Annotated in this window: 40 protein-coding genes; 15 read left to right on the forward strand and 25 right to left on the reverse strand. The window is 62.4% G+C overall.

Annotated features, from left to right (window positions below; all coding sequences use genetic code 11):
- Window positions 1–214 precede the first annotated feature (214 nt).
- From FJY68_02725 to mfd, 3 genes are all read left to right on the forward strand, one after another.
- Entirely contained in the window at window positions 215–511 is a 297-nt protein-coding gene (locus FJY68_02725) for a hypothetical protein (GenBank protein MBM3330750.1), read from the forward strand.
- A 503-nt stretch (window positions 512–1,014) separates the two neighbouring features.
- The gene (locus tag FJY68_02730) at window positions 1,015–1,203 is read left to right on the forward strand and encodes a hypothetical protein (protein MBM3330751.1); all 189 of its coding nucleotides are present in this window, start codon (window positions 1,015–1,017) and stop codon (window positions 1,201–1,203) included.
- Window positions 1,204–1,418: 215 nt separating this feature from the next.
- Window positions 1,419–4,472, forward strand: a complete 3,054-nt coding sequence (gene mfd / locus FJY68_02735) for a transcription-repair coupling factor (protein MBM3330752.1) — start codon at window positions 1,419–1,421, stop codon at window positions 4,470–4,472.
- A gap of 3 nt (window positions 4,473–4,475) precedes the next feature.
- Here the strand turns inward: mfd and FJY68_02740 are convergent, their stop codons facing one another.
- The 5 genes from FJY68_02740 to FJY68_02760 all read right to left on the reverse strand — a co-directional run bounded on the left by FJY68_02740 (window position 4,476) and on the right by FJY68_02760 (window position 8,385).
- Window positions 4,476–5,054 carry a tRNA (adenosine(37)-N6)-threonylcarbamoyltransferase complex ATPase subunit type 1 TsaE gene (locus FJY68_02740; protein MBM3330753.1) on the reverse strand — a complete coding sequence of 193 codons (579 nt, stop codon included), beginning with the start codon at window positions 5,052–5,054 and terminating at the stop codon, window positions 4,476–4,478.
- A 205-nt stretch (window positions 5,055–5,259) separates the two neighbouring features.
- Window positions 5,260–5,610, reverse strand: coding sequence for a four helix bundle protein (locus FJY68_02745; GenBank protein MBM3330754.1), 351 nt, complete (start codon window positions 5,608–5,610; stop codon window positions 5,260–5,262).
- A 140-nt stretch (window positions 5,611–5,750) separates the two neighbouring features.
- Window positions 5,751–6,947 carry an acetyl-CoA C-acetyltransferase gene (locus FJY68_02750; protein ID MBM3330755.1) on the reverse strand — a complete coding sequence of 399 codons (1,197 nt, stop codon included), beginning with the start codon at window positions 6,945–6,947 and terminating at the stop codon, window positions 5,751–5,753.
- Window positions 6,948–6,950: 3 nt separating this feature from the next.
- Window positions 6,951–7,733 (reverse strand): crotonase, encoded by a 783-nt coding sequence (locus FJY68_02755; protein MBM3330756.1) that lies wholly within the window; start codon window positions 7,731–7,733, stop codon window positions 6,951–6,953.
- A 103-nt stretch (window positions 7,734–7,836) separates the two neighbouring features.
- Window positions 7,837–8,385, reverse strand: a complete 549-nt coding sequence (locus FJY68_02760) for a hypothetical protein (protein ID MBM3330757.1) — start codon at window positions 8,383–8,385, stop codon at window positions 7,837–7,839.
- Window positions 8,386–8,527: 142 nt separating this feature from the next.
- Between FJY68_02760 and FJY68_02765 the strand changes: the two genes are divergently transcribed.
- Both FJY68_02765 and FJY68_02770 read left to right on the forward strand, forming a co-directional pair.
- A complete protein-coding gene (locus tag FJY68_02765) occupies window positions 8,528–9,100 on the forward strand; it encodes a LemA family protein (GenBank protein ID MBM3330758.1) in 573 nt (190 codons plus the stop codon).
- 25 nt (window positions 9,101–9,125) lie between these two features.
- Entirely contained in the window at window positions 9,126–10,064 is a 939-nt protein-coding gene (locus tag FJY68_02770) for a M48 family metallopeptidase (GenBank protein ID MBM3330759.1), read from the forward strand.
- Between the two features lie 21 nt (window positions 10,065–10,085).
- On the opposite strand, the gene dnaE is transcribed toward FJY68_02770, so the two are convergent.
- The 7 genes from dnaE to FJY68_02805 all read right to left on the reverse strand — a co-directional run bounded on the left by dnaE (window position 10,086) and on the right by FJY68_02805 (window position 18,286).
- Window positions 10,086–13,625: a DNA polymerase III subunit alpha gene (gene dnaE / locus FJY68_02775; protein MBM3330760.1), complete on the reverse strand. Its 3,540-nt coding sequence runs from the start codon at window positions 13,623–13,625 to the stop codon at window positions 10,086–10,088.
- Between the two features lie 52 nt (window positions 13,626–13,677).
- Complete coding sequence (locus FJY68_02780) at window positions 13,678–14,910, reverse strand: hypothetical protein (protein ID MBM3330761.1); 1,233 nt, start codon at window positions 14,908–14,910, stop codon at window positions 13,678–13,680.
- A 153-nt stretch (window positions 14,911–15,063) separates the two neighbouring features.
- Window positions 15,064–15,705, reverse strand: coding sequence for a TonB family protein (locus FJY68_02785; protein ID MBM3330762.1), 642 nt, complete (start codon window positions 15,703–15,705; stop codon window positions 15,064–15,066).
- Window positions 15,706–15,846: 141 nt separating this feature from the next.
- Entirely contained in the window at window positions 15,847–16,254 is a 408-nt protein-coding gene (locus tag FJY68_02790) for a biopolymer transporter ExbD (GenBank protein ID MBM3330763.1), read from the reverse strand.
- Entirely contained in the window at window positions 16,251–16,976 is a 726-nt protein-coding gene (locus FJY68_02795; GenBank protein MBM3330764.1) for a hypothetical protein, read from the reverse strand. Before FJY68_02795 ends, FJY68_02790 begins: the two co-directional genes overlap by 4 nt.
- Before the next feature lie 3 nt (window positions 16,977–16,979).
- On the reverse strand, window positions 16,980–17,771 hold the full coding sequence (gene ybgF / locus FJY68_02800; GenBank protein MBM3330765.1) for a tol-pal system protein YbgF: 792 nt from the start codon (window positions 17,769–17,771) through the stop codon (window positions 16,980–16,982).
- 26 nt (window positions 17,772–17,797) lie between these two features.
- Window positions 17,798–18,286 (reverse strand): hypothetical protein, encoded by a 489-nt coding sequence (locus FJY68_02805; protein ID MBM3330766.1) that lies wholly within the window; start codon window positions 18,284–18,286, stop codon window positions 17,798–17,800.
- Between the two features lie 252 nt (window positions 18,287–18,538).
- Between FJY68_02805 and FJY68_02810 the strand changes: the two genes are divergently transcribed.
- Window positions 18,539–19,297 carry a helix-turn-helix domain-containing protein gene (locus FJY68_02810; protein MBM3330767.1) on the forward strand — a complete coding sequence of 253 codons (759 nt, stop codon included), beginning with the start codon at window positions 18,539–18,541 and terminating at the stop codon, window positions 19,295–19,297.
- Window positions 19,294–21,849 (forward strand): M1 family metallopeptidase, encoded by a 2,556-nt coding sequence (locus tag FJY68_02815; protein MBM3330768.1) that lies wholly within the window; start codon window positions 19,294–19,296, stop codon window positions 21,847–21,849. The genes FJY68_02810 and FJY68_02815 overlap by 4 nt, the downstream gene beginning before the upstream one ends.
- A gap of 1,190 nt (window positions 21,850–23,039) precedes the next feature.
- Here FJY68_02815 and FJY68_02820 read toward each other — a convergent pair.
- The 10 genes from FJY68_02820 to FJY68_02865 form a co-directional block, all read right to left on the reverse strand.
- Window positions 23,040–23,576: a hypothetical protein gene (locus tag FJY68_02820; GenBank protein MBM3330769.1), complete on the reverse strand. Its 537-nt coding sequence runs from the start codon at window positions 23,574–23,576 to the stop codon at window positions 23,040–23,042.
- Window positions 23,577–23,650: 74 nt separating this feature from the next.
- Window positions 23,651–24,811 (reverse strand): hypothetical protein, encoded by a 1,161-nt coding sequence (locus tag FJY68_02825; GenBank protein MBM3330770.1) that lies wholly within the window; start codon window positions 24,809–24,811, stop codon window positions 23,651–23,653.
- 58 nt (window positions 24,812–24,869) lie between these two features.
- Window positions 24,870–25,778: a hypothetical protein gene (locus FJY68_02830; GenBank protein ID MBM3330771.1), complete on the reverse strand. Its 909-nt coding sequence runs from the start codon at window positions 25,776–25,778 to the stop codon at window positions 24,870–24,872.
- 27 nt (window positions 25,779–25,805) lie between these two features.
- The gene (locus FJY68_02835; GenBank protein ID MBM3330772.1) at window positions 25,806–26,708 is read right to left on the reverse strand and encodes a DUF4384 domain-containing protein; all 903 of its coding nucleotides are present in this window, start codon (window positions 26,706–26,708) and stop codon (window positions 25,806–25,808) included.
- Window positions 26,709–26,879: 171 nt separating this feature from the next.
- Window positions 26,880–28,754 carry a redoxin domain-containing protein gene (locus FJY68_02840; GenBank protein MBM3330773.1) on the reverse strand — a complete coding sequence of 625 codons (1,875 nt, stop codon included), beginning with the start codon at window positions 28,752–28,754 and terminating at the stop codon, window positions 26,880–26,882.
- Window positions 28,755–28,840: 86 nt separating this feature from the next.
- Window positions 28,841–31,471 (reverse strand): CHAT domain-containing protein, encoded by a 2,631-nt coding sequence (locus FJY68_02845; protein MBM3330774.1) that lies wholly within the window; start codon window positions 31,469–31,471, stop codon window positions 28,841–28,843.
- A gap of 91 nt (window positions 31,472–31,562) precedes the next feature.
- On the reverse strand, window positions 31,563–33,608 hold the full coding sequence (locus FJY68_02850; GenBank protein ID MBM3330775.1) for a hypothetical protein: 2,046 nt from the start codon (window positions 33,606–33,608) through the stop codon (window positions 31,563–31,565).
- 114 nt (window positions 33,609–33,722) lie between these two features.
- Window positions 33,723–35,978: a hypothetical protein gene (locus tag FJY68_02855; protein MBM3330776.1), complete on the reverse strand. Its 2,256-nt coding sequence runs from the start codon at window positions 35,976–35,978 to the stop codon at window positions 33,723–33,725.
- 142 nt (window positions 35,979–36,120) lie between these two features.
- Complete coding sequence (locus FJY68_02860) at window positions 36,121–38,352, reverse strand: hypothetical protein (GenBank protein MBM3330777.1); 2,232 nt, start codon at window positions 38,350–38,352, stop codon at window positions 36,121–36,123.
- Window positions 38,349–39,527 (reverse strand): PEGA domain-containing protein, encoded by a 1,179-nt coding sequence (locus tag FJY68_02865; protein ID MBM3330778.1) that lies wholly within the window; start codon window positions 39,525–39,527, stop codon window positions 38,349–38,351. Before FJY68_02865 ends, FJY68_02860 begins: the two co-directional genes overlap by 4 nt.
- 1,635 nt (window positions 39,528–41,162) lie before the next feature.
- Between FJY68_02865 and FJY68_02870 the strand changes: the two genes are divergently transcribed.
- Window positions 41,163–42,509, forward strand: coding sequence for an MFS transporter (locus FJY68_02870; GenBank protein MBM3330779.1), 1,347 nt, complete (start codon window positions 41,163–41,165; stop codon window positions 42,507–42,509).
- Window positions 42,510–42,598: 89 nt separating this feature from the next.
- Here FJY68_02870 and FJY68_02875 read toward each other — a convergent pair whose 3' ends face one another.
- The gene (locus FJY68_02875; GenBank protein MBM3330780.1) at window positions 42,599–43,369 is read right to left on the reverse strand and encodes a hypothetical protein; all 771 of its coding nucleotides are present in this window, start codon (window positions 43,367–43,369) and stop codon (window positions 42,599–42,601) included.
- Window positions 43,370–43,405: 36 nt separating this feature from the next.
- Entirely contained in the window at window positions 43,406–46,966 is a 3,561-nt protein-coding gene (locus FJY68_02880) for a hypothetical protein (protein MBM3330781.1), read from the reverse strand.
- Window positions 46,967–47,306: 340 nt separating this feature from the next.
- On the opposite strand from FJY68_02880, the gene FJY68_02885 reads away from it, so the two are divergent.
- The 7 genes from FJY68_02885 to FJY68_02915 all read left to right on the forward strand — a co-directional run bounded on the left by FJY68_02885 (window position 47,307) and on the right by FJY68_02915 (window position 54,093).
- A complete protein-coding gene (locus tag FJY68_02885) occupies window positions 47,307–48,446 on the forward strand; it encodes a hypothetical protein (protein ID MBM3330782.1) in 1,140 nt (379 codons plus the stop codon).
- Window positions 48,447–48,536: 90 nt separating this feature from the next.
- Entirely contained in the window at window positions 48,537–49,250 is a 714-nt protein-coding gene (locus tag FJY68_02890; protein MBM3330783.1) for an HNH endonuclease, read from the forward strand.
- A 90-nt stretch (window positions 49,251–49,340) separates the two neighbouring features.
- Window positions 49,341–51,905: a hypothetical protein gene (locus FJY68_02895; GenBank protein MBM3330784.1), complete on the forward strand. Its 2,565-nt coding sequence runs from the start codon at window positions 49,341–49,343 to the stop codon at window positions 51,903–51,905.
- Between the two features lie 3 nt (window positions 51,906–51,908).
- Window positions 51,909–52,676, forward strand: coding sequence for a class I SAM-dependent methyltransferase (locus FJY68_02900; protein MBM3330785.1), 768 nt, complete (start codon window positions 51,909–51,911; stop codon window positions 52,674–52,676).
- 9 nt (window positions 52,677–52,685) lie between these two features.
- Window positions 52,686–53,249, forward strand: coding sequence for a GNAT family N-acetyltransferase (locus FJY68_02905; protein MBM3330786.1), 564 nt, complete (start codon window positions 52,686–52,688; stop codon window positions 53,247–53,249).
- Window positions 53,250–53,254: 5 nt separating this feature from the next.
- Window positions 53,255–53,719, forward strand: coding sequence for a hypothetical protein (locus tag FJY68_02910; protein ID MBM3330787.1), 465 nt, complete (start codon window positions 53,255–53,257; stop codon window positions 53,717–53,719).
- A 194-nt stretch (window positions 53,720–53,913) separates the two neighbouring features.
- A complete protein-coding gene (locus FJY68_02915) occupies window positions 53,914–54,093 on the forward strand; it encodes a hypothetical protein (protein MBM3330788.1) in 180 nt (59 codons plus the stop codon).
- A 292-nt stretch (window positions 54,094–54,385) separates the two neighbouring features.
- Here the strand turns inward: FJY68_02915 and FJY68_02920 are convergent, their stop codons facing one another.
- Entirely contained in the window at window positions 54,386–54,634 is a 249-nt protein-coding gene (locus tag FJY68_02920) for a hypothetical protein (GenBank protein MBM3330789.1), read from the reverse strand.
- Window positions 54,635–54,986: the final 352 nt, after the last annotated feature.

Below are 54,986 nucleotides of genomic sequence, written 5' to 3' on the forward strand. Positions count from 1 at the left end.
GAAGCGCTGGCGCCCTGGCGAGATGCGCTGGCGCTGGTGTGTAGCTGGGCTGCTACATGCCGAGCAGCACTTCCGGTGCGTAGATGGCTACCGGCACATCCCCGCATTGCTGAGTGCACTGGAACGGTCCGCGTCACCGAAAGAAATTGACGCAACAGAGAGAGTTGCCTAAAGTGATGTGGGAGCCGCTAGGAATTTCAACTAACCGAGGGACATGCTCCTCGGCCTTGAGCTTGGCAGAGAGTTTCCCACTGAGCTTGGGATTGAACTCGCCATTGCACTCGGGAGTGAACTTTCGCTTGAGCTTGGGAGTGAACTCGGTATTGAGTTCGGCAAGGAGCTCTCCACTGAGCTTGGGAGTGAGATTCCCATTGAGATCGGAAAGGAGCTCGCCAGTGAACTCGCCGTTGAGCTTGGGAAAGAGCTTGCCACTGAGCCGGGCAATGAGCTTGGGATTGAGCTCGCCCCTGAGCCCGGCACTGAGCTTACCGTTGAGTTTGGGAGAGTATAGCCCCAGCGCAGGGGTCTATTTCGGTTGGAACAAGCTAACTGCCTTCTCTGCTGCCACTTGTGCCATCTTTCTGCCTCGCCGTCCATTCTACAACGTCGTAGAATTCGGCTGGACAGTGTGGCCCGGACACGTGCGTTGGAATGGGAATGGGAGTCCATCTATATGTAGTGGTCGGGACGTTCCCGACTACAATTCCGCCGCCCACTCCACGGCCCACAGACCGCCTCCCCCCTTGCCTCCGCCGAAACAGCGCGGGATCCATCCAAACGTGCAACTGCTCGTACTTCGACCCGAACATCGAACCGAACAACGTCGCAGACAACTGCCGGAACAACGACCGGTACGACTTCGTGAGCAACTCGCGGTACAGCGACGGACAGAGCTCAAGACTGAGGTCGAGGTTCAGGTCGAGATAGAACGAGCGACGCAACTGACGACGCACGCGAGTACGCAGCTCACGATCCCTCTGCCGGTGCTTCGACGTACGCTTCGTCGGGTGCTTCGTGAAACGCAACCGCGGCTCCGGCGCGCTGTCGGCTCACCTGCCGAAGCACCTGCTGCATCACCTGTTGCTTGACCGGACGGGGAATCGAAGTATCATCACGCCAACCAAAGGAGGCAATATGCCTTGCATGAAGCGCGGCGTGAAGAAAGCCGCCAAGAAGACCGCGAAGAAGAAGACCAAGAAGTAGGTCGACGTTCTCTTCTGAGGGGGCGCAAGCCCCCTTCTGAATCTGAGAACCAGAATGAGATCTAACCACAAAGACACCAAGACACCAAGAGGATTCCCAAAAAGGGAGGCTCTGAACGTTTGGCGTCTTGGCGGTTCAATACCAGTCTCGTCGTCCCACTTCGGCTTTGTGCCTTTGTGTCTTGGTGGTGAGAATCCGATATCCGTGTCCGCCTGATGCACGAACTCCTCGAACGTTTCTCCAGGTCCGCACTCCTGCCGGCACTCGCTGAACGCCTGGCAGCCGGCGCGCACACCGGCATCTCAGGCGTGGTCGGCGCCGCCCGTTCAATGCTCGCCGCCGACGTGGCGCAGCGGCTCGGGCGGACCGTAGTCCTGGTCCCCGACGATGCGCACGCCGCGCGCGCACTGCACCTTGACCTGGAAACGGTTGCCTCAGACCTCAACCTGCTGTTCTTCGAGCCTGACTCGCCGCGTCTACCTGCCCAGCTCGCAACACTCGGTTCGGGCCCTGGAGTCATCGTGGCTTCTGCGGAGAGTCTGAACAAGCCTGCGCCGGTATGGGAACAGGGAGTCGAGAGTCGAGAATCGGGAGTAGCCGGTGCGGGACCGCTCTCGCTGGCGCTGAATCGGCAGATGGAGATGGAGAAGCTCATCAGTTGGCTGGAGGAGAACGGCTATGAGCGCACGGACCTCGTGACCGAGCCGGGTGAGTACGCGACTCGCGGCGGCATAGCCGACATCTTTGCGGAGGGGGCTGAAGCGCCGGTCCGAGTCGAGTTCCTCGGGGACAGCATCGCGTCGCTCCGCCGATTCGACCCACTGCTCCAGCGCTCGGTATCGCACATCGAGGCCGCGTCAATTCCGACCCGCAAACAGCCGGGGCAGTCTGACCAGCCGGCGTCAACTCTGCTTCCGCGCAATCTCATCATCATTACCGAGGGCACGGAGTTCGAGGCTCATGCCGTGCTCTTGCTCTCGACCGAACCCGATGCGGAGTTCGTCCTCGGTTGCACGCCAGCGCACAGCTACCTCGGCAACATCGAGCTGCTCCGCAGCGAGATTTTCGATTGCCGAGTGCCGAATGCCGAATCGCCCGACAATCGACAATCGCCAATCGCCAATCGCCAATTCCTTTGGTTCGTCGCCGCCAGCACCGACAGCCAGCGCTCGCGCCTCTCCTCCATCATCGGAGCCGGACCGCACTTCTTTACCGGTGCGTTGAGCGCCGGGTTCATCTGCGAGCCGCTCGGCTTCGGCCTGCTAACTGAGCGAGAGATCTACGGCACGCCCGTGTTCCATCCCCCTCGCCGCCGATTCAAGGGTCTGCCGATTGACAACATCGTCTCGCTCCGACCCGGCGACTACGTCGTGCACATCGACTACGGCATCGGGTCGTTCGAGGGCACGCGCCGTATGACGCATGCCGACGTCGAGAAGGACTACATCGTCGTCGCCTACGCCGGCGGCGACAAGGTCTATGTGCCGGTCGAGAACATCGGTCTGCTCGACCGCTACGTCGGCTCAGAAGGTGTGGCACCGGCACTGGACCGGCTGGGCGGCAGGTCGTGGCTACACGCCAAGGCCAAGGCCGCCCGCGCCAGCGCCGAGTACGCGGAGGAACTGCTCCAGATTTACGCCCGCCGGGCAACCGCCTGCGGCGTCCAGTTCGGACAGGACAACAAGTGGCAGACCGAACTGGAGGCTTCCTTCCCCTACGAGGAAACCCCGGATCAGCTCAAAGTCATGGACGAGGTCAAACGCGATATGGAAGCCCCGCGCCCGATGGACCGGCTCATCTGCGGCGACGTCGGGTACGGCAAGACTGAGATCGCCCTGCGGGCCGCGTTCAAGGCGGCGTCGAACCTGAAGCAGGTCGCGGTCCTTGCGCCGACCACGATTCTCTGCTACCAGCACTACGCGACCTTCAAGAAGCGCCTCGCCCGGTTCCCGCTGCGGGTAGAGATGCTCTCACGGCTCGTGTCCCCGGCGACCCAACGCGAGGTCCTGGCCGGGCTCAAGTCCGGTGTGGTCGACATCGTTGTCGGCACGCACCAACTGCTCAATTCGGCAGTCGCGTACCACGACCTGGGTCTGCTGATAATCGACGAGGAGCAGAAATTCGGCGTGAAGCAGAAGGAGCGCATCCGCTCGGCGCGGGCCGAGGTCGATGTGCTGACCCTGACCGCCACCCCGATCCCGCGCACGCTCTACATGTCTCTGTCCGGGCTGCGCGATATCTCGCAGATGCACACCGCCCCGCCCGGCCGCCGCGAGATCACGACCGAGGTCGCGCCCTGGCACGACCGGGTCATTTGCGACTACGTTGCCCGCGAACTCGCCCGCGGCGGACAGGTCTTCTTTGTCCACAACGAGATTGAGACCATCAACGAAATCGCGGAACGGCTGCAGCGCATTCTGCCCGGAACCAGGTTCGCCATAGCCCACGGCCAGATGTCAGGCCGGCACATGGCCGACGTCTACCTTGGGTTTGCGTCCGGCGAGTACCAGATGCTCCTGTGCACAGCCATCATCGAATCCGGTCTCGACCTGCCCAACGTCAATACCATCATCGTCAACCGCGCAGACAAGTTCGGTCTCTCCGACTTGCACCAGTTGCGGGGACGCGTGGGCCGGTCCGAGGCGCAGGCCTATGCCCTGTTCCTGACCCCGGCCCGGCGCGAAGTCACCGAGGACGCACGCAAGCGACTCTCGGCCCTGCTCGCCTACTCGAAGCTGGGTTCGGGCTTCAAACTGGCAATACGTGATATGGAAATCAGGGGCGTCGGCAACCTGCTTGGCACCGAGCAGCACGGCCAGGTCGCGCGGGTCGGATTCACGCTCTATACGCAGATGCTCAAAGAGGCAGTGGCGCGAATCAAGGGTGAACCGGTCGCCATCGAGCCCGAGCTCAGCCTTGACGTATCGGCCTACATTCCCAAGGAATACGTGTCGGACGGGTATGAGCGGGTCGCACTCTACAAGCGGCTGCTCGCCGTCGAGAGCGAGCCGGAACTGGAAGAACTGCGCGCAGAACTGGTCGACCGGTTCGGACGATATCCGGCACCGGTCGAGACCTTGTTCCTCATCGCGCTGGTACGAGTCCGCAGCCGCAAGCTCGGCCTGCTCAAGGTGAGCCTCAAGAACCACGTCGCCACAATTGTCAGGGCCGATAGGACGTTCACGGCCAAGGGCGGAATCGGCGAGCTACTGGACTGGCTCAAGGGAAAGGCCGAACCACAAACGCCGAACGCCGAAGTCGGGCGCTAGCAGCTAGAGCGGGGCACGTAGCCCGCTGATCTCGATCCGGCGGCCCGCGCCATCAACGCTCATTCTGACACAGACCGCCGACGCGGGCAGAACCCTCTCAGCCCTTTCGGCCCACTCGATCAGACAAACGCCGTCGCCTTCAAGATAGGAGTCGAGCCCGATAGACTCCAAGTCACTACCATCGTTCAAACGGTACAAGTCAATGTGGTAGACCGGCACCCCCTCCCTTTGTTCTCTCCCCCTCGAAGGGGGAGGGAAGGGTGAGGGTGGCAGCTTCGATTCCTCGGCCGAACCTTGGCGCTCTTGGCGTTCTTGGCGGTTTCCCGTTCGGTCCGGCGTTCTTGGTGTCTTGGTGTCTTGGTGGTGAACTCCGGTTCTTCCGCGATACTCCGTGACGATGACGAACGACGGGCTCTTCACCACCTCGAGCACGCCCAGACCCGCCGCTACGCCCTTGATCATCGTGGTCTTGCCTGCGCCCAAATCGCCGTAGAAGGCGACCACGTCGCCGGCTGTCAACTGCAATGCCAGAGTGCGGCCGAGGGCGACGGTTTCCTCTGAACTCTTGGTATGATACACCACTTGTCGCCCTAGGTGCGAACGCCGACCGCCGAACGCCAAACTGACACGGACAGGTCGAAGTGCGAGCGCCGAATGCCAGACGCCGAATGCCAGAGGGACATAGGCGACCCGTGGGGCGAACGCCGACCGCCGAGAAACAAGCGCGGAGACGACACTGACGGCCCTACGTACGATAGCCGAACATCGACCGCCGGGACAACATGGCCTACAGCCCGCGCTTTGCGGTCTTCCTGGACGCGACGAAGATGGCTACAAGTTGCCTGGCCTCATCAAGGAGCTTCTCAAGTTCCGACCTCGGTCCGCACGACAGATCCGCAAGCAACTGCATCCAGTAGACGGATTCGTCCGCCTCTTCTTCCACGATGGCGAGTTTGGCGATGAAATCCGCCCGAGACCGCGCGCGCTGTGCAGAACGATAGTTGGCTCCGACTGATGTGGCTGAACGCAGCAACTGCTTGGCGATGACCTGAAACTCCGCCCGTCTAGGTAGGCCCGAGCAGAAGCGAATCACATCCAGCGCGAACCGTCTAGTCCGCAACTCGAGGTCTGTCTTCACTTCCCTACTCGGGCCCCTTCATTCCGTGATTGTGATCCGGCGGCCACCATCCGTGGTAGTCCGCTCGTTCTGCGTTCAGGTTTCGCGCTCGCCGTTGCCCGTCTGACCCCGTTTGGCGCTCGGCGTTTGGCGCTTGGCGTTTACACCAATTCGACACTCAGGGCTGTCGCCTCACCGCCGCCGAGGCACGCCGCGACCAGCCCGGTCTTCAGTCCTCGGTCCTTCAGCGCGTGGATGATAGAGACGATGATGCGCGCGCCGGAGCAGCCGATCGGATGGCCAAGAGAGATGGCGCCACCGTTCACGTTCACTTTGTCCCAGTTCCAGCCCAGGCCCTTGCCGTCTGCCAGCACCTGTGACGCGAATGCCTCATTGATCTCAATCAAGTCGAAGTGGTCGATCTTCACGCCCTGCGCGTTGAGCAGGTTGGTGACTGCCTTGATCGGCGCGAAGAAGAGACGCTTCGGCTCGACGCTGCCCGTTGCATATGCAACCACCCGCGCTAGCGGCTTCAAGCCATTGGCCTTGGCGTACGCACCGTCGGCAAGAACCAGCGCCGCGCCGCCGTCGTTGATGGATGACGCATTGCCCGCCGTCACCGTGCCGTCCTTGGAGAAGACCGGCTTCAATGTGGAGAGCTTCTCGAAAGTCGTGTCGGCACGCGGCCCCTCGTCGGTGTCGAACACGATGGGGTCGCCCTTCTTCTGCGGCATCACGACCGGCGCAATCTCGGCCTTGAACTTGCCGGCCTTGATCGCCGCGATCGCCTTGGCGTGACTGCCGGCCGCCCACTTGTCCTGTTCCTCGCGGGTAACGCCGCCCTCGGTCGCGGTGAAATCGCCGAGGACGCCCATATGAACGTCTCCGAAGTAGTCCCAGATGCCGTCGTAGATCATGCCGTCCTGCAGCTTGACATCGCCCATCTTGTTGCCGACGCGCAGCTGCTTCATGTAGTACGGCACGTTGGACATCGACTCCTGGCCGCCGACCACGACGACCTTGGCGTCACCGGCCTTGATCATCTGGCAGCCCAGAGCCGCGGCGATCATGCCCGAACCGCAGACTTTGTTCACGGTCAGGGCCGGAATCTCGACCGGCAGCCCGGATTTGACCGCGGCCTGGCGGGCCGGCGCCTGGCCGATGCCGGCCGGACAGACGTTGCCCATGATGACACCCTCGACGTCGGTCGGCTTGACACCCGACCGCTCGACCGCTGCTTTGATCGCGACCGCACCGATCTCGGGTGCGCGCAGGGACGCGAGCGAGCCGTGAAAACGTCCCACCGCTGTTCTCGCCGCCCCGACTATGAACGTATCCTGTGCTTTGCCTATCGTCATCGTCTACTCCTTTGCAGCCTTCCAGTCCGGCTTCTGCTTCGAAAGGAACGCAGCGGTACCGATAGCCGGCTCCTTGGTCGAGAAGCAGACTCCGAACGCCTCGATCTCATATGAATTGCCATTGGCCAGGTCGGTATCCAGCCCGAGGTTGATGCAGGCCTTGGCGAGTTTGACCGCAGTCGGGCCCTTGGACGCGATCTTCTTCGCCATCTCGGTGACCGTCTCGACCAGCTTGTCCGCCGGAACCACTTTGTTCGCGAGGCCGATCCGCAGCGCCTCGGCCGCGTCAATCGCATCGGCGGAGAGGATCAGTTCCTTGGCGATGCCCGGTCCCACCAGCCGCGCCAGACGCTGCGTGCCGCCGAAGCCGGGTATCAGCCCGAGGTTCACTTCCGGCTGACCGATCTTGACCGTGTCGGCCAGCACCCGGATGTCGCAGGCGATGGCGAGCTCGCAGCCGCCGCCCAGCGCGTAGCCGTTGACCGCGGCGATCACCGGCTTGTCCATGCTTGCGATCTTGCCGAAGGCGCGGTGGCCCCTGCGGGCGAAATCCCGTGCCTGCATCGGCGTGAAGCTCGTCATCTCGGCGATGTCGGCACCGGCCACGAACATCTTGCCCTCGCCGTATATGACCACGACCAGCACGTCATCTTCATGGGCGAACCAGTCCATCGCTCGATCCAGCTCGAGGACCACGTCGGTGTTGAGCGCGTTCATCGGCGGGCGGTTCACCTTGAGCCAGCCGATGCCATCTTCTTTTCTGACAACCAGGTACTTGAAATCCACGGGAGCCTCCAGTTCTAGCCTTCACCCGGAGCGGGTAAGGATATCACTATAGGACGGACAGCGCCCATGGTCAAGCGGCAGTCACGCTGCCGCGCTAGCCCGCTCAAGGCCGGGGAAAAACCTCGATGCAGTCAGTCGGGCAGACGTCCCGGCACAGACCGCATCCGTAGCACTGCTCGCGGTCAATCATCAGCTTCCCGTCCACCATCTTCCGCGCATGGAAGAAGCAGACTCCGGCGCATGCCCCGCAGTCGGTGCAGTCCTCAATCCTGGTCGTCTCAATCATCGCGCCCTTGTCGCACTTCTCGTTCGGATCAGAGAAGTATCCGCAGCAGTCGTCGCAGCAGAAACAACTCCCGTCCACGTCCGTGCGGCTGTCGTTCCGGAACGGCCGGACAACGAGGTGCTTCTCCTCCGCCTCCTTCAGTATGGCGTCGACATCGGCCCGCGTGACCTCCTTCTTGCCGGAACCGCTTGAACCGATGTCGCCGTTGAGAAGAAGGCAGACGTCCTTTCGCGACCGCTTGCAGCCTGCATCCTTTCCCTCGCGGCACCCGCAGTTCGAGACCCAGAACCGGTCGTGCCGCTTCAGAATGTCGCGGAACTCCTCCCGCGTGCTCACAAAGTGCATCGGCACTTCGTTCTTGTTCATTCACCCTCCTCCGGCCAGGGCGCCAGGGCGACCAGGGCCTGGGCTGATTCTGATGTCATGATCGTAATATGCCGAAACGCGTGTTGACCGTCAAGCCTGACAGACCGCCGATCCGGCGTTTGACTGCGACCGGAAAGACGTTATGCTGATTCAATCAACGGAGGCAAATGTGTTGATAGTCATCCTTGTCCTCATCGGACTGCTCGTCGTCATCGCCATCGGCATCTACAACACGCTGGTGGTGAAGCGCAACCGCGTGCGCAACGGCTGGTCCCAGATTGACGTCCAGCTCAAACGCCGGATTGACCTCATTCCGAACCTGATCGAAACCGTCAAAGGCTATGCCGCGCACGAGAAGGCGATCTTCGAGCGGATTGCCGAGGCCCGTTCCCTTGCCATCAACGCGAAGGGGCCGGCCGAGGCGGCGACCGCCAACAACCAGCTCACCGACACACTGAAGACACTCTTCGCCGTCGTCGAGAACTACCCGAACTTGAAGGCGAACGAGAACTTCCTCAAGCTGCAGGAAGAACTCTCCGGCACGGAGAACAAGCTCGCCTTCTCCCGCCAGTTCTACAACGACGTCGTCATGGACTACAACAACTCCACCGAGCTGTTCCCGTCCAGCGTCTTCGCTGGCATGTTCGGCTTCAAGCAGGCCGAGTTCTACAACGTGCCCGAGGCCGAACGCGAGGCGCCGAAGGTCAAGTTCTAGCCGCCGGCGTTCCGCGGAGACGACCGTGCCCGAGCGCAGGAACCTCTATCAGCTGATCGGCGCCAACAAGGCGAAAACCCTCTTCTTCATCATCGGGTTTTCGCTGCTGCTCGGCCTCGTCGGCTACGGACTGGGATGGTACTTCCAGTGGGGCACGGGTGCGTACGCGCTGTTCGGGCTCTTCATCATCGGCTACAACCTGATCCTCTACTACAACTCGGACAAGCTCGCGCTGGCTGTGAACGGGGCCAAACCGGCTGACCCGGCCGAGTTCCAGCAACTGCACAACATAGTCGAAGAAGTCGCGATTGCCGCGGGCACTCCGAAGCCGAAAGTCCATGTCATCGACACCGACGCACCCAACGCCTTTGCCACCGGCCGCAACCCGAGCCATGCATCCATCGCCGTAACCCGAGGCCTGCTGGCAGTAATGAACCGTGAGGAACTGCAGGGCGTAGTAGCCCATGAACTCTCCCACGTCCGCAACTATGACATCCTGCTGATGACCGTCGTTGCCATCATCGGCGGATTGCTGGTTCTCTTCCGGGACGTGTTCCTGCGCTGGGGCCTGTTTGGCAGCGGACGCCGGCGCCGTGATGACCGGGGCGGCGGTCAACTCGGGTTGATACTGCTGGTCGTTGCCGTCGCGTTTGCGGTCATCTCCCCGCTGCTGGTCGCCCTGATACGCGCGGCCATATCAAGGCAGCGCGAGTACCTGGCCGACGCATCTGCCGCACTCATGGTCCGGAACCCCTACGGCCTTAGTTCGGCGTTGAGGAAACTCGGGGCGTACGAAGGCAAGCTGCGCAGCGCTTCGGCGGCGACCGCCCACATGTTCATCGCCAACCCCCTGGGCAAGGATCACGGCACTTCCGTGAATCTCTTCGCTTCCCACCCGCCGATTGCGGACCGAATCCAGCGACTCGAACAGCTGGTCATTCCCGAGGAGTCCGGGAAGACCTAGCGGCGTGTCCTGGCCGGGTCGCTACTGGCCGCCGGACTTCTGAGCGTTGTAGGGACCGCCCTTCTTGAAGCGGTCCCCGTTGCGTATGCAGGCCGGCATCTCGCCCTTGAACCGGATTGAATCCGGTCCGGACACCTCGCGCAGCGAAGTCAGCAACTGGTGATCCAGGGCGACCCGCTGCTCGCGCAGTTTCATCTCCCGGGACGAACCGTCCGGCTGAATCAACCTCAAGTAAACCAGTGAGTTGCCGGGATGCTCGTCGAGCCGCTCCTTGATCTTCAGCAGTATTGCCTCATCCAGATCTCTCTCCGGAACGACAACCACCAGGGCGTTCAGGAACCGGCTCGTGTCCTTGAACATCATCACCCGGTCGGCCCAGAACTGCGGCACACCCTGGCCTCGACCCGAGGCATCCGCCGCTCTGACTTTCACCGTTCCCTGTACCGCCACCAGGTTGTCGGTCTTCAACACGGCGCGGCAGCCTTCCAGCACGTCAGCGAAGACCATCACTTCAATACCGCCGTCAAAGTCCTCGACCGTAACGATCGCATACTCGCGGTCACGCTTGTCCTTGCGCGCCCGACGGCCGGTGATCACCCCGCCCAGCGACGCCTTGGCGCCGTCGCGCATCGTCTCGATCTGGGCGATGGTCGAAAGACCCAGCGCCTCGTATTCGGCCCGGTACGGTTCGAGAGGATGCGAGGAGAAGTAGAACCCGAACGCGTCCTTCTCGTAGTTGAGAAGTTCGTGCGTGTCGAACTTCGCCGCCGCCGGCCTGACTGCCTCCTCGCCGGCGCCGAACATGTCGAACTGACGCTCGGCGAACCGGAGCTTCTCGGAGGCGGCCTTGTTCATTTCCCACTCCAGGGAGCTGAGCAGCGCCGTCCGGTTCGGCTCGAAGCGGTCGAACGCGCCTGCCTTGATCAGCGATTCCACTGCTTTCCGGTTTGCGGTCCCCTTGGTCCGCACCAGGAAGTCGAGCAAGCTCTCATAGGGTCCATGCTCTTGCCGTTCCTTGACGACGAACTCACTGGCACCGGTCCCGAGATTCTTCACACCCGCCAGCCCGAACCGCACGCTGCCGCCCTCTATCGTGAACGGCACGAAGCTTGAGTTCACGTCCGGCCCCAGGACTGCAATGCCCATTCTCCGCGCTTCGTTCACGAACTTCGCCAGCTTCTTGAAGTCCCCGAGTTCACTTGTCAGGGTGGCGGCGATGAACTCTACCGGGAAGTTGGCCTTCAGATACGCCGTGATGTAGGAGAGATACGCGTAGCCCGCGGCGTGTGACTTGTTGAACCCGTACCCGGCGAACTTGGCCAGCAGGTCGAAGATCCTCTCCGCCTTCGCTTCGGGTATCTTGTTCTGTTTCGCGCACCCCTCCACGAAGACATCGTGCTGTGCCGCCATCTCCTCCGGCTTCTTCTTGCCCATGGCCCGGCGCAGCAGATCGGCCTTGCCGAGCGTGTAGCCGGCAAGCACCTGGGCTGCCTGCATCACCTGCTCTTGATAGATCATTATCCCATACGTCTCGTTGCAGATCGGCTCCAGCAACTGGTGCTCGTAGGAGATTGACTCCTTGCCGGCCTTGCGGGCGAGGTACTGCGGTATCAACTCCATCGGTCCGGGGCGGTACAATGCTATCAGGGCGATGATGTGCTCGATCCGGTCCGGCATCATCTGCCGGCAGAGGTCGCGCATTCCCGCGCTCTCGAGCTGGAAGACGCCCACGGTGTCCGCCTTCTGGAGCAGTTGGAATGTACTGGCGTCGTCGAGCGACATCGCTTCGATGTCCAGGTTCGTGCCCTTGTCCCGGACCAGCTTCGCCGCCTCCTCGACTACGCTCAGGGTACGCAGACCGAGGATGTCCATCTTCAGCAGCCCGGCGGCGTCCAGGGCGTACATGTCGTACTGCGTGCAGACATCCTCACCCGGCGACCGGTAGAGCGGGACGAGTTCAATCAGAGGTTGCGGCGCAATCACCACTGCCGAGGCGTGGATCGAGGCGTGCCGGCAGAGACCCTCGACCTTGCGGGCAATCGCCATCAGCTCCTGATACTCAGGCTTCTCGTTGACCGCCTCGCGCAGCTCCGCTACGTTCTTGAGCGCCGGTTCCAGTTCCATGTTCTGGGGGATCAGTTTGGCAATCCGGTCGACTTCGCCGATCGGAACATCCAGCACGCGGCCCACGTCACGGACGGCGGCGCGCGCCTGCATAGTGCCGAACGTGATGATCTGCGCGACCGAGTCCTCGCCGTAGCGCTGCCGGATGTAGTCGATCACCTCCTGCCGTCTGGCGTCCGAGAAGTCGATGTCGACGTCGGGCAGGCTGACGCGTTCGGTCGTCAGGAACCGCTCGAAGAGCAACCCGTACCGTAGCGGGTCGATGTCCGTGATACCGAGACAGTAGAGCACGAGGCACCCGGCCGCCGAACCCCTGCCCGGACCAACCGGAATGCCTTTGGACCGGGCGAAGTCCACGATGTCCTTGACCACCAGGAAGTAGCCGGGGAATCCCATCCGGGCGATGACATCCAGCTCGAACGCGAGGCGCTTCTCGGCCTCCGGCGCCAGCTCAGGATAGCGCCGGCGCAACCCCTCGCGCGCGAGGTGCTTCAGATACGCGAGCGCGTCGGCAAAGCCCTGCGGTGGCCGGTAGTGCGGCAGGTGAAAGTGAACGCGCTCGAAGTCGAGCAGGAGGTTGCATCGGTCCGCTACCTCACGGGTGCGCCGCAGCGCATCCGGCATGTCGGCGAACGCCTTGGCCATCTCCTTCTGTGACCGAAAGTAGAGCTCTCCTGAGGTCATCTTCAGGCGGTTCTGGTCGGACAGCTTCTTGCCGGTCTGGATACAGACCAGGGCATCGTGTGCGCGCGCGTCGTCCGGCCGCAGATAATGACAGTCGTTGGTGGCGACGATCGGGATGTCAAGTGTGGAACTCAGGTCCCGGACTCCGGGGATTATCTTCTCCTGATCGGCGAAGCCCGCGCGCATCACCTCCAGGTAGAAATTCTCCGGCCCCAGCATCTGCTGGTACTGGGAAGCCGCCTGCATCGCGCGCTCGGGATCGTCCCGGCGCAGGTAGTAGTTAACCTCACCCTTCAGACAGCCAGACAGCCCGATGAGCCCCTCCGCGTGCTCGGCCAGCAACTCCTTGTCAATCCGCGGCCGATAGTAGAACCCCTCGAGGTACGCCCGCGTCGTCAGCTTCATCAGATTGTGGTAGCCGGTCTCGTTCCGGCAGAGCAGGGTGATATGGAAGCTCGCCTCGTGGACGTCGGAGTCCGGCTTCTTCTCGGTCCGGGAGCGGGGGGCCACGTACATCTCGGCGCCGATGATCGGCTTCACACCGGCCTTCTGTGCTTCCTTGTAGAACTTGATCGCCCCGAACATGTTTCCATGGTCGGTGATTGCCAAGGCCGGCATCCGGAACTCGGCCGCCAGTTTGACCACCGCCTCGACGCTCGAGGCGCCGTCGAGCAGGCTGTATTCGGTGTGATTGTGGAGGTGGACGAAGTCCACTTCCGGAGACTTGGTGGTCACTGACCTATAATGCGAGATGAGGCCGGCAAGTCAAGCAGTGGATGCGGGCTCGTCGGCCGGGAGCTCGGAGCTAGCGGAGAAGCACGAACCTGACGCCCGCTCGCGGCGATGAAGCCGCACGTGCGAAGTACACACCTGTCGGCAGACTTCGCAGGTCCAGCTTCTCGGTCCGACGCGTACTGGACTGCACTTTCGCGACAGGCCTCCCGCAGTCATCGTACACGACGACCGAGCCGGCGCCGTCGCGTACCGTAATCCACAGAGTTCCCCGACACGGGTTGGGCCATGCTCGCGCCAATAGGACAGGAAGTGGCAACTGCGTCTCTCCATCGATACCGGGCTTGGCCCAATCACCAAAGCCAAGCACCAAGCCCTCTGCACCTACTGCCCATGCGTGGGCGCTATCGACCATGAACACGGAGCAGAGATCCATCGCAGCGCTCGCAGTGTCGGGCATCCAGCTAGCGCCTGCATCGGTTGTCCGCAGTATCCTGCCATTCAGACCAACGGCAACACCGTGCCGGGGATTGCAGAAGCGCATGGCCTTCAGGCCGGTCTCTGCTACAACGGTCGTCCACGAATCTCCGCCATTGGTCGTCTGCATCAGCCCGTATGTGGAAAGTACCCAGCCGTTGAGTGTGTCGAACATCTGGATGCGCCGCGCACCGATGTTCGCCGTCTTCGGGGACCAGGAGTCTCCTCCATTCGTTGTCATTCCGACGGAGTCCCAAACCGCCCAGCCGGTCAGGGTGTCGATGAACCACGCATCATAGCCTGCTTCACTGCTGTCCTCGAACGACACGAACGACCGCCAACTTGCGCCGCCGTCATTGGTCCTGACGTCCACTTCGTAGTCCTGCCCCAAATGCCAACCGGTCAGGGTGTCGAGAAATCGGAGTCGTCGCGCGTACACCCAATGGTAGTCCCCGTACCTCTCTAGATGGAATGGCGTCGTCCAGCTTCCGCGTAGCCTCTCTTTGACAAAGACGGTCCAGTTCATGTATCGAGGCTGGGACCAGGACCACAGCCCCCCAGACAGGTACACGTGACACGAATCGACGACCTCCAGACCTGCGAAGCCACTATGAAAATTGCCGGAATCAGGCGGGAGAGTCTGCTCGACGGTCCATGTCCTCCCGCGATCAGTCGTGTGGAACAGGTCCTTGGTCGCCATCGCCCAGCCCTGCATAGAGTCTGCGAATTGAACTTCTCTGAGAGTGTCGCTACCCGCCCACGACAGCAGGTGCCACTTCGCTGCCGACCCAATCGCGGACAACAGAAGCACACCAATCAGGGCTTTCATCGTAGACCTCACATCATGGTAGCTCGACCCAGATTCCTGTCAACATGATGAGACGCCGGCGACGCACAGGCTACATTCGTTCGGACATCACCTCGCTTGACTGGTCATTGGCAATTGGGAACTGAGGTTTCCCGGGGCGAGAATCGACCCGGGCTACGGCTTCTGCTCGAACTCGAGGTGGAGCTTGAGGCGCGGGCCGGTGAACTCGGGCGGCAGCGGCGGCAGGCGGTCGAGTACGAGCAGTGCGCGCTCGCAGGACGCGTCGTACGCGGCGTCGCCGGACTTCTTCTCGATCTTCACGTCCTTCACGGTACCATCGCGCTCGATGACGAACATGATCGTGGAGTTGAAAGTCCTACCCGAGCCCGCATAGGGGTTGATCCAGTTGTCGGAGATGCGGGTGAGGATGACGTTGAGGTAGTACGAGTACCCGAGCGCTTCTGCTCCCTCGATTCTCGCACCCAGGCCGAGCCCCTTGCGCCTGACCATACCATCGCCCTTCTTGGGCGCAGCCTTGCCTTCGGTCTTGGCTTTGGCCTCAACCTTGGCCTTGGGTTTTGCCTGGGACTTCGGCCTCGCCTCGACCAGCGTCGCGCTCTTGGCCTCGGCCGCTTCGGGCAGAGGGGTACCGGCACTGACAACCGAGACATTGAAGACTATCGGGCGACGAGTGTCCTTAACCGCATGGCTCGCGCCCAGCAGCGCCGCGATTCCGACGAGCAGAGCGTGGCCGGCCAATGAAAGCAGCAGGTCAGGGGTACGCCAACCGCGCGTGACACCGGAACCAGCGCTCATGGTGGCCAATTCCCGAATGACCAAAGGTAGTGCGCTCCCGGCGCGTGGGCATTTCCTCTTTCGTTGGGCGTTAGGAATTGGGGATTGGTAATTCCTCTGCGTGCCTGACGCGAACTGGCCTCAGCCAGCATGGCAGACTCTCTACTTCGGCAGCGCCACAAGCCCGATGTTGGTGATTCCCTGTTCCCGGATATCTCCCAGGACCAGCATGATGGTTCCGTAGTCGACGTTCTTGTCCGCCCGCAGGTAGGCGCGGTCGTAGCTGCCGCGTCCGAGCTGGTCGGCGAGGGCCTTGGCGAACCCGGCAACAGTAGTCGACTTCTTGGCAACGAGTATCTGGCCTCCGGCCTGAATGCTTATCTCAATGCCTTCCTTCGTCTGGGGCTGGACCGATGATGTCCGGGGCAGTTCCAGGTCAACGCCCTGGTTCCGGCTGAACGCGGTCGAGACGCCGGCGATGAGGAAGATGACCATGAGCGTGAAGCTCACGTCCGCGAGTGACGTGACGTTCATCTCGGCGAGGAACTTGAGCTTGCGCTCCTTCTTCACGTCCGGTTCCGCTCCTCAATCTGGGTCCCGACAATCTCCCGTCGCATGATGCCGGTCAGCTCGGACGCGAACCGCTCCATCTCGGACTCGAGGTCGCGCGCCTTGCCCACGAAGTAGTTGTAGAACAGCGCGGCAGGAATCGCCACCAGGAGGCCCATGACCGTTGTTACCAGCGCGTCGGAGATGCCCGGCGCGATTGTCTGGAGCGTTGGTATCTGGGTGCCGCGCAGGCCGAGGAACGTGACGAGCACGCCCTGGACCGTGCCGAGCAGGCCGAGGAACGGCGCGACCATGGTCGTTATCGAGAGGAACGCCAGCGAGCTCTGCAACCTGTCCGACTCCTTGGACGCCGCACGCTCGACGGCCTCGGTGATGTTAGGTATGAGCTGCTGCAGCAGTTCTGACCCGCCCTCGATCTTGCCGAAGTCCGCGCGCAGGGCGTCCAACTCCTTGACCCCGGCGAGCAGGAGGGCAGAGAGCGGCGCATGCCTGAGCTCCTTGGCGACCCTCTCGTAGTCGCCCAGCCGCGTGCGGTAGCCGAAAACCGTCAGAAACTGCCTGGTCTGCCGCATCGCCCGGCCGAGCGTCCGGAGCTTACGGAGAATAATCGCCCAACACACGATGGACATCAGCACGAGCGCGATGATTATCAGCTGGGCGAAGATGCCGGCGTGGATAAACGGCCCGAGAAAACCGCCGCCTGGGGCCGCGGCCGGCGTCATCTTCTACTGCCCCAGGGTCTGCAGACGTTCCTGTGCGAGCTTGGCCTCATTCGATCCGGGATACTCCTTCACGACCCGGCGGAGCTGGTTTGTTGCGGCGGCTTTCCGGTTCTGGGCCAGGTAGACAAGTCCCAGTTTGTATTCGGCAGCCGGGACCTTGTTCCCCTTCGGGAAGTCGGCCATCACCTGCCTGAAGCCGGCCTCGGCGCTGTCAAGTTTGCCCAGCGAGTAGAAACTCTCGCCAATCCAGTACTGGGCGTTGTCGGCATTGTCACTGCCGGAAGCCGACGCGAGGTAGCGCCTGAACTCTCCGATTGCCACATCATACTTACCACGCGTGAAGTCGAGATATGCCGTGTTGTAGAGCTGGTCCGCGGCTAGCCCGGCGGTATCAGGCACCGGCCTGGCCGCGGCGGATTTCGCTGAGTCAGGTCGGGCGGCGGACAGTGAGTCCGGGGCGGTTGGCGTGATGTCGCCGCGTCCCGCGCCGACCCGGCGGCTGATCCGATCCAGCCGGTCGCCCAGGTCCACTACCCGCGCGTCCAGCTGGTCGATCCGGCCGTCGATGTTCTCCAGTTCGGTGAGCACACCGGCCCGCAGCCTGGCTATCTCCTGTTCCTGGCGCTGCTGCGTCTGTTCGACGCGCATCAGCCGCACGGACATCGAATCAAGCACCTGGCCGCGACGCACGAACTCCCGCTGGAGCCCGCAGCCGGAGCACAAAACGGCAGCCAGCAGACCCGCCGCTGCTGCCGTGCCGAAGCCGGCTGCGCGCTTGAGCCTACTGGCCGCCATCAATCATCTGATCGCTGGTATCGTCCCTACTCGACCACCTCGAACTCGCAACGCCGGTTCATTTCGAACTGGGCCGGTTCCTGGGTTACGAGCTTCTCCTCACCGAAGCTGATGGTAGAGAACATATTCATGTCCGCACCGAGCTTGACGAGGTAGGCTTTGGCCGCTTCTGCGCGGCGCATGCCGAGCGCCATGTTGTACTCGGAAGTACCGATCGGGTCGCAGTAGCCTTCGATGCTGACCTGCTCGTCGGGGAAGCTCCGCAGCTGGTCCCAGTTGCTCTGGAGAATCGTCTCGTCTCCCGGCCTGACATCCGACTTGTCGAAGTCGAAGTGAATCGGGGCGAGTTCCCCCTCGAATCTCGGGGGTTCGGGGGGCGTGTCGGCAAGCGTGTCCGGTGGCGGCGGCACCGGCACCGGCTCCGTCGGCGTGACGCACTTCTTCGGGCAGCCGACCATGGTCAGCACGAGCAGCATGCCCAAGGTCACGGTCAGGAGCTTGGCTGGGGTCTTCATCTACGTTCCTCCTTGGCTATCATCACTGACATTACCTGCAGATTCGTCAAGATGCGGCCGCTCTCGCCGGCCGATCCGACCTGTCGTAACAAATGCTATGAAGTAAAATACTGCCGCTCTCACCGAGTGTCAAGAGAAGTCTTGGTTACTTCCCTCCCGGGGTGGAGAAGATACGCCGGGACAGGCGTCATCACCGGCTGTTGACTCGCGGCGGCGCTTTCCTAGTATCTACCCCGAAATGGATACCTGCTGATGGGCCGGAAAGTCAGGCCGGCAATGCATGGTCTCGACGCCCTGGGCGCGCGGCTCAAGCAGATTCGGTTACAGTCAGGCCGCTCGCAGATGATGCTGGCCAAGTTGATCGGCTTCGACCCGGCGCACGGCTACAAGTACATCCTGCGCCTCGAAAAGGGACAGGTGCCCAACCCCACTCTGCGGACGATAGCAGCCTGCCTCGAGGCCTGCGGAGCGCAGTGGCAGGCCATCGTCGACGTCCTGCCCGACACCGGCGCCGTCTCTGCTCCGCCCTCTCCTAAATCGTCAATCGACAACCGCAAATCGGAAATCCCCTTGCCCGCTGCATCTTCTCCTCAATCGTCAATCGACAATCGCAAGTCGGAAATCCCTTCGGCCGTCCCCGAACCCTCCCCGGCAGCGCCGCGGCGGCGTGACCACCGCCCCCTGCGCGAACAACTCCGTGCCCGCCGCATCGAACAGCGGGACCTCCGCACGCGCCGGTTCTGGTCCGGGGTCAAACAGGTAGACGAAGCTACTGCCGCCCTGCTCCGCTCCTTGCGCGTTCCCTCCCGCCTGCACCGCTCCTACCTTGCCTTCGCTCGCTCCTGCTGCTCCACCAGCGATGCACTCGAGGCGGCCCGCCCCGAGGTGGCCGAGCGCGCGCTGGCCAGGTTGATTCCGCCGGCAGTTGCCCAGGGGCTCGACCGCGGGATACTGGCGCAGATACAGTCTGCCTGCGCCCAGGTCTTCCACCCACAATCCAGCGTCGGATGAAGCGGCACTCTCTCCTGCCGCTGCTGCTCCTGGCCGCCATAGGAGCGCACGCACAGCCGGTTGAATACACCATCTCCGCGCGACTCGACGCCGCCGCCGGCCTGATCAGCGGCAGCCAGACGGTTCACTATCGCAACCTCACTCCGGACACGCTCGGCTCGCTCTGGCTGCACCTCTATCCGAACGCCTTCCGCGACCGCACCACGACCTATGCCCGGGAACTGGAAACGATGGGCCGATTCGACTTCTCGCTTTCCCGCCCCTGTGACCGCGGGTGGATTGCGGTCGACTCGGCGGAATCAGGCGGCCGGGTGTCCCTGTTGTCGGAAGCGGAAGACGAACTCGGGCTCTTCCTGGACCCGCCGCTCGCACCGGGCGAATCGCTGACAATCAGGCTGGAGTTTCGCACCCAGGTCCCGGTGCGGCTCGGGGAACCTGCCCGCAACGGCCGGAGCTTCGTACTCGCTCACTGGTACCCGCAGGTCGCCGCCCGCACTACGGCCACGGGCTGGCTCACCGGCGGATACCACGTCTTCGGCCACTCCCCGTCCGCCTTCGGCAACTACCATGTGACGCTCGACGTACCCGCGGACCTCCACTTCGCCGCTCCCGGCGCCGTATCCGATTCCCCGGTACCCGGGACCGGGCGCACGGTCTACCGGGTCGATGCGACGAACCTCTCCGACTTGGCGGTGGCGGCCGCGCCGGGGATGAAGAGGATGTCCCGCTCCCTGGCCGGCACCGACATCACGGTCCTGGCCCGCAGCTTCGCGAACGCCGAGTGGTTCGGTGCTCTCTTGACTACCGCCGACATGCTGCGACGTATGCAACAGTGGAACGGTCCCTTCCCCTTCGATGGCCTCACGATCGTGGACGGGTCAGGAATCGTCTCCCAGGACGCATCCTACCCCGGACTCATCGTCATGGCCACGCGGCCGATTCCCTACACGCGGCTGTTCGAGCAGGCGCTGGCGCGACAGGTCGCCCTGCAATGGTCCGCCTGTGCGACCGGCGCCGAAGAACTGAGCGACCCCGGTATCGCGCAAGGCCTGGCCTCGTACTCGGAGATGCGCTACCTGGACGAGAAGTACGGCCGAACCAGCCTGCTGTCGAACCGGCTGCTCAGCTGGGCGCTTAAGGGACTGAACAGCGAGTACTACCACAAGCTCTACTACTACCTCGGCGCATCGAACAGAGTGCTCTGCACCGACCCGGCCGAATGCCGCGACCAGGTCGGGTACGTGGCGGCCGAGCAGGCACGACCCGCGTTGCTCCTGCGCGCCGAGGAACGCAGGACAGGGCAGGCGGCCTTTGACAGCCTGATGCGCAACTGGATCGATTCCCAGGCGGGCGCGCACCCGGTCAGGTCCGACTTCGCGGCGCACTTCCCGACTGTCCACGCCCAACTCACCGGCGCGGTCTCGGCAGATGACATCCTGCCGACCCGGCTCCAGAGCCGCCGCGTCCAGGTGCGGCCTATCTTCGCCCTGCCCAGCTTCACCGACTACCAGATCTTCTACGGCCCGTGGATCTGGGCCGACTACTACCACGGGCTCGAACTCGGGATCGGGATCCAGGGACGCCAGTTCCTGGACGGCGGCCCGCTGCGGGGGCGGCACCAATGGTCGGCAAGCGAGGTCTATAGCTTCGCCATCCGCGACACGCACTCCAGCTTCAGCTACCAGACTCCGCTCACGTTCATCAACGACCGGCTGCGCGCCTACGTCGCGCTTGACTACTCAACTATCGACAACGGGGCCAAGCTCTTCTTCACCCAGGAACTGGGACCCGTGTTCCGGCAGCCGAAGACAACAATCGACTTCGGGTACCGCATCCTCAACATCAAGAAACTCGACCTGCGTGACACCGTCGCGTGGGAACTCGCCCGAACCGCGGACGTCCGGCTCCGCATGGCCCAGACCTACGAATCCCGGCTTCTCCTGGGCGGGGTTCAGGCCTACGTCCGCGGCGGTGACAGGGCGCTCGGCAGCAACTACAGCTACGTGCGGGCCGGACTGGAGCAGTCCCACACCTACCGTGGCCTCAGGCCGGTCGACCTCTCAATAAGGCTGTTCGGGGGCTACATCTGGGGCGACGTCCCCAGGCAGGACGAATTCTACCTTTCCGGCGGCCTGACCAGCAACTCATCCGAGCCGGTCAGCTGGGCCTACGAAGACTGGACGTCCGGCCAGGCCCACTGGCACTACGACGCGGATGCCAACGTTCGCGGCTATGCCCGACAGTATCCGTTCGACACTACCGGCGGGTACAAACACGGCCGCGCCGCCTACGGCATCAACCTTGAAGCAGCTCTCGCCAAGCTCGGCATTCTCTCCTTCCATCCCTTCTTCGACCTCGGTAACGTCAAAGAAGAGGGCATGCCCACAAATGAGTTCCTGCGCCCGCGCATGGACGCCGGCGTCAGGCTCAAACTCGGACCGGTCTACGCCGACTTCCCCATCTGGCGCTACTGGCCCGTGACCGGTGGCCACCAGTTCGCCTTTCGCTGGATGCTCGGCTTCAAGATGGGCGGCATCCTCGGCGGCACCTGACGCGAAACCACGAGACCAGTGCGGCCGGCAGGTTTCCTGCCGGCCGCTTCTCCAAGCCGCCGGACCTCAGCCGTCAGCGGCCTTACGGCGCGACCGGGGCGACGACGTTGAAGACGTCGGTACGGATGCCCTGCAGCACGGCCTCGGTCAGGCCGCGCCAAGTCGGCCGTCATCTCCCGCTGGCAAGCGTCAGGCGAAGATGCACAAGACACCTCAGAGCGTTGCCGGGGTCTGCCCTTCTTCGTCTAGTCCTCCTTCAGGGTCACGGTCTGCGCGTAGTGCGTCTCCTGTCTTCCGCCCTGCACCTTGCCCCTTGCTTCCAGCCGGCCCTTTCCTCGTTCCTCTCGTCGTAGCTTGCGCCGTGGCTGTCGTCGTAGCCTGCGCCGTGTCTCGGGCTGTATCTTCACCCGTGCCTCTTCCCGTATCTCGCCCTGGACCTCGGCCTTGACCTCAACCTGTTCCTCGCCCCTGACCGGTCGCCGCTCCGGGACAGATTCCTGCCGTCGTAGCAGTCGCCGTAGCTTTGGCCGTTCCGCGGGCTGTGGCGCCGGTCATGCCGGTCGCTGTTCCTCAGGAGTGAGCTTAAGCTGTTCTAGGGGCCGCAATCCCCCAGCGACCCCTACCCTTGCTTGCTCAAGCCTACTCCGGCCCCAAACCAGCTGATAACACGGACGTTATGACCGAACTGCGCGCCTAGCTGAAGCCCGGTTCTTTCAACGCCCCTGCACCTGCTTCACACTCCATGGGCAGTCTGACCCTTTGCGCCGAGACAGAGGTAAGCTGTCGGCTGTCCGTCCCCGCCGCCTTGTTTTCGAGGCCTGCAAGCCTGGAATCGCGCAATGGCACAGAGGAACCGTTGGCACCACGGTCATGTCGGTTCACCCCAAGCCCCGTCCGCGAGGACGCAAGTCCGCACTGTCCGACAGGGGCCTTCGCGGCCAAGTCCGAATGACGCGCTGTTGGACAGGGGCCGCTGAGGCCAATGTCCAGCCGCACGCGCACCTGTCACCCCTTTGGGGTGAAACCCGCCGCAAGCATCAAGCTAGCCCAAGCTCAAGCCGGCTGACAGCCAGCGGCCAACAGCTTACAGCTAACTGCCGACTGCTCACTGCCCCTGCCCCCTGCTTCCGGCGTAGTGCGTACAGCATCAAGCGGATGACGTATGGCGTGTCGCGTAGGGCGTACGGCACCTATCTCATCTTCTGCACGAGCATTTCCGTCGCCTGCTCCAACGCGTACTGGGCCGCGGCGATGGCAGATACGGGGTTGGTGCCGCGGGCGCTGCCGCTGTAGACCGTGGTTGACGAATTCACGTCGAGTATGTCCACAGTTGCCGTGACGATGGACGCCTGGTCAGTGTTCAGCTCGGCAAGGCAGACGAGATCTGCCGCCAGTTCCTTGCCGATGGCCCGCGCCTTCGCCCGTGAGACCGTGCCCTGCTGCCCAAACCCGTGCAGGCTGACCGCCCGATCAATCGTGGTCTTGTCCGTCGCCCGGAGTTTGCCGGTCTCCATCAGCCGGCGTGTCAGGAAACCGTAGACCTGGTCCCATTCAGGAGCGTCCAACCCGACCCCGGAACTTCGCACCAGCAACGGCATGACCGCGACTGTGTAGGTCCGCCTGACGTCGAAACCCGAGTCCATGGCCGAGTGGCCGACGTATTTCTGCGAGCACGAGCCGATCAGGATGCAGAAAGCAGGCAGCAGGACGCATATAGCGCGGTGCATCCAGCGTCCGGCGTCTGGCGTGTTGCATCGCGCGTAAGGCGTAGAGCGTAATGCTCCTCGTCTCATCCTTCCTCCTACTTCGTTCCGGGTGCCTGCAGGCCCCGCTCGGCGGTCGGCACAGTCACTCCCGGCAGCGCGAAGTTGACCTGGTTCTTGAAGAACCCGACAACGTCGATCGCAGCCAACTCCGGTATCTTCTCACAGTAGTCCAGCGTGGCATCGGCGAGTTCGTCCGCTGCGCCCTTGAACGTCAGGTCGAACTGGCTGTAGTCCTTGGTTGACACCACTTCCATTTCGCCTCCGAACCGCGCGTCCGCTTTGAGCGCCTCCTTCAGCTTGCGCAGTAACTTGTACGAACTGGTGCCGTAGAACCTGAGCAGGTAGGGTTTGCCGTTGAGCAACCAGTCGCCGAGCTTCTGGTTCATCTGGTAGAGCAGCTTGTCTCCGGCCTGCTGCATCGCCTTGTCCATCGCGCCCCGGGCGGCGTCGCCGCTGGAGAACTCGGTCGCGGGCTCGCCCTTGGCAACGGCCGCTCCCATGCCTTCAGCGGTGTAGGTGTCGTAGGCCTTGATGTCAACCGTCGCCTCGGCGGAGACAATCCCGCCCACGCCCATGTCCCGCTCCGGGACCACGACCCGCGACAGCTCCCAGAACACGGGGACGTTGGCGTCCACCGCCATCTGCTGCGCCACGGTCAGCGGCTGAGTCGTGTCCGGGAACAGCTTCCGCGCCTCTTCCTTCAGCCGGTCGAAGACCGAGCGCTCGACATAGCGAAGCCGGTTGCGCGACAGGAACTCGTTGGCGCGGTCGTAGGCGTAGTCGTAGTTCTCGACCGCCCTGGGCGTCGTAACGCTGCGGAAGTCATACCAGACCATGATCCGAAACCCGCCCAGGCCGCTCTGCAGGCTCTTGGCATCGGCCGCCAGCGGTGACTTGGAGACGTTCGCCCGGATCTGCACTTCGAAGCGGTCGGCAAGCGGGGTTTCCTCAATCACCTCGTAGTTCGCTATGTACCCGCTCGCCCGGCTCTGCACGATGTCCTTGATGACCATGTAGTCCTGCATCTCGGTCACGCCGACAACCGCCGCCCCCAGCGCCTGCTCGACCGCGCTGCGTTTGGCGTCTTCGATCGCCTGAGTCCGGTCCGGCCCTGTTCCCTTCACCTCGACCGGTACCAGGTCCTGCGCCAGCGCCAGGCAGGCGAGCGTCATCAGGCAAAACAACAGCTTTCTCATTCCACTCTCCTTCTTTCACTCCTGCGTGAAGCGTAGTGCGTACAGCGTCTGGCGTCCTCTACAGGAACAACGACACCGTCTTGCCGACCTTGAAGATGATATCCAGCGCCCGGTCCAGCCAGCTCACCTTCTTCACATCCTCGCGCGCGACCACCCAGCCCTTTTCCGCCGCCTCGAGCACCTTGATGACCGTGGGATTCGTCAGCAGTTCCTTGTCGTTGAGGATGTCGGTCATGCTCTTGACGTACTGGAATTTCTTGAATGCCTCCGGCCCCAGCAGCTTGTACTGCTTGGCCATGTCCAGAAGCACGCCCCCGGTAGAGTCAAGCAGAGTCGGGAACATCTGCGGTTCAGTCTTGACCCCGCTCAGGTCAAACACGACACCGGACAGGCTCTGGGCTCGCACCAGATCATCGTCGCTCAACGTTCCTTTGGCGGTGACCGGCTGCGGCTGGCCGTGGAGCTTGTCGGCAATCGGAGGCGCGATCCCGCCCGCATCATACATCGGCACCTCCATCGTCACCTCGACTCGGCCGTCCTGGGTCTCGCGCGGCTCACCGACCACGGTGGCGCCCTTGATCACGCCGTCAATCCTCGTGTACACGTAGTCACCCTTGACCATCAGGTCCTGAACCTTGGTCTCCGAGACAACGCGCACGCCCTTCACGGTTTCCAGCAGATTCCGCTGGGCGTCTACCTTGGCGCCCCGAATCGCCATCGCCAGGGCCTGCGCCCTGGGCTTGGCCGGGTCGATCACGCTCATGCCGGTGGCCTGGATCTTCTGGTAAGACCAGTCAACCTGTCCCGGTCCGACCGGCTGCACGACCGGCGTGGAAATGGGACCTCCGCCCACCGGGGCTGCAGCCGGGGCCTGCCCTACCGGCACCGGTGCCACGCCGACCGAAGGCGTCGTCTGCACGAACGGCGCCAACAGCGCCAGCAGAACTACTGCGGATACACCAACCATCTGACCTCCTTTGGATTAGCGGCCATTCTACTCAACTATCCGGAAAGGGAAGAACTCGGAACCCCAGTTGTCGTCACCCAGGGCTTCGATCTTCTCGACCATCCGGTCCTGCATCTGCTTGTCCACGATGTACTTCTCAGACGCCACGAACTCCGAACCCAGCTCCTGCCGTGCCGCGATGGCCTTGACCCAATTGTAGCCGCCCGGTGCACGCGCTTCGAACGGTCCGAGCGTGAACGTACCTGCCCCGGTCTTCGCGCTCTGCCCCTTCTGCGGGGAAAGCGCCGTCATGATCTTGTTGTCACCGTCCCAGCCGAGTATGTAGAGGAAACACGGTTGCTTGACCTCGACCCTCAGTTCCACCCCGTCGCCGACGGCAATCTCGCCGTTTGCCGGCACGACACCGCCTGATCCTGCCTCGACCATACTCACGCTGCCGATCGCATCCCAGGCACCGCGGGCGTTCAGAAAGTCAAGCAGCTGGCTCGACATCTCGGTCGGAAGCAGGGCCTTCTCATCCTTCTGCCACCGCGCATACTCACCAACAGCGCGGCATCCGCAAGCCACGGCCACGTCCGCGCCGGCGCGGGGTACCGCCCGCAATGAGACGACCTCCAGCGACCGGCTCTCCTCATCCAGATCATAGGTCGCCACGATTGCCCATTGCGCCTGGAAGTGCTCAAGCACCTTGACCGGATCGGGCCGGTTGACCATGTACTTCATCTCTTCGTAGAAGGCCTTGGACCCGGCCTGCCTTTCGATCAACCTCAACCGCGTCCCACCTCTGGCCTTGAGCGCCGCCCCGAACCTCTCTGCCAGATAAGCACCCAGGCGTGACTCATGCTGGCTGGCGACCGGCGTGAAGTTCAGAACCACGACGCTGGCCGTATCCGGCAAACGGCTCATCACCTGCCGTGCCATCTCGACCATGCCTGCCTCCAACGTGCACGTCGGCCCCGGAGCCGCGCCGGGACCCGATCGTACTGCCGCCCTCGGAGCGCAGAGTATCAAGGCACTCGCCAAGGCTGCCAGACAGGCAGTAGCTGCTCCCCGTCGCACGCTGGACCACAGGACCACTCGACCACTAGACCACTTCACGTGTCACCTCAGCCTCAGGACTTCGCGAGTGGACGATCCGCGAACCACCGGCGTCTGGTCCCGATTATGCAGCCGGCCCGCCAGGTAGGAGACGTTGTCGCCAACGTACTTCTGCAACTCGGCCACGGTAACTACCTTGTCTCTGTCCGCGTCGGCCTTGCCCCTGAGCCCATCCAGCAGGTAGTAGGTGAACAGGCTGTGCCGCTTCTCCGGGTACCATGACGACACCTGGCTGCCCGATGACGACGCCATGAGAACAACGTTGTCCGGCACTTCCTTCGCTTCCGGCTCGACGGCGACGACCAGCGGCGAGGCGTTCTGAATCAGCATCCCCTTCTCGAAAGCGCCCGAGAAACACGCCTCCAGCACGACCGTCATGCTCCGGGCCGGAACCTTGGACAGATTGTCATAGAACGTGCTGAGCGGGTAGCCCTGAAACTCGACGTAGGACGGGTTGGCATCCGCCGGCACGAGGTAGGCTTCCTTCGTCTTCAGGTCCGGCGCGCCGTGCCCGGTATAGTAAACGAACACGTCCGACTTGCCCGGTTTCACCCACTTGAACAACTGGGCTTCCGGCTTGCCCCGAACCCCGAATACCATCTCCAGGTCAGCCTTGGTGGGATTCTCCAGGTAGATGATGTTCCGCTCGTCATACCCGAACGCCCTGACCAGATACTCCTTCACGGCCCGCCCGTCTTCCGCCGCGAACTCCACACCGGGCACGTCCTGGTATTGACTGACGCTGATGACCACTCCCACCGCGTCCGGCGCAGGTGGGGCGCCGACAAGCCCGATTGTGAGGCTGTCCGGCGCCGGGGCCGCTGTCTGGCTCTTAGGCGGTCCGGGTGTCGGCGCTGTGGCGACCGGAGCCGGCGCCGCGTACTGCACCGCCGGAAGGCCGGGAAGCAGCCGGCGGAACTCGGCCTCGATCTGCCGCTCTTCACCGGGCTTGAAACCGAGGTGGGTGTACGTGATGTCTCCGTCCTCGTTCCCAACCAGGAACGCGGTCGGGCAGACGCTGACCTTGTACTTCTGACTGACCTTGGCCTCAGGGTCCAGCAGCACGTAGAAAGGCCACTTCCGGCCGCGGGCCAGGGCCTTGACTGCTCCCGCATCACCTGGGCCGTCGGTCGAGATGGCAACGACCCGTGCCCCGTGGTCACGGAACGCGTCATGCAGAGGCGACAGGGCGTCCAGCGCGGCGATGCCGCCCGAGTCGGTCGTGTTCCAGAACACTATGAGCAGCAGGCTCTGCTTGAGCAGGTCGCGCATCTCGACCATGATGCCGTTCACGTCCCTCAGAAAGAAGTCCTCAGCCTCGGTCACCAGGGTGGAGTCCGCCACCAGCCCGCGGTTGGTGCGTACGAGCCCGGGCAAGGCCTCGCGCAGCTCCTCCTCTACCTTCTGCAGGTCGGCGGGCTTGAAGCCGACGACGCAGTGGAGAATCTCTCCGTCCTTGTTGCCGATGAGGTAAGCGGTCGGGATCGACCGAACCAGGTACTTGTTCATGGTCTGCTTCTGCTGGTCGAGCAGCACGAGGAAGGGCCACTGCTTCTCGCGCGCCAGTGCCTTGACCCTTGCCTCATCTGTCGCGCCATCGGTCGAGATGGCTACGACCTGGGCGCCGTTGTCCCGGTAGGTGTTGTGCAACGACGCGACTGCGTCCAGCTCGGCGATGCCCGCCGCGCTTTGCAGGTTCCAGAACACCACATAGGCCAGCCCTTGGTCGAGATAGTCATCCAGGCTTACCACCGCGCCGTTGAGATCCTTCAGCCGGAAATCCTCAGCCTCGGTCAGACGCGGCTCCGCCGGCTGTGCGAACGCGGTGCCGACAACCAGCAGTGACGCCAACAGAACCAAGTGCCGAAAACGACTCATTCGCGCTCCTTTCTCATCGCCGCTGACCTAGCGCCACATTCAGAACTCATCATTCAGCGTTCTCCCCACTCCGCGCTCATCACTTCCTATCGCACCTTCCCCAGCCTTATCTCCCTCGCGGGCCTCAAGACCGGCACCTGCACCTCGTTCGTCGCGTCGGAGACGTTCTTCCTTACATAGTTGTACAGCTCGGTCGTGGTTACCCAGCCGTCGCCGTTCGCATCTGCCTTGCCCTTCAGGCCGAGGAGCGTGTAGTACGTGAAATACCCATGCTGTGCTTTCTCGAACTCCTTCGAAGGCTGGTTGCCTTCGGCAGCGGCAAAGGTTATCGCCTTGGTCTCCGGCACCTCCGCTACCACCAACGGACGGGAGGCCAGTTGCACTGTGCGCCCTTCACCTGAGTAGCAGGCGTCGATGAAAACGACCACCGTATCATCCGGGTTGGCGCCGAGTTCGGCCAAGTCAGAAACAGGTATCAACGTTGACTTCAACTCCGGGTCGCCGTCGTAAGGCAGGACGCAGACGCCGCCGTTGCGGGGATTCTCCGGGTCAGGCACGCCGTGCCCGGCAAAGTAGATGACCTTGAACCCGTGCTTCTTCTTCAGCCAGTCAGTCAGCTTCGCTCGCAGTACGCTTCCCGTCGCGCGCTCGTCGAAGAGCGACTCGACCTTGCCGATGCCCATGGCTCGGCTTGCATACTGAGTGAATGCTGACGCGTCACTTCGGGCGTACTTCGGTGCTGTCACGCTCAGGTACTTGGAGAGCCCGACCACCAAGGCATTTCCGGTTGGCCGCGAGATTCCGAACTCGGGGACTCCGTGGTCTACGTCCTCGACGACCTCAACCTGCGTCGCCGTCTTCTCTGCCGGGACCAGATTCAGCGTCAGTTCCGGTACTTCTGTTGGCGAGTAGCCGCGCCCCTCTTTCACTACGACCCGCAGCTTTGCCTGCCTGCGCTCAAGGTCGGTCGGCATCAGCAGGCTGAACGTCGCGGTCTTGCTCTCGCCCGGCTTGATGTCTTCGAGGTTCCTCTCGCTACCCCACTGCCGGGTCAGATACTCGTCGCCTTCAAGCACAACGCGCACCCACTTGGCAACACCCTTGCCATTGTTCGTCACCGTTACCTTCACACCCTCCTCACGTCCGCCGACGATTGTGTTGTTGCCGTCCAAAGGCGCGGCATCCAGGGCTAAGCTCGGCGGAGCTTCGCCTGCCGGCAGCGGGCCGGTTTCGTACGTACCGGTGCCTCCGCGAATTCGAATGAAGCTGATTGACTTTTCCGCGGACTTGCCTACCCAGTCGGTCACGGTGACCCCAACTGTATTGTCACCCATCAAGAGGGGAAGCGTGAAATCGCGCTCCGTCTCAGTCCGCTCGGAGAACTGCTCAGCGTCGTGTTCCTTGCCGTTCAGATAGAGCTTCATCCCGTCCAGCTTGCGGTCGTCTGAGAACCGCACCTTCAGCTTGACCGCCTCCGTGTTGACCGTACCGCCGGATGACGAAAGCGTAATCTGTGGTTTCGCCTTGTCCCAACCAAGGAAGTACTGCCTAACGTACTGCTGGGCCCCTGCCGCAGAAGTGACCGACTGCGATACTCGCTCACCGGTGTTCAGATTGAGAATGGTGACCGCGCCCGCAGCAAAGCTAGCTTGGTAGTCAGCATGTTCCAACGGGGTAACCGCAATCCAGTCTGGCAGCCCCTGCGAAGGAACCGCGCTGAGTGCGACTTTGACCATTCCGACGGATGGTGCCGTTCGCATCGCGAGTGCTGCTCGCTCTTGGCGCGACTCACCCCATTCGGTCTTGTAGTCACAGACAACTTCCAGAGTCAAGTTGCCTCGCGGGAGGTCACCCAAGACCGCGATAGGGGAAGTGACCGACCTGGTCGCGCCTTCAGTGACGTTGCCGATGACGCCAACCGGGCTGACGCCCACAAGTGCGCCTGCCTCACCACTGAGTCTGGTAGTAACAACCACGTCTCTTGCTGGGCCATCACCCAAGTTGCGGATGAGCAGTGCGATTGCACTACGTTCATCTCCTGTGAGCACACCATTTCCATCTTCGTCCTGCAGCTGCGCTGCTACGTCCAAACGAGCCCCGCGGGAACGACGGTAGCCTATCGGACCAAGGTATCTGAGCGCTCCGAGCGAGAACCCAGCGTAGAAAGCGCTTCCGGGAGTCTGACCACTTCGCAAGCTCCAGGCATGCCCCACCTCAACGCCAAGGCTTATGTACCAATTCAGCCGCATCTCCACCCCGGCCGTCAGTTCACTGGAGGGCAGCAGCTCGCCCAGACTGATCGGCAAGATTGAGTATCGGAGATACGCATTCGGCCCGCCTACGGGCGATGCATTTCCGATGAAGCCGGGTTCTACCCAGTGAATCCAGGGAATCCACCACAGGTGCAGCATCGGCCCGCCAGCCTGAAAGACGGTTTCGTCCGCTGTGACAGGCATCACACCGCCGAAGCCGGTGAGTCCAATTCCAAACCCGTACGGTTGTGGTAGGCCAACGTTCAGGCTCAAGCATTCCAGCGTGGCATTATAGCCTACCGAACCCTTAACCAGGCTGAGGTCGTACCAGCCTTTGGTCAGCACCTTACCGACGTCCGCCCCGTCGGCATGCCCCAGCAGGAGCGCACACAACGCCGGTGCCAACCATCCGATCCGCATATCTCGTCGCCGCATCCGAGTATCTCTCACCTGTAGAGAAGACATCTAGCTTTCGGGGAAATGGCTAAGGATTGCACGCTCAAAGTGACCTCGCCCTTGAGACGATACCGATTGCCGAGTCTTGTATGCGGGAAGCTCATCTAACCCTCGCCAATCGCACGTCGGCCCTCGCTCCGGTCGGTTGTGGGAGAAGTTGCGGCGACTGAATATACCCCAGCCGTTGCGACTCGTCAGCAACCTTCGGCTTGGCGTAGCTGTAAAGCTCAACGAGCGTGACCCAGCCGTCACGGTCGGCATCAGCTTCGCCGCGAAGGCCTTTGAGCAGGAAGTAAGTAAAGAGGCCATGCCGTTTTGCATCGAAGTCCTGGCTTATCTCGTTGCCTGCCGAAGCGGCAAGGACTGCCACGTTGCCGAGCTTCTGCGTTTCCTTCTCAAGGTCAACCGCCACGAGCGGCCGCTTGCCCTGCTCCATCACGGAGCGTCCACCCGCGCCGGAGAAGCAGGCATCCAAGGCAACAACAACCTGGTCCGTCGGCAACGAGGCAAGGCTCGAATACAACCGGGACAGCGGGTACAGCTTGGAGATGAAACCCGGCTCGCCGTCGTAGGGCACGATGTACGCCTCGCCTTTGTCCGGGCTGGGCGTGCCGTGCCCGGCGAAGTAGACGAACACGAACGAGCCCTTGCGTACGTTCCTCGCCAGCCACTCCTCGCAGTATGCGGTCAGGTCGCTTAGTGCTGCGCCGTCATCGACCAGCAGCTTGATGTTGCCTTCTTTGAACCCGCAGACGCTCGTAAGGTAGTCCTTCATCGCCTCGGCGTCCTTCCGCGCATAGGTGACCTTGGGCAGGGCCTGCGACCGATAGCCGCTGATCCCGACAACCACGGCGTACGCATCGTCGCGCTTGAACGACGAAGGCTCCAGCGGCGCGTCCACGTCAACTAAGGTCGAAACGACCTGGGTCTCGCGCGTCACCTTGGCCGGCTGCATGGCGACAATCAGCTCCTTCTCTTCCAGGGCATCAAACCCGTTCGCCTCCGACACGTGGATGATGATGTTGCCATTGTCTGCATCAATCCGATTGGGCAGCGTCGCGTCGAACTTCGCTTCCTTTGTCTCGCCCGGTCCAATGTCGCCAATGGTTCGGCTCGTGCCCAGGTACTGCAGCGCCTTACTCGTGCCTGTCAGCCTGGCTGCCACACCCTCAGCCACACCATCACCGAGATTGGCCACTTCCGCGGTCAGAATAACACGCTCCCCTCCTGAGAGCATGCCGTCTCCGTCGGTATCGGTGACCTTGGCGCGACACGTGAGGCGCGGCTGTTGCCGGCCGACGAGGTCACGACCGGCTGCGATTGCAGAGAGCGTGACCTTGTCGCACGCGAGTTGCGCCTTAAGCTGGTCCATCCCCCGTGCGAAGAGCGTGTTCCAGGCTGACCTGGCCCCCGACGGGGAATAGCCGCCGCTGACAACCGGGTCTGAGGAGTACTTGGCTATCTGTTTCCCTTCCTTGTCAGAAATGACCATGTCGGCATGTGCTCTCGCGTTCACTCTGCCGATGGGAAGCAAACTTGCGGACAGGGTGGTAAGCAGCCCCGCCCCGAAAATGGTCCAGCCTGTTCTCGCCAGCTCGGTGTTTCCAGAATTCGAGGCATTTAGACCTATGACCTCGCCTATGACGAATGTTGGCAACCCGACGCCGACCCCCAACAGGAGCGGTCCTGTCGGGTTCCAGCGGTAATCCAGACCTGAGATACCGACCTTGACCGACAGGGCCTGACCGGAGTCTACGGCATTGACAAAGACGGTAGACGACAAGTCCGCAGCTATCGCCCGCTTGACGCTGGTCATGTCGAGCCCGTTGGCCTGTGCTTTCAGCGCGGCTGTCTGAGCGGCCCTGTCTTCCTCCTCCCACCAGCGCGGCCTGCCCGCGCCGGGACTGGTCAGTTCCACGTCTATCGAAGTGGGCGCCGTGACAGCCAAGCCAGGGACCGGAGATGGCGTGTACCGGACGACATGCAAACTCGGCCCGCAGCCCGCGAGCAACACGGCAAGCAACCCGCCGAAAACTGCGGCAAGGCGATACGGCGCGATCGCCTTCGACACTCGACTCTTCAGACAGCAATCACTAGTCATGTTCTCCGCTCTGCCAGTTAAATCGGTGAGATGCGCGCCGACCATCGGATGCAAAGGTACAGAAGGCAGGAAAGAGTCTGCTCACCTCTGCCTCGCCAGCACCCAGGTCTCTCCCGCAAGATGCGAGGGAATCTTGGCGGACTTGGCGTTCTTGGCGGTTCACTTGAGCCTTGCCAGGGCGCGGTTCTCGTCCCCCGAGAACGTTGGCGTCTGAATCCGGTTGTGCAGACGCTGCGCCCAGTAGGAGACGTTCTCGGAAAGATACAGCTTCATCTCGCCCATGGTGATGGTCTTGTCGCCGTTCTTGTCGGCTGCGCCCTGAAGCCCTTTCAGGAACCAGTAGGTGAAAAGGCTGTGCTTCTTGTCCGCGTACCAGGAAGAGACTTGATCGCCTGAAGCCGAGGCCATGATGACGCCGTCGGGCAATTTGCCCTTCTCGTCCGCCACCTTGGGCACCAAGGGCGAGGCTTGCTGGACGATCAGGCCCTGGTCGTAGGCACCGGAGAAGCAAGCATCGAGCACGACCGTGACGCTCTTCGCCGGTATCTGGGCCAGGTTCTCGAAGAACGTGCTCAGAGGGTAGCCCTGCAGGTTGATGTACGACGGGTCAGCGTCGGCAGGGACCAGGAACGCCTCTCTTGTCTTCAAATCCGGCGCACCGTGACCGGTGTAGTAGACAAACACGTCCGACTCGCCCTTGCGCACATAGTTGTAGAGCTGGCCCTGAGCATTGCCCTTGATGCCGAAGACCCGCTCGAAGTCAGCTTTGCTCGGGTTGCGGAGCGATATGAAGTTCTCTTCCTTGAACCCAAGCGTCTTCAGCAGGTATTGCCGCAGTACGGCCGCGTCCCGCGCCGCGTAGTCAACCCTCGGCACCTTGTCGTACTCATACCCGGCCACGATGACCGCCACGGCATTGGCATTTACCGCCGCGCCAAAGGGCACGGCTACGTCCACGTCCGCTGTCAGCTCGGGCAGAGGCTGAGCTTCGGACTTCTGCTCAGTTGCCGGCATGGCGACTGAGATCTCATCCGGCCGCTTCATCTGCTTGTTCAGACTCAGACTGATGGTGTCGGTACGGCTGAACCGCGGTCTGCGTTCGGTGATGGCGACCGGCAGGTCGAATGACTGCTTTTCAATCCGCTTGTTCACGTATACCGGGACCACAACCTTCTTCCAGTCGCCCGCAGCTATGGAGCCGACAGCGGTATCGCTGGTGCCGACGAGCATCACGTTCTTGTCCGACGGCTCGCGGAATGTCACACGCACGTCATCGGCGTTGCCCGTGCCCTTGTTCTGGACAATCGCGGCCAGCTCGAAGGTCTCACCGGGCTCGATGGTGCCGTTCGAGTTGCCCATGCTCTGGCCCTCTTCGTCGTCGTCCACGCCGGTCTGGGCAACGACAAGGTCCGGCGGGGAGAGACGCCGGGTCGAGAACGAAAGCACCTTCGCGTCGGCATCGGCACCGAAGTACGGCTCCTTCACGTCAATCCGCAGCTTCACGGTCTGTGTCTCAACCTGCTCACCGGCGCTGACGGGTATCCGTACGGTCACGCTGTCGCCCTTCTTGACTGTCGGCACCTTAGTCTCGGCCTGACATTTGAGGTCAGCGTAGTTCTCCATCGGGGCTACATAAACGGTCAGATCCTGCGCATCGCCCTTGCCGCGGTTCTTGACGGCCAGAGTTATCTCGCCCGTCTCCATGGCGTCGAGCACACCATCTGCCTCCCGGTCGGCGAACGACGTCCTAGTCGCCTCCAGAAATGGCGGCAGGCCGGTGGACAGCTCCTCGGTAATAGGTTCCGGTTTCGTGTCCGGCGCAAGTGCAGGGCCCGCGACCGGCCCATTGACCCCGCCGGTCGAGGTCGAATCAGGAGGGACCGACCTCTTGACCGCTTTGGGTCTCGTGAACCGATAGGCAAGGCCGAATTGGGCTGACGGATTATAGAAACTGGCAAGGCCGATCGCAAAGACGTTCTCTGCACCCAATGTCACACTCACTCGGTCGGACAGGCGTATTGGGTAGGTCAGGCCTATCAAGGCAAGTAAGGAGTTTGTGACCGTGTCGCCCTGGACACTCGGAACGTAGCCATAACCAAACCCAGCTTCAACAACGCTAAATCGTGCCTTGGCCAGGCCGCCGGGCATGACGAAGGACATAGTCTGGTTGCCTCTGTGGACCGCGACCGGCGAGCAGAAACCGGCAAGGCCGAATCCGAGCTGCCCCCAGTACCAAGTAGGCCCGGCTGAAAGCCCGAAGCCCATCCTTTCCCAGCCATTCCAGCTAGCGTAGCCGATGCTGCCCTCAAATAAGAAGTCGGCTGCTGGGGCCGCGCTTGTCAACAGAGCAAGGCCGATCGTCCACACGTAGCGCAGGCGCACTCGAACCTTGGCTCGCACGCTTATTGAGGTCACTTGAACCTCAGGATCTCGCCCGCCGCGTTACCCCGGATTTCGGGAACCTGTTCGCGCCCGAACAGGGCGCGGGCGACGAGCGGAACCGAAGGCGGCGACGCTGAGTGCTGAACTATGCATGACGGACACGGAGTGCTGTCGCTCACTTCACCTTCAGGAGTACGGCGTCTGCGCTGCCCCGGAACTCGGGCGTCTGTTCGCGATTGTACACGTGTCTTGCAATCGGCGGGACCTGGTTGCGGACGTAGGCGCCTACTTCGCCCAGAGTGATAGAACCGTCCTTGTTCGAGTCCGCGTCGCCCTTCAGGCCCTTCAGGAACCAGTACGTAAACAGGCTGTGTTTCTTCTCAGGATACCAGGAGGCAATCTGGCTGCCTGTCGCCGCGGTCATGACGGTCGCGTTCTGGGGCAATTCTTCTGCAACCGGTGCAATCACCAGCGGGCTGGCGTCGCGCAGGAGAGTGCTGACCTTGCCGGCGACGTCCGGCGTCTCGCCCGTGAAGCAGGCGTCAAGCACAACCGTGACACTCCGCGCCGGCATCTTGCCCAGGTTTGCGTAGAACGCATCCAGCGGGTAGCCGTTGATTTCGATGTAGTCCGGGCTCGCGTCCGCCGGCACAAGATAGCCCTTCTTCTCCTTGATCGACGGCGCGCCGTGTCCGACGTAGTAGACAAACACATCGCACTGGCCCGGCTTCCGAGATACCAGGTTGAAGAGCTGGCCTTCGGGGTTCCCGGCAGTGCCAAATGTGCGCTCCAGATCGCCTTTGGAGGGATCGGCCAACGCGATGACGTTGGCATCCTGAAACCCGAATGCCTCGACCAGATACCGGCGCATCGCCTCAGCGTCCTGCCGCGCATACTCCACGGCGGCAACGCTGCGGTACTTCGAGACGCCGACGACAACCGCGAACGCGTCCGGATTCGCGGGGCCCCTCGGGATGTCGACCAGAAGGCTGTCGGTCAGCGACGGGGGCGTTGCCGGTGTGGCCACGCCGGGTCTGGCTTTTGGCTGGACCGCCACCTCGGTTGGCGCCTGAACCTTGGTGTTCATCGGAATCTTCACAGACGCACCGCGGCTGAACTTCGGCCTCTGCTCGGCAATGCTCAGCGCGAGCTTCACCGTATCCTCCCGGAACCGCGCATTGACGAAGACAGGGTACTTCAGCGTGCGCCACTCACCGGCCGGAATATCTCCCAGGTTCATTTCCGACTGTGGAGACTGGTAGAGCACGTTCTGGTCGGACGGAGTGACCGTAACGCGCACGCCATACGCAGTGCCGATTCCGCGGTTCTGCACAATCGTGGTCACTTCCACTTGTTCGTTGATTTCGAGCTGGCCGTTGCCATTGCCCTGCGCCCACTCGCTCTCGGACTCGTTGTCAGTGATGGCGATATCGTACACGACCAGGTCCGGTGGCTCGATACTTCGAGCGACTATGTTGATAACGCTGGGAAACGCATCGGCACCGAACACTGGCTCTATGACCGACACGCGAAAGCGAATCTCCTGGTCTGGGACATCCTCGCTCGCCACTATCCTGACCTTCACGCGTGCGGTCTCCTGCGGCGCGATTGCAGGAACGATGACGTCTGCGCCAATGCTCACACCCTCGATGGTAGATATCGCTTCGGTTCGGACGCGCAGGCTATCCGCCCTGCCCTTGCCGGAGTTCGCAACGGCGACCACGATGAAGGCTTGCTCACCTGCGTCCAGCGCTTGATTCCGCCGGCCCGCTTCCTCGAAAGCCAGTTTGGTCTCAAGCCGAGGAGGGAATGAAGGCTTGGGTCCAGACCTCAGGGGAGCGTTTGCCACCTGCTCATCGGCCTTCCTGGATGGGATAGGAGCCGGGGGTTCCGGTCTGACGGCCTTCCTCGGCCTGGTCATACGATAGACAAGGCCAAGCCGCGCCGACGGATCATAGAAGCTGGCAAGCTTCAGCGGAAAGACGTTCTCGGCATCCAACTTCAAGCTCACCCGGTCAGTCAGTCGAATGGGGATGGTCAAACCAGCGGCCAGCAGCGGCGAACCAGTGCCGAAGTAGTAGCCATCTGCCTCGGTCGTGAATCCCGGTATGTACCCGTACCCGGCACCGACCTTGAAAACGCTGTACCGTACATGGGCCATGCCTCCGAAGTTCCAGAACGCCATGGACTCTCCATTCTTGGCAACCTTGGACTGCCCGAGCAGGAAGTCAACTCCCAGCCCGAACTGACCGAAGGTAAACGACGGCCCACCCGAGGCGGCGATCGAGTACCCGCCCCAGCCGTTCCAGTTCGCATAGCCGCCGCCAAAACCGGCACCGATGTCCACGTCAGCAGCCAAGCCGCACCCGAGCACTAGCAGCATCAGATAGACAGCCTTGGTCTTCATCTCGCCACCTGAATGACGCGCAGACCCGTTAGGTTGTCAGCCACGTAAACGAAGCTGCCTGATACCGCCACGCCGTGGGCAGTGCCCGGCGTTTCGCAGTACCCGGCCTCATACGGACTCTGCGGATTGCTCACGTCGATGACGCGCAGGCCTGCTTCGCCGTCCGCCACATACGCAAAGCCGCCAGACACCGCCACGCCGTAGGCAGTGCCCGGCGTGTCACAGTACCCGGCCTCATAGGGGTTCTGCGGATTGCTCACGTCGATGACGCGCAGACCCAAACCGCCGTCCGCCACATAGGCAAAGTTGCCGGATGCTGCCACTCCCCGGGCATTGCCCGGCGTGTCGCAGTGCCCGGCCTCATGGGGGCTCTGCGGATTGCTCACATCTATGACGCGAAGTCCCTCTGCATCATCCGCCACGTAGGCGAAGTTGCCCGACATCGTCACGCCAGAAGCATAGCCCGGTGTGTCGCAGTACCCGACCTCAGAGGGGCTCGGCGAACTACTCACGTCGATGACGCGCAGACCTCCAGCATAGTCCGCTACGCATACAATGCTGCCAGACACCGCCACCCCCGCGGCGTAGCCCGGCGTATCACAGTACCCAGCTTCATAGGGGCCATGCGGATTGCCCACGTCGATGACGCGTAGACCCCGAGTATTGTCCGCCACATAGGCAAAGCTGCCAGACACTGCCACTCCCCGAGCATTGCCCGGCGTAATGCAGCACCCGATCTCATAGGGGCTCTGCGAACTACTCACGTCGATGACACGCAGGTCCACAGCAGAGTTCGCTACGTAGGCAAAGCTGCCAGACACCGCCACTCCGCGGGCATTGCCCAGTGTGTCACAGAATCCGACCTCGCGCGGCAGAAGGGGACACGCGACGGCAACCGTCTGACCAGCAACGACCGACACCGTTTCGCCCCAATCGAGCTTGCCTGCGAGCTTCAGGGTCAATTGGTGGTCGCCGACAGGCACACTATCGAGACTACAATCGGTGGTCTCGCCAGTGCCGACCGCGTCGAGCCAGACTACCGCGCCGGTTGGGGTTGAGCTGACTTGGATTGAGCCGCGCCCGATGGCTCGGATGCTCTCGGGCGTGAGTCCGTTCTTGCAGCCGCAGAGGGATAGGACAAGGCAAAGCGTAACGAGCAGAACGCATCCGGTCAAGCTAACAACGGGCGACCGCAGGGAGGATAGTGCTGAACGATGGGTACTGAACAATGAACGATTAACTTGGCGGCGAGCCGGCGATGGTGAGCGACGAACGGCTGTCCGTCTACAACAAACTACCTGCGTACCAGGACTGAGTTCGGTCAACAAACCTCCCAAGACTCGTAAGAACCCCTTTGACCGTGGCGACGCAAGCGCTCCCGCGCGTCCGACTACACGACGGCAACCCGATCGGATTGAGCGGCTTTGGGCCGGCTCGGTCGAGAGTATTATAGCTGCCTGCGTACGTAGTCAAGGACGGCGTTGACCCCAGAACTGACACTAAGCCACGAAACAGACGAAACGAATGGGTGCAGGGAACTCCGGGGCCGTTTGACCCCGCTTTCACGTCTTCGTGGCTGTCGAAATCGGAATCAAGGTCGACGCCGGGGGCGCTGAGGGTCACTTCCACGTGCTGCGGCGGGGCTAGGCGGCGACTGGAGATCCCCGGACGAAGCGAGAAGTTAGAAGCTAGAAGCTCGAGCTGGGTCGAAAGGCAAGAGCCAAAACAGCTGATTCGGTAGTTCAGAATCCAGGGTCCAGAAACCAGAGTGCAGAAAGTAGGAAGCCAGGACCGGCCAAGGCCGGAGGCGAGAAGCACACGGCTGGAGGTCAGAGGTAAGGACGGACGCGGGGCGGGAAGGGGAATCTCACGAATTCTACAACGCTGTAGAATGGCGCGGGAGCGGGCTCTTGGGCCTATGTGCTTGAGGGTTAAGGCGTTAGGCTTGAAGCCTACGAAATGACCCCTGCACCTGAGGGAGTATCCCGCGCGTCGTTTGCATAGTTGTTTCGTACATCGTTCCTCAGACAGTCGCGAACGCAGTCTCGGAAAGTCCTGCGTCCCTAGTCTCCAGAGCGGTCTGACCGGGAGTTCGAGGGATTGTGTGCCGGAGAGCAGGGGACTTAGTTTGCCGGTCTGCAGTCGGGGTTCCTCTCCACCGAATCCGGGCGCTTGCGGCCCGGACTGCCGCTGAGACAGCAGTCCAGATTGCGTGCGGGTCGGTCTCCCGACTTGCCTACCGGTCAGCTTCCCGTCCGGTCCGGCCCACCGCACCGCTTGGGACACCCAGGAGAACTCGTCGCGGGCGCTGCCCGTTAGCCCCAAGCCAGTTTCACCCCAAGCCCCGCACCTTAGGGGTTCCACCCCTAAGGGCGTGTTGAGCCGACACGAACAGCTCCCTGCGAGGACGCAGAGCAGCGCTCCCTTTGGTCGTCGCACGTGCACCTGTCACCCCGTTGGGGTGAAACTCGCCTCAAGCTGTCAGCCGTTAGCCGGAAGCCGTTGGCCCTCCGCCCTCGCCGATTTGCATCCCGCCCATCAGCAGGCAATCCCGATAGCCGCGAACTGACCACGGCCGCACCATTCCGGACCCGGCTGCGTCTAAGATAGCCGAGAGCACGGTAGCTCGGTATCAATAAACGGCTCGGTCATAGACATTGTCGTGATACTGGGTTACGCGTGACTCTCTTTTCATTCCATCGGCAGCAGCGCCCGGTCTGCCTGCCGCCACCGACGACAATCCATCGCTCAGAGCCGTCGAGGCTTCGCGCTGCGGTTTACAGGGCGACGCGCGGCTGTAGAATACAGCCTTGCCGGACAAAGACCCGAACCAACCACCGACAGATCCGCGGGTACAGCCACCGTTTTCCTCAAAGGAAAGCGGTAGCAGTCCCCACAGGCCCGGGCTCGAGCTAGTCGAGGAGGAGGTGGCCCGCGCCTCGGGCGCGGCCCTGCCCCCCACCTTTGCCGCTTTCGCGCACCGGAACTACCGGCTCTACTGGTTCGGCAACCTCACTTCCCTTACCGGCACCTGGATGCAGAGCATAGCCACCGGCTGGCTGGTACTGCAGTTGACCAACTCTCCGTTCTTTGTCGGTCTGAACTCGACCCTGGCCTGGCTGCCGGCCTGGATTGTCTCTTTGCCGGCCGGGGCCATGGCCGACCGGTTCGACAAGCGGAAGCTGATGATCGGCACCCAGTCGGTGCTGGCGCTGCTCGCGCTGGCGCTGGCCGTGCTCTACTGGACCAAAGTGCTCACCATCTACCACGTGCTGGTGCTTTCCTGCCTGTCCGGGTTCGCGGCCACGCTCAATGCCCCGATTGCCCAGTCGCTGATCCCCGACCTGGTGGAGCGGAAGAACGTCCTCAACGCGGTGGCGCTCAACTCGGCGATGTTCAACTCCGCCCGGATCATCGGCCCGTCGATTGCCGGCGTACTCATCGGTACCATCGGGCCGGGCGGCTGCTTCGGGATAAACAGTGCGAGCTTCCTGGCGATCATCGTCGCGCTCTGGTTGATTCGTCTGCCTCCCCCCCAGCCTCACGGCTCCGCAGAGTCGGTGGGGCAACGAATAATGACCGGGCTGCGGTTCGTTCGCGGCCACAGGGACATCCGGACGCTCGTCATCATGATGGCGGTATTCAGTTCGTTCGGGATCGTCTACCTGCCGCTGATGCCGGTCTTTGCCCGGGACGTCTTCCACGCGGGCGCGCGCGGCTATGGGGTGATGATGACGTGCATCGGCATCGGCGCGGTCATCGGCGGCCTGACCCTTGCCACAGTCAGCAGGACGAAACACAAAGGCCGCATTCTCGTGTTCGGCACGCTCAGCCTCGGCATCTTGATAATCGTATTCTCGTTCATACGTGACTTTCGCCTGGCCCTGCCGGTGATCGTGCTCATCGGCTTCTGCCAAACTTCGATCGCCTCGCTCACCAACACGCTGGTCCAGACCCTGGCCCCGAACCATATCCGCGGCCGGGCCCTGAGCGTCTACATGTTGGCGTTCAACGGGATGTTCCCGGTCGGGAGTTTTGTGGGCGGGGCGATTGCGCAGAGGTTCGGCGCACCCGCGGCGACTATCGTCGGCGGGTGCGCCGTACTAGTCAGTCTGGCGGCGGTATCGGTCCTGGCGCCGTCGGTGCGAAGACTGTAGTGGTCCAGCGGTCATGTGGTCCAGTGTTCCGGTGGCGGACACGGACACTTGATCACTAGATCACTGGATCACTAGACCACTTACTCGGTCTACTCCAGTCCTTTGAGTTGGTATCCATACCACGTCCCGTCCGCGCCGTCAGAGCCACCGTCGGCATCCTCGGCGATCCAGAGCATGTCATTGGCCCACGACAGTGAGAACCCGAACCCGGACCGGGGCAGCGCGAACTTGCTGACGTACTCACCGTCGATGCCGTAGACGAGTATGTCGGTGTCGCTGTCCGGCGCCCAGACGAACAGGAACTTGTCCGACGCGGCAATCGCATAGGAGTAGCCGAGGTCCGTGGTCGAGTTGTAGCTCGACAGCTCGAAGCTCGTCTCCTCTTCGCCGTCGCTATCAAAGACCGTGACCGTACCGTCTTCCAGCTCGTAGAGCTTCTCGCCGTCGGGAGACATCGCCACCGAACTCTGGTCCTCGGAGAAAATGCCCTCCTTGTCCTCCACCGTGAACTCGAGGTCGAGGTCTGCCAAGTCCAGCGACGTGCCGTAGGGCTTGACGTAGAGCTGCTCTTCGGCCGGGCTGTAGAGAATCGCCCGCCCGTCCGCGCCCATGCTGTAGCTCTCTTCCAGCGACCCGGACTCATCGTACTTGTTGAGGTTAGAGTATTCGGTGTTGCCCCCGTTGATGGTGTAGTAGTAGTCTCCGTCCCAGGTCAGTCCCATGTTGTGGTAGAAGACGTGGTCGGTGAATTCCATCTGCTGGACCGGCGTCACTTTCGTGCCGCCGACCTGCTTCTTGGCGCCGGCAGCGCAGCCGAGTACGACGAGCGCCACCAGACTCAGTCTCAGCATTCCCTTCATCTTCCTCTTCCTTTCTCCTCCGGGCCCTGGCCCGGGCTATCTGAACATCACTGACTTGCTGTTAGCCGTACCGGCACTGGTCTCGAGCCGGTAGACGTATACGCCGTTAGACGCAGTCGCGCCGGCCGCGGAGCGCCCGTCCCATGTGGTCGAGTACGCGCCGCGTCGGTAGAAGCCATCCGCCAGCACTCGCAGTGTCCTGCCAGACACGTCGAGCACCGACAACCGGATGCGCCCGTCCTGCGGCAGAGCGAAGCGAAGCCGCGCCTGGTCGCGCACCAGGCTGGGGGCTGCCTGCAACCCCACTCGCATGATGTCGCCGACGTTGACTGGCCCGGACACGGCGACCGAACGGTCGAACCAGGACTGGGCCGAATCCGCGTGGTCGAGCAGTTCCTGCTCGGAGTTGCCGCCGACGAAGGCGAAGGCGACGAATGCCCGGCCCTGCACCTCAAGATCAAACGGCCCGGCCGATACCATACAGGACCAGTTGCGGGAGCCGTTCGAGTTGGGCCGCGATATCGCGCCGCGCAGGAAGCTGTCTTTCACCGCCTCGGTGATCATTCCGGATGGCACCAGGTAGACGTTGTGGTCGATTGCCGACAGATTGGCCGCGACTTGCGGCGACAGCAGCTTGATGCCGACCGCGTAGTTGTAATCCCCCGACTGAGTCATGTAGGTGAAGCGGCGCAATGTGTCGGTGTAGACGTCATTCGAGGTCTCGTTGTTGACGTCGAAGTCGGAGAAGATGCCGGCGTGGACGCCGTTCACCGGCGCCGAGCCCAGGTTATCGACTCTATAGGTCAGGACCACGAAGTCACGGAAGCCGGAGTCCGGGACCGATGCCGACCACTGAGCTACGGTCAATCCTTTGGGCGTGGCGTGGGCGCTGTCGTCAATCACTGCCTGGTACTCTTGGCCGCCGGTAAGAGGCGGAATCACCGCGTGCAGTGTGTCGACCGCTCGCCAGTCCGCCTGAAAGGTCGAACTGGGGTGGCCATACCAGCGGTCAACTACGTAGTTCGGGCCGTTGCCGCAGGCGAAACTGGTGAAGTAGATCGATCCGTACGGCGCGTTGCGCGGGTACTTCAGCCCTGACCCCTCGTTGTACGGCCCGAGCGTCCCGATTGAGCCCAGCGAAGTGACGGAGAGGATCATGTCGTTGTTCCCGTGGTCGGCCCAGAGCTTCCTGGCCGGCGGCAGGTCACCGATGCGGGTCTCAAAGAACGGTTCCCAGTAGCCTTGCGTAGCGGTGCAGGCCGCAATCATCTCGGCCAGGGTGCCGGGGGGCGTCGTATCCGAAGCCGTAACCCGGAACCGGTCGCCTTCGACCGTGGCCCCGGCCGCGATGGTGCCGTAGCTCGAAGTCGAATCGACCCGGGTCACATACGGGCAGAACGTTCTCAGGACCGCGTTCGTCCCGGTCGCAGCGACTGCGCCCTCGTTCTTGACCGAAACGTACAGGTCAACTGTCTCTCCCGGGTCGAGCCGGCCGTTGCTGTCATCGATACGCAGCCCGGCAAAGACCAGGGCCGGGCGGTTGGAACTGCCGCGCACCGGCACCAGCCCGTCGTACGGATAGAAGTTCTGCGCGCTGGCCGACAAGTCCAGGTTACCTGTGGTCGTCGGGGCGACCAGTAGGTCAACCCATCCCTGCGAGTTGGTCCAACCCCGAGCGTAGGTCTCGGTGCCTTTGCTCAGGCAGACCAGCGCACCCTTGACCGGCGTGCTGCCGTTCTTGACCGTGATGCGCACCACCTGGGTCCCGGTCGGCACTGAGTCGGGCTTGGTCACAGCCAGGGTACCGGGCTTCTCCGACCAGACGTGGAGCGTCGGGTCGCCGAAGAGGTTCAACTCAAACACGCACCAGCGCCAGACCTCCTGGTCCATGGCGAGGCTGCGGAAGTAGTCCTTGGACATCATCCCCAGCGTGCCGAACTGGGTGGCCGCGCCCTGCAGGAAGTATCGATAGAACTGGAGGTCGAGGAGTTCCGACGGCCCGATAGCCGGCGGGTAGCCGAACCCGTAGCGCGAGTTGAGCATGCAGGCTACGCACCCGCCGTTCGGGGCTTTGACCAGGGCCTCGGCCAGGCATTCGTCGTTGTCGAACCAGCCTGACATGCAGGCTATCGAGTTGACGAAGTTGAGCCTGGTCAGCCCGTTGGTCAGCCCGGCGACCTCGTAGTCGTCCATCACCGAGAAAGTGCTGGGATTGCCGTGCGCGGAGACGTGTGCGAGTTGGAACCCGCTGCTCATCGAATCCGCGTAGACGCCCGTATTCGGGTCCTCGAGGTGGGCGTGGGTCCAGCCGGACGGGAACTCGTCGGCGATGATGTGGTTGATGACCTTGCCGTGGTAGGGGTCGAAGAGCATCGTCGAGCCGTAGAGCACCCGCTTCAGCCGGGTAGTGTCCTGGTGCTTCTCGAACATCGTGTCCTTGGCGAAGAAAGTGGCCACGTGGGAGGCATTGTCGATGGGCGTCCGGCCGATAAGGACGTCATAGAAGAGATCGACCGAGTCCTCCATCTCGCCGAAGAGGTCGTTGTTGTTCGAGTCCCAGGAGTGTTGCAGGTCTGCATAGTACATGTCCGACGCGATGTCTTCGGTAGTACCCTCGACCGTCAGCCGGCAGGTCCGCACCGGCACGATGCCGTCGTCGCCGCCGATGAGTACCCACTTGAGCCCGTGGTTCTGCCAGTAATCCTTCACGCAGTTGCGGATCTTCTCCTGGTTGTCCCGCCCGGAGTAGGAGGAGTAGATAGACTCGGTCCTCATCACCACGGTCTTGATGCCGCGCCGGGTCTTCCAGTTCACGAACGGCTGGAAGTTGCCCGCGCGCGCGCTGGAGGTGATGACGATCATGTCGAAGAGCGAATCCATGGTCGGCCTGCCATCGGCGCCCCCGACCGGGAGGCGCGTTGCCGGGGACCAATTCGCCACCGCTTCCGGGTTCGCGACCAGTGGCCTGACGTTCCGGCCCATCAGGTCGACCTGCGACTTGTCCAGGCTCAGGACTTCGTGCCGGTTCCGCTCGTAGCGGACTGCGACCTTGATACGTGTGACCAGTTCAAGCCGCTTCTGCGCTGCCGTGTAGCGCAGGGGGGAAACGTGGACGCCGGCGAGGCGATATCCACCCATCAGCCCTGACCGGGTGAACCGCACCATCTCGGCCGGGTATGACCGGCTGGAAGCGTAGGCACGGGCGTCGGGCGGCACGAATGCCCGGGACGGCTGAGAGAGAATCTCCGGCCGCTGGCTCGGGTGGATGTTGAACTCGCCTGCCAGCGCCTCGGTCGAGACGCTGACTATGTCCACGCCCGTCACCTCGGCGTCGGGAGGAATCGCCACGTTGTACACCGCCAGCGGCAGGTTGGGGTAACCCGGCTCGGACGTCGAGTAGTGGCCGGGCAGCGTGACGACGTCGAAGCCGTTCACCCTGCCGAAGACGAAGTCGTCCGGCTTGAACTCGAACGTCTGGGTCAGGGTTCCTGTCGCCGCACCAGAGCGGGACATGACCGGAATCGGCTTGGCGATTGCGGGCCGTGTCCCAAGCCCCGCGACCATAGCCAGAGCGACAATACGGACGATACAGAACATCAAGAGCCTCCAGTAGCTGGGAAGAGGTTCGCAGAAGCACGAAACGGCGCCCGGCGCGCCTTTTCACCCTAGAGTTTAGCCGAGGACCGGAGTCGGTCAAATCTCGCCCGGCGTTGACCCGCCGACTGAGCCTCGCTGGGATTGTCGCGAGTGAAATGACCGGGTCAGAAGCAGTCCTGAAAGGGCATACGAGAGCCGAACAAGGACGCTCGACATCGTCGCCGCGCGACTTTGCGCGCCCTTCCGCGGACTCCAGTTGACTTCCGCTTCGGCTGAACATAGCATAGAGCGTGGCTGACAGGTAGCGACTCTTGTTTGAGTACGACTCAAGGAGGACGGAATGTTCAGTGCCCTGTGTTTGGCTCTGTTGGCGTACGCGCCGGTTCAATTCCTGCAGACCGAGGTGACGCTTTCGAAAGGCAGTTCCTGGTCACAGGATTTCATTCTAGCACCAGGTGATAGCCTGAAGGTGGACGCCTCGTGTCTGCGCCAAGTCGGCTCGTCGTGCGGATGTCTCGGAGGGCTAGGCGACCTCTTCATGCGAAAGGGCGACAACGTCGGCAGGGCCGTGCTCGCTGAATGGCACGGAGGTATCATCACATCGGTCTATGAGCAGTGCAAGCCCGAGATTCTCTACTACACCGACAAGGGTGGTGCCTTCACACTCTCCATCGAGAATCACTCTGGCCACAGAACGAACCTATACTTCATAACGGCGGCAAGAATCCCGGCGCAGAAGAAGTACGCCGAGTTCGACGCTTCCTTTCGAGCAGACACATCGTACGAAACGACATGGGTCGAGAAACCGGTCTTCAAGGCGTTCCATGACACTGTCCAGGAGCTGAAACGGTGGACCGACACCACGTACGAGACGGTGCTCCAGTCCGTCCTGACCACGGACATCGTCCTTGAAGGCACGCAAATGCTGGAATTCGAGCTTCCCGAGGGCAGCACGGGCGAGTTGGCCTACTCGATGTTCTCCAACGAGGCCGCTCTGAGGCAGAAAAATGAGGAAGTAAAAGGCAGCATCACAACCATGGGCAGAGCGCTCACGCTGGTGAACCCCGCATACGGCTTGCTGGCGGAAGTCATATCGGCGGTGTCGAATCCAGATGGCATGAACTACAGCTACAAGATGTACGAAGGCAGAACGAACTGGCGCGGTGAAACCGACCCTCGGCTCTTTGGGTATGCGACAGGTGTGGCGAATGTGGTCGGCAAAAAAGAGGGCGTCAGGGTTGGGACGCCTTGCGTGCTGACCATAACTGCTGGGTCGAAGAGCCTCGGGCAGGGGGTTGGCGAGTTCTTCGGTGGATCGAAACCGAAGGTCCACATAGACCTTGCCACCAACGTTCTCGAACCGCGCATGGAGAGAAAGTCCGCCCAGGTTCAAGTAGTGAAGGAACGCAAGGAGCAGACCGGGACAAGGAAAGTCCCCAAGGTCGAGTCAAGCGTCACACCGCACCTGCCGTGGAAATAGGAGGTTCCATATCTGAACTCCTGAGAGGAACACGGCTGGCCCGCGCACTCCTGGTCACGTATTCACGTTTTCTCCGCACCCTAGCGGCTGATGTCGGCTGAAGCCTGTATCTACTGCCTTGGCGACTCGTCGCGCTCACGCGCTGCCGAGCACATCGCGCCTGCGAGTCTGGGGTGCGCCAAGACGTTGCCTGCAGGGTACGTATGCGATGACTGCAACAACTACTTCGCAGACATGGACAAGAACTTCGGGCTTCTCAACTGGAATGCACTGTGTCGCGTGTTGGATCAAGTCCCCGACCGAAGAGGAAGGGTACGGAGAAGCATCGGAAGATTCTACTCCCCAGAGAGGGACTACTTCCAGATACAGCTTGGCCCAGCCATAGTACAGCCCGGCGTGACGCAGGTATCCCTCAGTCTCTCGCAACCAAGGGAATTCGACGAGAGGCTGTTCGCGCGAGCCATCCACAAGATCACCCTGAACTGCCTCGCCTTGGAACGTGGGCGACATGAGGCGCTCCATCAGAGATACAATAAGGTCCGGAAGTATGTCAGGTGCTGTGCGAAAGGCGAGTTCTGGCCATACGGGGTGAGGCCGCTGAATTCACTCGGCGATTTCGCTGGCAGGTTCCACAACTCGAAGTGCGGCGTCGTAGCCTACCTTGCGCTCCTGCGGCTCGAGTTTGTCGTATTGCTTGAGGGTTGGTGCAGTGACGCGGAATCCACTATCGAGGGGAGCGATTGGCGCATCAAGCGGGATACAGGACAATGGAACGAGAGTTCCCTCTTGGGCTTGGGGACCTGACCGCTATTGACGGAGTGAATGATACGCATTCCCGGGTCGCCCCGGCTTGACTGTACCCACTGAGCCGGTATCGTGATGACGGAGGTACCTATGTCCAGACGTGTCTTGCTTGCTGTTCTTGCCCTTGCTTCGGCCGCACTCGCCACGCGGATGTGGACCGAGGATGAGATAGAGTCTTTCAACAGTTCGTATCAAGCCGAGTGGTTGCCCCGGCCTGAGAGCCTGCAATACGGCCCGCGCCGGTTCAACTATCTGCGCCAGATCAAGCTGACCTGCGACTTCGTCGCCAGTTACCAGGTGTCGGATTCGCTCTCCGGAGACTTTGGCGGCATCATCGAGGCCGAACACATGCCGACCATCATCGAAACCGACAACACGCAGGAGGCCATCTGGATCTGGTCGCGCTGGTATGAGCTGACCGGTCGGGACGACTACCAGGTGAACATCCAGCGCGCCTGGACCTACGTGATGAACCATCCGGCCTATTGTGAGCACGGCGGCGTCCCCAGCCAGACGTGGTACGCAATCTGGAACTGCGGCCTCGGCTTCATGGCCGAAGCCGAGTATCGCCGCGCCTACGGAGATTCGAGCCACCTTGCCTATGCCGATACGTGCCGCAGTTTCTACCTCGCCAACCCGCTGCCGACGTCAGCCCTGGACTACTTTGTGACCAGCCAGTCATCGGGCATGGCGATGGACTACGCTCGTACCCGCAGCGATGCGGTCCTCCACGACAGTGCGCTGGCGCGGGGCCAGCGGGTCAAGTCGTGGATCGAGGGCGGCGCCGCGAACCGGCTCGGAACTCAGAACTGGGCGATGTGCGGCGGCACGGCTTTCTGGGGCGTGGTTCACACCGTCGGCAAGGAGGACACAGCCGCAGGCAAGCTCTGGGTCCAGACCTACGGCGAGTCTTTGCCCGGGTTCTATCCTGGCGGCTCGTGGAACTGCTCCCACAACATCTGGCTGGCGAACGCCTACCGCTCCGCCGCCGAGCTCGGCCACGACACGCTGAACTGGGTGATGCACCACTATCTCACCGATACGCTGCTGATGCGCGACACCGATGACGACGGCGGAATACCGGCGACGTGGAGCGACCCGGTCACGCAGGACCAGACCTGGGTTTCGACCTACCTCGTCTTCATGGGTATGGATGTATTCGTGACCCCGACCTATGACGATGACCTGTCGCTGCTTGAGTTCACCAGCCCGGACCCGCTCGACATTCACGTGGTCGGCGTTCCCCTGGACGTTATCGTCCCGGCCGCGAACGTTGGCCGCGATGCCACAGACCCTACCTTGGCCATCTTGCGGTTCGAGGGAGTTCCGGTGGACACCTTCGCCGTCGACAGTGTGCCGTTCCTGCAGACTGATACGATTGTGTTCTACGGCGGTGTGCCTCAGACCGGCGGCATGTTCCATTTCAGCGTGAACGTCAGCGGGGATGACAACCCGCTCAACGACACGGCCAGGCTCACTCTGCGCGTCTACGATACCTGCCGCGTGACCGGGACTCTGGTTGACTCGACGTCCGGAGCAGGAATCGTGAGCTGGGTCAAGGCCCGGCTCGGCAGCAGGACCTCGGTCTGGGACTCGGTTCGCACGGACACCAGCGGCCGATTCAGCCTGAAGCTCATCGACAGCATCTTCTCGCTGTCGATTGAGCCGTCGGTGCCCTACTACGCACGATCGTGGAGTTTCGCCATCCGCGGCGACACGACCATCGACCTGCGGACTCAGCCCGCGCACGTGCTGATCGTGAACAATGACACGCTGGAACGCTACGCGAGCTACTACACCAGCACACTCGACACGCTCGGTGTTACCTGGTGCCAGTGGAACCGGCCATCAGGCGGGCTTCTCCCCTATACCGTACTGGACCGGCTCAGGACAAACACGGTCATCTGGTACTCGGGCAACACGAGTAGCGGGACGATTCCGGTCCCGGACCGCGACAGCCTCGCCCGCTACGCGCAGACCGGAACCAACCTGTTCATCACCGGCCAGAACATCGCCCAGGAACTCAGCGGCACTGCCTTCCTCGAAAGCATCTGCGGCTGCCGCTTCGACTCATCCGGCTGGTCGGGGTTCTTCGCGTTCGGCAATCGCCAGGATTCCCTGGGAGCGATCGTAACGGGCACCGCGACAACTGGAGGGAACGGCGCGAGCAACCAGACCTCGCGCGACGTCATCTCGCCGCTGGGCAATTCCTCCGGCTTCATCCTCTACGACTCGGTCAACGTCAGGTACGCGTCCACCCGGCGCCAGATACCGGCGGGCGGCAGGGTCGTGTTCATGGGCCTCGGATTCGAAGCAGTGAACCGTCCCGGCTCCAAGCCGGGCTTCTTCAGCCGCGTGCAGTTGCTGCGCCTCATCCTCGACTGGTTCGGCGTCCCGACCGGAGTTGAGGAACGCCAAATGCCGACCGCCGAACGCCAAGCGCTTGCGGCCACCGTAGTACGCGGCTGCCTGGTGCTCCCCAGTTCGGCATTCGGCGATCGGCGTTCGGAGTTGGTTGATGCCTCTGGCCGCCGCGTGATGCAGCTTCGCACCGGCGCGAACGACCTCGGCCGCCTGCCCGCAGGAGTGTACTTTGTCCGGACCGATTGGGCGGATAGGACCAATAGGTCCTATCGGGTGCTACTGGTGAGGTGACCCATGCCTGAATACGACGCCTATTCGGTCTACTACGACGTGCTCTATGCCGACAAGCAGGAGGACGTGCCGTTCTACCTTGGTATTGCCAAGGAGACCGGCGGACCGGTATGCGAACTGGCCTGTGGGACCGGGCGCGCCCTACTGCCCATAGCCCGGGCCGGGTTCGAAGTGACCGGTATCGATATGTCCCAAGCGATGCTCGACAAGTTCCAGGCCAAGCTCGACAAGGAGCCACGCGAAGTGCAGGCCCGAGTAGCGCTGAAGTGCGCGGATATGCGCGACTATCGCTTCTCGCAGAAGTTCAAGCTGGTCTTCTGTGCGTTCAACTCTTTCCAGCATCTGCTGACCACGGATGACCAGCTTGCCTGCCTGGCCGGCATACGCGAGTATCTGGCGGACGACGGGCGACTCGTGCTCAACGTCTTCGCGCCTTTCCACGACTGGCTGGCCAACGCGAACCTCCACCATGTCACCGGACAGGTAGAACGCGACCCGGAGACCGGCAAGGAGATGATCGTAACCAACATCACCGACCGCCATCCGGAAACACAGACTATGGAGGCCTGCCAGTATGTGGACAGGATACAGCCGGACGGCACCGTGAAGCGCTATCCGGCCAGTTTCACCCTCAGCTGGATTCACAACCGAGAGATGCACCTGCTCTTGAGGTGTGCCGGCTACGAGGTCGTGAACGTCTACGGCGGCTATGACAAGCGCCCCTACGACTACGTTTCCGGTGTCCAGCTCTTTGTGGCAAAGAAGGCCTGAGGACGACAGATGGACAGTGGCCTGCCCGTGATCGAGACTGCCCGACTCACGCTGCGGCCCTTCTCGCTCGCCGACGCAGGACGCGCTCAGCAGATGTGCAATGACTGGGAGATCGCCTCGACCACGCTCGCCATTCCCCATCCCTATCCGGACGGTGCCGCTGAGCAGTGGATCTCTACGCACGCCGATAGCTTCCGGCAAGGTACCGACGTCATTCTCGCCATCACGCTGAGGCCCGGCGGGCAGGTAATCGGCTCCGTGGGCCTGTCAGTCAACAAGAACCACGGACGCGGTGAACTCGGATACATGGTCGCGAAGGAGAGTTGGAACCGCGGCTACTGCACTGAGGCGGCCCGGGCAATGATGAGCTTTGGCTTCAGCACTCTCGGTCTCGACCGCATCCAGGCAGGGCACTTCCCGCGCAACCCGGCGTCCGGCCGCGTTATGCAGAAGCTGGGCATGACGCGGGAAGGAGTGCTCCGGCAATATGTCAGCAATCGAGGAACCCGCGAGGACATCGTCATGTATGCCATACTCCGCTCCGAGTTCGAAGCCAGCGAAAGGAAGCCGTAGACACCATGGCCAGCCGCTCGGCACCGGTAATCATCCAGCTGGTCATCACCTACTTAGTAGTCGCATTCATAGTCCGCGCAATCCGCCGGGCACGCAAGGCGGACAGGCCTCCCTCTGAACCCTCTCGTGGAGACCTCTCTTCTGTGCCCGGTGTCGCACTCCCCACCCATCGTCCCACATCTGCAGCACCTCCGCGTCCCGGTGGGTTCCGTCGCGAGCAACGGACGTACAATGGCGTGGTCTGGCAGCTGGTTCACCGGCCCCACCGCGACCTCTCCCACGCGGCCTCGCGCACGCCCATCGACGAAATCTACGTCGAAGAGCCGCCGCGCTGCCCGAAGTGCGGCCTGGGCGTCATCGAGACTCATGCATGGCTGGGCTACAGGTGGTCCTGCCCGGAGTGCGGCACGCGCTCGCGCAGCCAGGCCAGCATCGAACAGACAGCCCGCATGCTCTCGCGCCAGCGCTGAGCAACCCCGGTCCGGTCCGAGTCAACCGTCGACCCGACACGGCCCCCTTGCCCCTAACCCCTAGCGGCCAACACCCGCTTTGCCGGGCGGAGACATGACCGGAATCGGCTCGGCGATTCCGGATCGTATCCCAAGCCCGCTGCGACAGCCGGCACCCGATACGTGGCAACTGGAACCTCGCGCTGAAGGCGCGATTGTGTCTCGCGAAGTATTTCGCGTTGTTCGTCACGAAGTACCGGCCGAAGCTTCGCGCGCCGGGTGTTCACTTGCGTCAGCAGTCGCGTCTTTCGCTCCATCTCGACCTGAACCTCGACATCAATCTCAACCTCTATCAGTCGCTGCTCCGCGCGTTGCTCACGAAGTTCTGCCAGTAGTTGCTCAAGTTGTTGCTCTCGGCGATGTTCGGTTCGATGTTCCTTGTGTTGGCTTTTGAGTTCTACCTTTTGACTTTTGACTTCTCCTATGGGCTGATGCCACCCCCCAGGCGGCCTGTGGGCCGCCCACTCCCCGGCAGAATTGTGGTCGGAGAGCGGTACACCACTACATGTAGATGGCAATCAGGGCCTTTCCTTCTCCCTCTGCTCCCCGAGGAGAGGGTCGGGGTGAGGAGTCCGTCGAACTGGCGACTCCGCAGGGACAGGACTTACGCACGAGACCGGCTGCGGGCTAAAGCACTCGCACCAGAACTGCGGCGATCACTCTGGCGCTCAGTGCTGAACTGAACCGCAGACTCAAGGCGCGGCTCAAGGCCGGACTCAACTCGCGGCTGAACGCGCAAGTCAAGCCGGAACTCGCTGCGCGACTCGCCGCCCGGCTGATTGCGGGACTGAGCACGGCGTTGACGTCCTGACTGACGGCGGCGCTGAGTTCCCTAGTCCAGGCGCGATTGGCCGCGTCGTTGAGCCCTGAGCTCATTGCTCAACTGATGGGAGAGCTAAGTCCTGGAATGACGGCCACATTGATGACGGCAGTGAGTGCGGCCTTGAACCCAGCGGTCACCCCCGGATTGACCCCCCTATTGCCGCTGCAAGCGCCGGGCGGCACATAGGGTATCAGACCATGGTCTGTGATGGTTCTCACCCAGGAAGACAAGCTCCCTATGACGTATTCCCCTTTGGCAAGCGTATGAATATGTGAGAGGGGCCGGCCCGGGCACATCGTGACCCCCTTTGCGCATTGCTGCTACGATTGATGTTACCTGACGATCAACCAGCGCGTCAAGGTCGAGCGCCGGGAGCAGGAGTATGCGCTGGTCAATCCCTGGCGC

Source organism: candidate division WOR-3 bacterium (assembly GCA_016867815.1).
Classification (GTDB): Bacteria; Hydrothermota; Tepidihabitantia; order Tepidihabitantales; family Tepidihabitantaceae; genus UBA2258.

Excerpts from the sequence above, each read along its gene's own strand:
- FJY68_02725 (MBM3330750.1), top strand. The coding sequence starts at position 215 with ATGCTCCTCGGCCTTGAGCTTGGCAGAGAGTTTCCCACTGAGCTTGGG.
- mfd (MBM3330752.1), top strand. The coding sequence starts at position 1,419 with ATGCACGAACTCCTCGAACGTTTCTCCAGGTCCGCACTCCTGCCGGCA.
- FJY68_02750 (MBM3330755.1), bottom strand. The coding sequence starts at position 6,947 with ATGACGATAGGCAAAGCACAGGATACGTTCATAGTCGGGGCGGCGAGA.
- FJY68_02760 (MBM3330757.1), bottom strand. The coding sequence starts at position 8,385 with ATGAACAAGAACGAAGTGCCGATGCACTTTGTGAGCACGCGGGAGGAG.
- FJY68_02765 (MBM3330758.1), top strand. The coding sequence starts at position 8,528 with ATGCTGATTCAATCAACGGAGGCAAATGTGTTGATAGTCATCCTTGTC.
- FJY68_02780 (MBM3330761.1), bottom strand. The coding sequence starts at position 14,910 with ATGAAAGCCCTGATTGGTGTGCTTCTGTTGTCCGCGATTGGGTCGGCA.
- FJY68_02785 (MBM3330762.1), bottom strand. The coding sequence starts at position 15,705 with ATGAGCGCTGGTTCCGGTGTCACGCGCGGTTGGCGTACCCCTGACCTG.
- FJY68_02795 (MBM3330764.1), bottom strand. The coding sequence starts at position 16,976 with ATGACGCCGGCCGCGGCCCCAGGCGGCGGTTTTCTCGGGCCGTTTATC.
- ybgF (MBM3330765.1), bottom strand. The coding sequence starts at position 17,771 with ATGGCGGCCAGTAGGCTCAAGCGCGCAGCCGGCTTCGGCACGGCAGCA.
- FJY68_02805 (MBM3330766.1), bottom strand. The coding sequence starts at position 18,286 with ATGAAGACCCCAGCCAAGCTCCTGACCGTGACCTTGGGCATGCTGCTC.
- FJY68_02810 (MBM3330767.1), top strand. The coding sequence starts at position 18,539 with ATGGGCCGGAAAGTCAGGCCGGCAATGCATGGTCTCGACGCCCTGGGC.
- FJY68_02815 (MBM3330768.1), top strand. The coding sequence starts at position 19,294 with ATGAAGCGGCACTCTCTCCTGCCGCTGCTGCTCCTGGCCGCCATAGGA.
- FJY68_02820 (MBM3330769.1), bottom strand. The coding sequence starts at position 23,576 with ATGCACCGCGCTATATGCGTCCTGCTGCCTGCTTTCTGCATCCTGATC.
- FJY68_02825 (MBM3330770.1), bottom strand. The coding sequence starts at position 24,811 with ATGAGAAAGCTGTTGTTTTGCCTGATGACGCTCGCCTGCCTGGCGCTG.
- FJY68_02830 (MBM3330771.1), bottom strand. The coding sequence starts at position 25,778 with ATGGTTGGTGTATCCGCAGTAGTTCTGCTGGCGCTGTTGGCGCCGTTC.
- FJY68_02835 (MBM3330772.1), bottom strand. The coding sequence starts at position 26,708 with ATGGTCGAGATGGCACGGCAGGTGATGAGCCGTTTGCCGGATACGGCC.
- FJY68_02840 (MBM3330773.1), bottom strand. The coding sequence starts at position 28,754 with ATGAGTCGTTTTCGGCACTTGGTTCTGTTGGCGTCACTGCTGGTTGTC.
- FJY68_02845 (MBM3330774.1), bottom strand. The coding sequence starts at position 31,471 with ATGTCTTCTCTACAGGTGAGAGATACTCGGATGCGGCGACGAGATATG.
- FJY68_02850 (MBM3330775.1), bottom strand. The coding sequence starts at position 33,608 with ATGGTCGGCGCGCATCTCACCGATTTAACTGGCAGAGCGGAGAACATG.
- FJY68_02860 (MBM3330777.1), bottom strand. The coding sequence starts at position 38,352 with ATGAAGACCAAGGCTGTCTATCTGATGCTGCTAGTGCTCGGGTGCGGC.
- FJY68_02875 (MBM3330780.1), bottom strand. The coding sequence starts at position 43,369 with ATGAAGGGAATGCTGAGACTGAGTCTGGTGGCGCTCGTCGTACTCGGC.
- FJY68_02880 (MBM3330781.1), bottom strand. The coding sequence starts at position 46,966 with ATGTTCTGTATCGTCCGTATTGTCGCTCTGGCTATGGTCGCGGGGCTT.
- FJY68_02885 (MBM3330782.1), top strand. The coding sequence starts at position 47,307 with ATGTTCAGTGCCCTGTGTTTGGCTCTGTTGGCGTACGCGCCGGTTCAA.
- FJY68_02890 (MBM3330783.1), top strand. The coding sequence starts at position 48,537 with ATGTCGGCTGAAGCCTGTATCTACTGCCTTGGCGACTCGTCGCGCTCA.
- FJY68_02895 (MBM3330784.1), top strand. The coding sequence starts at position 49,341 with ATGTCCAGACGTGTCTTGCTTGCTGTTCTTGCCCTTGCTTCGGCCGCA.
- FJY68_02900 (MBM3330785.1), top strand. The coding sequence starts at position 51,909 with ATGCCTGAATACGACGCCTATTCGGTCTACTACGACGTGCTCTATGCC.
- FJY68_02905 (MBM3330786.1), top strand. The coding sequence starts at position 52,686 with ATGGACAGTGGCCTGCCCGTGATCGAGACTGCCCGACTCACGCTGCGG.
- FJY68_02910 (MBM3330787.1), top strand. The coding sequence starts at position 53,255 with ATGGCCAGCCGCTCGGCACCGGTAATCATCCAGCTGGTCATCACCTAC.
- FJY68_02920 (MBM3330789.1), bottom strand. The coding sequence starts at position 54,634 with ATGAGCTCAGGGCTCAACGACGCGGCCAATCGCGCCTGGACTAGGGAA.